Raw genomic sequence first — 57,671 nt, forward strand, 5'->3', positions numbered from 1 at the left:
GTCACCATCAGGCTAAGCCCGAGAATCGTCATCAGCGAGCGGTTGGCGATGGCCGAGCGCAAATCTTCCCGCACATTGGAACGGCTGCCTGAGCGGTTCATATTCGTCTCCTTGACGAGGAAGGTAGCGATGAGCGCCGCTACGAGCACCACGCAGCCGGAGAAGAGGAACGCTTCCGCATTGCCCCACGCATGGCTGACGACTCCGCCGACCAGCGGCCCGACAATCCCGCCTGTTGCGCCGGAGGTAGCCATGACGCCGAGCGCGTATCCGACGTTTTTTTCCGGAGTATTGGTGGCTACAAGGGCAATTGCTGCCGGAACATATCCAGCCAGAAGGCCCTGAAACACACGCAGTACCAGGAAAAGGTAAGGATCTGTAATAAAGTAAGTCAGGAAATACAGCAAAGCCAGGCTAAAACCGGAACGGATCAACATCGGTTTTCGCCCGTATTTGTCTGCCAGCGAGCCCCAGTACGGCGAGATCAGGGCGCTGGCCAAAAACGTAATGCCGAACGAGATACCAGACCAGGCTTCCAAATGCTCGTGAACACCCAAAGATGTATGGAGGAAGATGGGCAAGAATGGTATGGAGATCGAGTAGGCCGTGCTGCAAAAAAAGACGCCGACCCATAGTACAAACAAATTGCGCTTCCATGAAAATTCCATCTTTCTGTCACAACCTTTGCCGCATAGAAGCAGGGGAATTTAATATTGATCATTCTAGCACTGGTTTTCCGTACTGACCAATCAAGAATTGTGATCGGACTATTGCAAAATTGAAATAAGCAAAAAACCTTGACGTTCGACAAGCATGAAAAAGTCGCATAAAAAACCCCTCTTTTCGCAAGCGAGCTGTGCGCTTTTGCCTGCAAAAAGAGGGGGCTGTCGGTGGTTAATGTCCAGCCGGAACGCTGATTCCGAGCTGATCCACGAGCTGTTTGCTTTCTTCGTTCAAACCTGTGATCACGACGAATTTATCCAGCTCGCGGTATTTGGCGACGACCTTGGAGATGGCGGTTACAGCTGACATATCCCAGATATGCGAGCGGGAAAAATCGATGACAATTTGCCCTGGATCATCCTGAAAATCAAATTGCTCGATAAAATGCGTCATCGTGCCGAAGAACAATTGTCCGGAAATGACGTACACTTTTTCGCCCAGCTCACTCTTGTACGAAGTGGAATGCAGCCGGGCCATTTTCCAGCCAAAAATCAGGGCGCTGAGCACGACGCCAGAGAGGACGCCTTTTGCCAAATCGTGTGTGGCTACGACGACGAGAACCGTTGCGACCATGACGACAGCATCGCCGAGCGGCATTTTTCGCAGGTCGAGCACAGACTTCCAGTTGAAAGTGCCGATGGAAACCATCACCATGACGCCGACGAGCGCGGCCATCGGGATTTGTTTCACGACATCGCCCAAGACGAGAATCAAAAACAGCAGAAACACGCCGGCTACCAATGTGGACAAGCGGCCTCGCCCGCCAGATTTGACGTTGATCACAGACTGGCCGATCATGGCACAACCCGCCATCCCGCCGAAAAATCCGGTGACAATGTTGGCGATTCCTTGCCCTTTGACTTCCTTGTTTTTATCGCTGCGCGTATCCGTCATCTCATCGAGAATCGCCGCAGTCATGAGCGATTCCAAAATCCCGACCAGTGCGAGCGGAAGCGAATACGGCAAAATGATCAAAAGCGTTTCCATGTCGAGAGGCACCACAGGGGCGTGAAACAGCGGGAGCTGGCGCGTGATCTCGCCCATGTCGCCGACTGTGCGCATATCCAGTCCACAGAGGATGGTCAGGGCAGTCATGAAGACAATCGCGACGAGAGCAGACGGTACTGCTTTGGTCAGGCGCGGCAACAAGTAAATAATCGCGAGCGTCCCTGCCAGCATGGCGTACATCGTCCACGATGCCCCGACAAAATGCGGCAGTTGCGCCATGAAAATGAGAATCGCAAGCGCGTTGACAAACCCGATCACAACGGTGTGCGGGACAAAAGTCATCAGGCGACCGATTTTACAGGCGCCGAATACGATTTGCAAAAGTCCGGTCAGGATAGTGGCTGCAAACAAATACTCGATCCCGTGTTCCTTGACGAGCGTAATCATCAGCAGGGCCATGGCACCAGTCGCAGCCGAGATCATCCCGGGACGCCCCCCGACAAACGCAATCGTCACGGCAATGCAAAAAGACGCGTACAAGCCGACCATCGGATCGACCCCGGCAATAATCGAGAAGGCAATCGCTTCGGGAATCAAAGCGAGCGCGACGGTAACGCCAGCCAGCACGTCAGCGCGGACGTTTGCGAACCAGTCCAGTTTCCATTGGGTAAGATTCAAAACGGTACCTCTTTTCTGTTCAGTATGGTGACTTTCCCCTTTCAGAAAAGTCGGGGCCGTTTTTCACAAGTCACTATTATAAGAAAAACCCCTCACGATATCCAGCCTTTTTTGTTCAGGTGCAGACAAGGGCAGCAGAAGCAGCCGGAGGGGTTCCTGCTTATCGCGATCTGTCGCGCCTAGCAGAAGGAAGCTCGCGTCCAACCGGGAAAGCGTACAATGGCCAGAAACGAAACGGCTCGAAATGGTTGGCCGTTTCTTCTTGTTCGAAGCGGATGCTTTTTCGGGCTTTCTTTGGATAGGGGCGATCGTCCCGTCTTTGGCGAAGTGCCGTGCCGCTTTGCCGCCGGAAAGATATATTGGCAAAAGAGACACTGGCAAGGCTACTTTGCACAGGAAAGGGGATTAACGCTTATGCCGTTTCACTCCTCCAAGTGGGCATTGCACAACTATTACTCCCGTTCCGCAAGTTTGAGAAGGTATTTGCCGCCCACTGCGATATTCAGCCGCAAAACGCTGCGTGATTACATGTCCCGTTATTCCTCCGTATTCATCAAGCCGGACAACGAGCACATGGGCAGGGGCGTAATCAAGGCGTGGAAGGAAAAGGGCCGCTACACATTCGTGAAAGAAAAGGGTTCCCAAAAGCACGCCAGCTCGATTGATCAGCTGTACAAAAAGGTTCGCCTAAAAAGCGGCAGCACCCGGCATATTATCCAAAAAACCATTCCGCTCGCCAAAGTACACGGCAGACGGTTTGATATCCGGGTCATGATGATGCGCAATGCCGCCGGGAAGTGGGAATTTGCCGCGATGCTGGCAAAAGTGGCAGGGAAGGACAGCATCATTACGAATGTGCGCCGCGGGGGCGGTTATGCGTTGAAAGTCAGCACGGCTCTGGCTCCGACACTGTCCAAAGCACAAATCGAGCGTGTCACGAAGCGGCTGATCCAGCTTGGATACGAGATCAGCGCACATTTTAACCAGTTCAAGCGCCGCTCTGAGCTGGGCATCGACTTCGCCGTGGATCGTTCAGGGCGAATTTATTTGATCGAAGTGAATCATGAGGTTCCTTCGCATGTCCTGTTTTTGCGCTTGAAGGACAAAGCGCCTTATCGCAATATAAGACGATTGGCACGCGCCTATCGAAACAGGAAGAAATGAGACAGCGAGCGCAAAAGGCCGTCCGGTCTTTTGCTTTTCCAAAGCAGACAAGCCCACCTGGCAAACTGCACTTTCAGCAAATCACTGGCAAATTCCTGATCGATCTTCAAAAGAAATCCAGCTATAATGAAAATGATTTTCAAAAACATTGGGGAGCTGTGTTTATGTAGCTTGTCAACGAGAGAGGAGTGGCTGCGATGCTTCGCAGATTTTTTTCTTATTACCGGCCTTATCGCGGATTGTTTGTGCTCGATTTTACGTGCGCGATTTTCGTCGCTCTTCTGGAGCTGGGATTTCCGCTTGCTGTGAACATGGTTGTCGATCAGCTTTTGCCAAGCAAAGACTGGGAGCTGATCATGTGGGCCTGTCTCGGGCTGCTCGTCCTGTACGCAATCAATGCCGGGATGAACTACGTCGTGACGTATTGGGGGCACATGCTAGGCATAAACATCGAGACGGATATGCGCAAACAGTTGTATGACCATATCCAGAAGCTGTCCTTCCGCTTTTTCGACAATACGAAGACAGGACATCTGTTGTCTCGCCTGACCAATGACTTGATGGAAATTGGCGAGGTTGCCCACCACGGGCCGGAGGACTTGTTCATTGCAATCATGACGCTGGTTGGAGCCTTTATTTTGATGTTCAGCATCAATGAAGAAATGGCGTTGCTTACGTTTGTGGTGATCCCCATCATGACGTTTTTTGTCGTGTACTTCAACCGCAAAATGACGAAAGCTTTCCACCGCTTGTATGGCGACATGGCTGATTTCAATGCCCGCGTCGAAGACAATGTGGGCGGTATGCGCGTGATTCAGGCATTCGCCAACGAAAGCTTTGAAAAGGAGCGCTTTGCGGAAAACAACCTGCGCTTTCGCCTGACCAAGCTGTTGTCCTACAAAATCATGGCGCAAAACGCTTCGGTCAGCTACATTTTGATGCGTCTGGTCATTTTGTTCGTGCTGATTTGCGGAAGCTGGTTCGTCATCGAAGGTTCGCTCTCCTACGGGGAGTTTGTCGCGTTTTTGCTGTTGACCAACGTCTTTTTCCGCCCGTTGGAGAAAATCAACGCGATCATCGAAAGTTACCCGAAAGGCATTGCCGGTTTCAAGCGTTACATAGAAATCATGGATACGGCGCCTGATATTGCCGATGCTCCCGATGCCGTCAAGGTCGAGGCACTTGCGGGCGATATCGAATACAAGGGTGTTTCGTTCGGTTACGAGCACGAAGCGAATGTGTTGCAAAAGATCGATTTGCAGATTCGCGCAGGGGAAACGGTAGCTTTTGTCGGCCCGTCCGGCGCTGGGAAGACGACATTGTGCAGCTTGCTGCCGCGTTTTTACGAGGTGCAGGATGGCAGCATTACGATCGACGGGCTGGATATCCGCAAAATGACATTGGCTTCGCTGCGCAGCCAGATCGGGATCGTACAGCAGGACGTGTTCTTGTTCTCTGGCACGATCCGGGAAAATATCGCCTACGGCAAGCAGCAGGCATCGGAAGAAGAGATTTGGCAGGCAGCACGGCGAGCCAAGCTGGAAGATTTTATCCGCTCGCAGCCGACTGGTTTGGATACTGTTATCGGCGAGCGCGGCGTGAAGCTGTCCGGGGGGCAAAAACAACGGCTCGCGATTGCCCGCATGTTCTTGAAAAACCCGCCGATTCTCATCCTGGACGAAGCGACCTCGGCGCTGGACACGGAGACGGAAGCAGCGATCCAGCAATCGCTTGCGGAATTGTCGCAAGGCCGGACGACACTGGTGATTGCCCACCGCTTGGCGACGATCAAAAATGCCGATCGCATCGTTGTCGTGACAGAGCAAGGCATCACAGAGCAGGGGAACCATGAGCAGCTGCTGGCCCAGGACGGCATTTACAGCCGGTTGTACCACGCGCAGTTCGGTTCGTACCTGGAGCAGACGCAGAGCGCTTTTTCCAGATAAGCCATTTTTCGTGTACTGCGGTGAAGAGGGCACCTTCATGGGTGTCACCCTTGCCGTTTTCCCCAACCGAAAAAAGAAAGGAAGATCATGCTTGTTAAGCTGGAACGAACATTTTTTAGCAGAGCATTTTCGCCTGACGTCAGAGCTGAGAGCGGATACGCTGCTTTCCATGAAAGCGAGCGACCTGGTGAAGCCGGAAAACATGGATCAGCTGGTCAGCCTGTATGCTCCGCTCATCAAGGCCAACGACAGCAAACCTGTCGGCACGTACATCGGGGGCTGGCTGGGCGGCGTGGCGCTCGGATTGCAGTACATGCAGTCGGTGTGGAACGTTTCGCTCCACCTGTCGCTCGATCAACTGACTGTGCAGCTTTACGTTGCAGATGACTATGCCCAGTTTTCCTTTGTCGTAGACGAATGGAACAAAGTCGAGGCACCGGAAACCGGGCGTGCAGCTTGGCTGGATCAGCAATACCGCGCGTTTTACCAGCATAGTTTGCGACCGTTGATCCAGTCGCTTGCCAAGGCTACGGATAACCCGGAAAAGCTGATCTGGGGTCAGTTGCCGACCAGATTCAATTACTATCTGGATTACTTCGTCGAGCAGAGTCAAGACGAGCGCGTCCGGCAGCATTTGCGTGATGACTACGACTCGCTCTGTCGGCAGCTCGAAGGAGCGTGCTTCGGTCTGGACAAAAATCCGTTCGACGTAAAAGTGCGTTGGGTGGAAGACATGCGCGATCCGAGCAAGAAGGTACGCCTGAAAAATCAATGCTGTTTGTACTATCAGACCGGTGAAGGACAATATTGCTATACGTGTCCGCGGCTGAAGGAAGACGCGCGCGCCGTTCGCAGACAAGCGGCCTTGCAAGCTTGAGCAAGCGAAAGAGCATGGCAAAAAGCACCCTCTTCTTGTGAGAGGGTGTTTGTCGTTGTTGCGGATATCTGGACAGGGTATGCATTCTTCCTATAAAGTAGAAAGAGAGAAAGAGTCAGAATAGTTCGGAATTGCAAAGCTTGAAATGGCTGATCGTGCTTGATGACTAACCAATAGGAGGGAAGTGGTTCGTATTCAAACAATGGACCAGGATGAGCAGAAGCAGAGTGATGAAGACTTGTATCAAGCGATTGTGAACCGCAAGCTCACGCTCCATTACCAGCCTTTTTTCGATTTGAGAACGGGAGGAATGAGGGGGGTGGAGGCGCTTGTCCAATGGCACCACCCAAAGCGGGGATTTTTGTCGCCGAAAGCATTGCTTGGGCTTGCCAAAAGGAGCGGAGTGGTGCATCTGCTGGAAGAATGGGTCTTGCGGGCAGCGTGCGAGCAGTGCAAGCAGTGGATTGATGCCGGTTTTGGGCCGTTGGTCATAGCGGTTAATTTGTCCGCGCATGCTTTTGAGTCTGTCGGACTGGCGGACACCGTCCAGGCGATTCTCCGCGATTGTCAATTGCCTGCCCGCTATCTGGAACTGGAAATTACGGAAGAGGCAAAGACGCATGGGGAGAGGATGATGGTGCTTTCCCAACTGAAGCAGCTTGGCGTCCAGGTAAGTCTGGACCACTTTGGGAGAGGCGCCAGCTCTATCTCGGTTATCTCGCGCATGCCTTTGGATAAGTTGAAAATAGATTCCTCCCTGATCCAGCAAGCGACGACAGATTCTGCTCAGGAGATGGCGGTCAAATCGCTTTTGGCGGTCGCACGAGCCATGGATATCCAGGCGACAGTCGATGGCGTAGAGCATCGCGAGCAAGTGGAGCTTTTGCTGAAACTGGATTGCGATCTCGCACAAGGTCATTATTTTTGTGAACCGCTTTCGGCCGACGAGCTGGAAGTGCGAATGCGAGAACAAGGAAAAGCCATGCTTGACCTGGCCGTGCATGCACACAAGGAGCGGGGCGAGCCTTTCGTCTACTTGCGAGAGGTGATGCGCAATCAGCAAGGAATGACATTTACGTTTCGCAAACAGGACGCGACGTTCATCCACACGTTTTGCGCCGGAGAATTGATCTATCGCATCGGCTTGACGCCAGAGCAAGTGGTAGGCAGCGAGTTGCGCGATATTTTACCGATGCAGGAGGCTCTGCGCAAGACGATGTATTACGAGCGGGCATGGAGTGGCGAAGAACATGTCACATACGAAGGTGTCGTCAATGGCGTCTGCTATCTGGCAGCCATGCGGCCGATTTTTCGCGATGGCCGTGTGAAGGAAGTGATTGCCTCCTGTGTCGACATCACCGAACTGAAAAAAGCAGAAGAAGCAAAGCGGGTAAGCGAAGCCAAGTACCGTCTGATAGCGGAAAACATATCGGATATGATCGTGGTCATCGATTGCCACGGATATGTTACATACGTGTCGCCGTCCGTTCGCGCCGTGCTGGAGGTAGCTCCGGAAGTTCTCCTGCATCAAAACCTGCAAAACTTATTGCCAGCCGAACAGTTGAAACGGGTTTGGCAGACGTTTCAGGAAATTATGGAGTGGAAGCTGCCGCGGCTGATTACGTTCTCCTGCCAGCATAAAAATGGCAGCAAGCTCATTTTGGAGGCAAAAGGAACGCCTGTCCAGAGCGAGCAAGGAGAAGTGTCGCAAGTCGTTTTCATCATTCGCAACAGTACAGCCCAGGTGCAAGCGGAGGAGTTTTTGCGCAAAATGGACAAGCTGACGGTCGTTGGTCAGCTGGCCGCAGGAGTAGCGCACGAAATCAGAAATCCGGTTACCTCGATCAAAGGTTTCGTCCAGCTGTTGCGACGTGATCAATGGAAGAATGAATATTTCGATATCATGCTCGCGGAGTTTCACCAATTGGAAAGCATTTTGCGCGAGTTTGTGTTTTTGACCCAGAAAAGATCGCATCAGTTTGAAGCGCTGTCCATCGCAAACTTGTTGCGCGGCGTTGCCCGGATGGTCCAGGAAGAGGCACCGAACCATCAACTGCTGCTGGATGTGGAAGAGGTGGAGGGGATACGTCTGTGGGGCGATCAAAGCCAAATCAGGCAAGTCTTCATCAATCTGCTGTCCAATGCCGTAGAGTCCATGCCAGATGGAGGCCCGATTCGGATCAAGGCTTTGCGGACAGAGCACGAGCACATCTTGATTCGGATTGTGGACAAAGGCTGCGGCATGTCGGAAGAGAGATTGCAGCGGCTGGGTGAGCCTTTTTACAGTACAAAAGAAAAGGGGACAGGGCTTGGCCTAATGATTACTTATAAAATTATTCAGTATCACGACGGGTACATTCATTTTTCCAGCACGCCCAACAAAGGTACGACGGTTGAAGTGTACTTCCCTTTGAATCGGCCGCCGGATACGGCTTGAAGCGAATAGACTGAAAAAGCAAAAGGTCCGAACGCCAGGCTGGCAGGTCGGACCTTTTGCGCATTGTCATGGACGAGGGCGCTTTTGCTCGGCAAACCGGGTCTGGATCGTCTGCAAAAACCGTTTCCAGACGTCGGGCAAGTCTGCCTTTTGCTGGTCAGAGGACACGGGAACAGAAGTTTTTTCTTCATCTGGAGAGTTCATGGTCACAGTCCTTTCGTATCGTTCCAATCGTGGCGCAGGGCGAACAGCTCGCGCAGCTCAGCCGTAGACAGCTCTGTGATCCACGCTTCCTGGCTGCTGCTGACGATTTGCTGGCTGAGCGACAGCTTCCGCTCCATCATTTCATCAATCCGCTCTTCGATGGTGCCGAGTGAAATGAACTTGTACACTTGGACATTGCGGCGTTGCCCGATCCGGTGCGCCCGGTCGGTAGCCTGGTTTTCCACAGCCGGATTCCACCAGCGGTCGACGTGAATGACGTGGTTGGCTTCGGTCAGGTTCAACCCTGTGCCGCCCGCGCGCAGCGAAAGAATAAAGATAGCGCCGCGTTCCTCATCGGGCAGGGACGTATCCTGGAAGCGGGTGATCATCTCGTCGCGCTTTTCCTTTTTGGTCGCCCCGTTCAAAAAGAACACCGGACCGTAGCCTTCGCGCGTCAACACGCGCTGGAGCAAATTGCCCATTTCGATATACTGCGTGAAGATCAGGCAGCGCTCGTTTTTTTGCCGAATTTCCTCGATCAACTCCAGAAGTCTTTCGAGCTTGTGGGAGCGGCTTGCTTCATCTGCAGTCGTGATCTCGTTCAAGATCAGCGCGGGATGGTCGCACAGCTGCTTCAACCGGGTCAATGTCGTGAGAATCAGACCGCGCCGTTCCATGGCGGAGACGTTTTCCATCCGCGAAAACATTTCCTGAATCGCTGTTTCATAGAGCGCACCTTGCTCGGCGGTCAACGGAACGTATTCCTTGCTCTCGTTTTTCTCCGGCAGATCAAGCTGGATGGCTGGATCGGTCTTGGCCCGGCGCAGCAAAAACGGCTGAATGAGCCGCTGCACGGTCTGAATCAGCTGCTGATCGCGGTCGCGCTCAATCGGCTGCACAAAGCGGTGCGTAAATTCGCTCAGACTGCCCAAATAGCCGGGATTGAGGAAATCAAAGATCGACCAAAGCTCGCTCAATCGATTTTCGATCGGCGTTCCCGTCAGCGCGATGCGGTGCCACGCCTTCAAGTCCCTGACGGCGGATGCCTGCTTCGTGTAGGCGTTTTTGATGTTTTGCGCCTCGTCCAGACAAATCGTACTCCAGGTGATCGTGGACAGCTCCTGTTCGTCGAGATGGGAGAGGGCATAGGACGTGATAACCAGATCGGCCCCCGCGATGGCAGGCTCGAACTCTGCTTTTTTGGGACGATTGTTCCCATAGTGAATGAACACTTTCAACGAAGGGGCAAACCGCTGCAATTCCTTCTGCCAATTGCCGATGACCGACGTCGGACAGATGAGCAGCGAAGGCGACTGGCTCGCGCCGGAAGCCTTTACGTGCAGCAAGTACGTAATGAACTGCACCGTTTTTCCCAGCCCCATGTCGTCAGCGAGACACGCTCCCAAGCCGAATTGCCGCAAAAACAACAGCCACGAGCTTCCTTCCAACTGATAGTTGCGCAGCGTCCCGTGAAAAGCGTCCGGCTGGGGCAAAATCGGGATGCGCTTCGTCTCCTGCAAACGGTGCATCAGCTCCAGCAGATGGGCATTGAGCTGGATTTCCACGGTGAGCGGGTACGGTTCATCCGGATCGTGGTCGTCAGGCGATTCCTCGACCTCGGTATTGGTGGTGAGATGCATGCTCATCACGTCGCGCAAGGTCAGGCCGTTTTTGGCGTTCGTTTTTTGCAACGCTTGCTGAAGCTCAGCAAACAGATCGGGCGTGAGCTGAACCCAATGCCCTCTTATTTTCAGCAGCCGTTGCTTTTGGCGAATCAGTTGGGCAAACTCTTCTTCGCTCAGCTCGACAGGCCCGAGGGCGAGCTTCCATTCGAAGTCCATGACTTGGGAGATGCCGAGAAAAGACTGTCTGCTCGCACCGACAGACGAGGAAACTTTTGCCTTGAGCTTTGGTTTGACCCGGCGTACTTGCTCCCACCAGGCGGGCAAAAAGACGTGAATGCCCGCTTGCACGAGTTGCAGGCTGCAAGAGGTAAGAAAAATCCACGCCTCCTCATTCGTGAGCTGGGTGCGCAGTTCAGTCCGTTCACCTGCACCGGATCGTTGCCAAGGAAAAATCTCGCGGCATTTTTCCAGATCGCTCTGCAGGCGCCGCCAATGCTCTTTCCATTCCAGCGGGATTTTCGCCATTTGCGCAGTAGCCGCCCCCAACAAATGAGGCTCGATCACGAACAGCCGATCCGGTTCTTCCCGGTCCTGCAAGTAAATTTGCAGCAGCCAGTCGCTTTCCGAATGGGCAGGCTCGATAATTTGCAAACAAGTGCGAAACGGCGTCACATCCGGGAGCCAGCCGATCGATTGCAGCCATTCTCCTTCTTGCAAATGGACGGAAAGCTCGTCGCCCGCAACCAACAGAGCGGGAAAATGGGCGACAAGCTGATCCCAGGCACGACCGACTTCTCCAGGCGCATCGACCAATTCTTCGAGGACGTGCGAGAGCCACCTGTCGCCGTAGGAGGGGAGCGTCGAAGGAGCAGGCTCCGCTTTCCAGCCAAACCGCCCCCGTTTCCATTCGGCAAAATCGGGGAGGATGGCACCGGCGGCAAGCGTATGCGTCAGTGTGACAGCCGCATCGCGGTACTCCGCAAAACGCTCGTCCACAGAGTAACTCCCGTGCAAGAGCCATGGCGGATCGGAAAAAAAGGACAGGGCCTCCAGCGGACTGAGCAGCAAGCCTTGCTCGTTTTTTTCCACAAATGTGCCGTAGTAGGATGATTCATCCCAGGCAAAAAGCGCTGCCGCAACCTCCTCCGGATCGATTGCCTGACCTTCTTGATCGCATCCGGCGATGAGAAAACGGCCGTCTGCCAAAAGCTCCGCTGTTAGCACCATGGTTGTAACCGTGTTCATAGATTCAGATTTCCTCTCCTTAGCTCCTCCTGGAAAGCCCGCAGGCGGTTGTGCTTGGCAGACAGTCTGTCCACGAAGCGTTCCCAGTCGGCCTCCTGATCTGCCTTGGCGTAAGTGGCGCGCCCTCTTTTCAACAGTTTGATCGCTTCTTTGTAAGCCGTGCGATTGCGCTCGCGAATCAGCCGATTCACTTCACGCACATAGTACGGATACAACAGAGCGGGATCGGCTTCCTCGATCTCTTTCAACTGGACAGCCGAGAGATCGGCAAAAGGGACCCGAAAAGACATCTGCAAGTCGATCCATGACTTGAACTGCTTTTCCTCATACAAATAGAGCGCGTATTCGGGATAGCTGCTGGGCAAAAACGTTTTCAGCATCGCTCCGCACTCGGCTTCTCGACCGACCTGTTTCATCGCTTCCCGCCAGACCGTGAGCACAAAGCGGTACTGCTGCGCTTCTGCCTGGCCGATCCGTCCGGTAAGGGCTGTTGTCCAGTCCAGGAAACGTTGCCACTGCGCTTCGCGGGCAAAAGCTTTCATGTACGGCAAATAAAAAGCCAGGGGCAGGCGACGCATGGGCATCCAGGCCGCCAAGGCGAGATCGTCCTGCCGATCCATCACGGAAAAGTGGGCGCGAAGCAAGCGGGCTTTTTCCAGCACCGCCTCTGACGTATTAGGCGAAGCGATCGTCTCGTCAAGCTCCGCTTTCTCCTGCTCGATCCACTCGGGGGCGTCAAGCAGCGACCACCAGACCAGGCGATAGGCGTACACCCAATAAAGCGAGGAGAGGTCGTTTTCCTTCCAACGGCGGATGATCGTGAGCGTCTCTTCCAGCGCAAGCCGATGTTTGCTCCACAAAGCCTGCCGATCGGAGAAATAGATCGCGCCCTCCAATTGCTCCAGCAATCGTTCCGCGGTTTGGGCGAGATCCGGGTACCAGTGGGATTGCCGATACGTTTGGACGTATTGCTGCAATTTTTGCAGGTGAAACAAATTGGCGTGGATGTGGAACAGTTGGGCGCGTTCGGTCGGCCAGCCAGCGGTCACGGACAACACGTTTTGGTAGCTGGAAAAAATCTCGGAGGAAGCGCGGAACGATTCCATCGCCGATAACAAATTGCGCGTCCAGCTCTCGAAAAAGGCCCACCAGTCGTGAACGGAACTGGCTGCGGTAAGCCCTGATTGCACAGGAGCGGTCTCGTTTCCTTGCGGCGGGCTGACCGCTGGCCGATAGTTCGGGATGAGCATGGCAGGTGAAAATGTCGCCCGGCGTGGCTGCTGGGCTTTGCCCAAAAAATGGCGCGGGTTTTCAAAGACGCTATACATTTGAAAAAAAGTCGCCGCGATGTGCTTGCAAAGACGGGTGTAGGGGCAGGTACAGGAGCTGCCTTGCACTTCCTCCAAATCGAGGCGCACATGGTACACTTGTGATCCTTGCACATCGCTGCATAGTGTGCGGTTATTCTCGACGCGCGTATTGAAAACAACCCCATCGGAAAAGTACGAATACCCACGCTCGATAATCGTGCCTTCCACATGTTGCAGGACTTGCTCTGCAACAGCTATCGCCTGTTCCCGTGTCAACTCTCTTTGCAACATCTGCTTTGATCCTCCGAACGAAGTGTCATCCCTCCATTATAACGCAAAAGTCGGGTGAATGGAAAAAACAAGCGTATTTACGGTGGCGTCATTCCATTTAAAAAGTAGAAAAGCTGCTCATAAAGCGGATCGCCCGATTGGTACAGGCTGACCATTGCCTGTTTGCGCCCGTTTTTGCCAAAAAACCAGCCGCCCGTGTACCAGGCGAGCGGCGAGTCGTATTGGAACGGCCCGTAGCTTTGGCCTTGCCGATCTGTTCCGCCAGCAGCTCCGGCCCGCAAATATTCCAGCAGTCGCGCCCGTTTGTCCTGATCATAAGTCACGCCGAGGTCAAATTCGATTTCGACGCCCATTTGCTGGTCGTAGCTGGCAACCGCCGCCGCATCCAGACTTTTTTTCGGATTGAAGTAAGCATTGGGCTGCAAAAAGGCGAGGTCGAAGCCGAGCTGTGACCATTCGTTCCAGCCAGCCGCCTGCTGGTACGGAATCCAGATGCTGCGGAGCGGTTGCCCAGCCATTTTGCAGCTGTGGATCGCCGCGTTGACAGCCTGAATCACCCGCCGATCGTCGTACTCTGGCCCTTGGAAGTACAAGCTTTCCTGAAGCCAGTAAAAACCTCTCAGGCATAGGCAATCTTGCCACGGCTTTGTCGCCCAGCGCTCAAGAAACAGGCACATCCAGTCGACGACAGCCTGGATGCGGCACTCGTCGTCACCGAAAACTTGCGGATTCGGGTAAGGCAGCGCAATCCACACATTCGTGCGCGACAACGGCGAACAGCGCACCGCCTGGCACAAGGCATCCAGGTTCCGGTCGCACAAAAACAGCTCATCCATATAGCGCAGCCATTCGTTCCAGTTGGCGGGTGCCTTGTCATGTCGCGCCAAAAAGCGTCCTTCTCCCGACTGGTTCAAAATGCCGAGAGCCAAAAAGAGAAAATCGGTGAACATGACACCATCTGTCAGCCCGGTTGCCGGGTCCGTGTGAAACAGCAGAGGAAGAAAGTCGGTACACTCCCAAAACTGATAGTGCGGCGTTCCGTCCGTGCCGATGCTGTAGCCAGTATACGTGAGGAAAAGTTGATCGATCGGGCTGTTTCGCAGCGAAGGGTAGGGGGCCATGATGCAACACCTCTTTTTCCTCGGATTCATGGCGAAAAGAAACCTTCGCTAACACGTATGTACCTCCATTTGCGAAAAGAAGCTTCATTTTTTGGCGGGATGGGTGTGGCGACTGACGATGTCGTCTGTGATTACCGTCGGCATTATTTTGATCGCGTTTTGGGGATAGCCCGTATTTTGGCAGGAAAACAAGGGCGGATTCGCCAGCCAGCCAGGAAAAACGGCTGGCTATTTTTTTGCCAACCGGGGAAAGCTGATGCAGAAAGAAAAAAACGGGTAAGGATGATTTTCATGGAAGCGGCAAAAACGAGTCCGATTACCCACAGGCGGGCGAAAAAACGAAGGATTGTCACCCGGGCGCTCGCCATTGTGATCGGGGCGCTGATGGTTGCAGTCGGACTGGAAATTTTTCTCGTGCCGAACAATATTATCGACGGCGGCGTGACGGGTCTGTCGATCATGATGTCGCACCTGACCGGGATCAAGCTCGGGGTTTTCCTCTTTCTGCTCAACTTGCCGTTTTTGTTGATCGGCTACAAGCAGATCGGAAAAACGTTCGCGATCTCCACGCTGTTTGGCGTCGCGGTCATGTCGTTGGGCACGAATTTTTTGCACCATGTCCCAAGCCTGACCGACGACTTGCTGTTGTCTGCGGTGTTCGGCGGAATCATCATCGGGATTGGCGTCGGACTGGTGATTCGTGCAGGCGGTTCGCTGGATGGCACTGAAATCGTCGCCATTTTGCTGACGCGGAAAAGTCCTTTTTCGGTCGGCGAGGTCGTGATGTTTTTCAATATTTTTATTCTCGGCAGCGCAGGCTTCATTTTTGGCTGGGATCGGGCGATGTACTCGCTGATTGCCTACTACATCGCTTATAAAATGATTGACTTGACGATGGTCGGACTGGAGCAATCGAGGTCGGTCTGGATCATCAGCGACTTTCCTGACGAGATCGGCGATGCCTTGTCAGCCAGGCTGGGAAGAGGCATTACGTATTTGCGCGGCGAGGGCGGCTATTCCGGCGACGATAAAAAAGTCATTTTCTGTGTGATCACGCGACTGGAGGAAGCGAAGCTGAAGTCGATCGTCGAGGAGATCGACACTTCTGCCTTTCTCGCAATTGGACATATTCACGATGTATCAGGCGGACGGTTCAAGAAAAAGAATATTCACTAACAGCGGGAAGTGTTACGGCAAGCGAACAGCTTGCTTTTTTTGCGTGCAGATAAGAATTTACAAGATTCTTATCCAGTATAAGTGCAACTAAGGCTGCGCCAAAGGCTTGACGCAGCCACGTTTTCTAATGTGGCAAAAGGAAGTGCTTATTTTTCTGAAAACTCGAAAAGCAGCAATTGATTTTTGGCAGACAGAAAATTATGATGGAGATAACAAAAATGAAACTGATGTTCCGAAATTCGGAACAAAATTCGCGACAAACGGGAGCTTTTTATGAACCAACACCAAAACAAGACGGTTGTGAAGTCGATGGAGCTGCTCCAATTGTTCATCGAGCACGAGCGACTTAGCCTGAATGAAATGATCGCGTACGCGCAAATGCCAAAAACGTCTGTTCACCGCATGGCAGGGTCACTGGAAGCGATGGGTTTTTTGCAGCGGGGAGAAGATGGCAAGTATGCGTTGGGGCTGCTGTTTTTGCAGTTCGGACAACTGGTGGCGGAGCGGCTGGATATCCGGCAACTCGCTTTGCCCGTGATGAGTGTCCTGCGCGACGAGGTAGAGGAAGCGGTCCACCTGATCATGCGGGATGGCGACGAGGCGATCTATGTGGAAAAGCTCGATACTCCGCATCCGGTGCGGCTGTATACGAAGATCGGGAGACGGGCGCCTTTGTACGCGGGGGCGTGTTCGCGAATCATCCTTGCTTTTTTGGCGGAGCAGGAGCGCGAACGCTATTTGCAAGAGGTGGATTTGCAGCCAATCGGTCGCGGGACGATTACGGACAAGGACGAGCTGCGCCGTCTGCTGGCTGAGTCTCGGGCCAAAGGGTTTACGATCAGCCATTCCGAGCTGGAAAACGATACGGTAGCGATTGCTGCACCGATTTTTGACCATCTCGGCCGGATTTGTGCGGGCATCAGTATTGCCGGGCCACAGGAGCGGTTCTCGCAGGCGCGGCTGCCTGAACTGGTTGCTCACCTGACGAATGCGGCGGAGCGGATCTCGACGGCGCTTGGCTATCGGCGGGCAAACGGGAATGAGTAATCTACTTTTAGAAAAAAGGGAGAGAAGCGAAATGAAAACGATTTTGGTCACAGGATTTGACCCGTTTGGCGGGGAGGCGATCAATCCGGCCTGGGAGTCGGTGAAACGGCTGGCTGAGGTGGAAGCTGGGGAGTACCGCATCGTGGCAAGGCAGCTCCCGACGGTGTTCGGCAAATCGGTCGAACTGCTTTTGCAAGCGATCCGCGAGATTTCGCCCGATCTCGTTTTTTGCATCGGACAGGCTGGCGGACGTGCGGATATTAGCATCGAGCGGGTAGCGATCAACGTAGACGATGCGCGAATCCCGGACAACGCGGGCAAGCAGCCGATCGACACGCCAATCGTGGAAGACGGCCCTGTCGCCTATTGGTCGAGTTTGCCGATCAAAGCTATCGTCAAAGAAATGCGGGCAAAAGGGATACCTGCCTCCGTGTCGCAAACAGCGGGCACGTTTGTCTGCAATCATCTGTTTTACGGGCTGATGCACGCCTTGGACAAAGAATATCCGGCTGTTCGCGGAGGCTTTGTCCATATTCCGTATTTGCCTGAACAAGCGGCCAAGCATCCGGGGCAGCCGAGCATGTCGGTAGAGACGATTGTCAACGGTTTGCAGATTGCCATCGAAACGGCTGTGAATCACGAACGCGACATCGTGGAGGGCGGCGGACAAATCAGCTGACACCAAGATCGCGTGGCACAGCAGCGTAGCGACACAGATGGGCAGGAGGAGTGCAGAGTGGAGCGACTGGAGTTTTTTCCGCTCGGAGATGCAGGAATTGTTCTCAAGCTGGGGGATGTGATCGACGAACAGACGCGGCAAAAGATCATGGCGATCTCCGCGTATTTGGAGCAGCAGCCGCTGTCGGGAATGACCGAATACGTGCCTGGCTACACGACTGTGACGATTTATTACGACCCGCTCGCATGGCGCGATCCGCTTGGACAAGAGTTGGCGTACGATCGTTTCCAGGCAGCGCTCGAAAATCAGTTGCGCCAATTGTCTTTTTCCGCCGCATCGGAGCAACGGGTGGTGGACATCCCGGTCTGCTACGGCGGACAGTACGGCCCGGATTTGCAAGAAGTGTCCGAATACCACGGTTTGACGCAGGAAGAAGTCATCCAGATTCACAGCGGTCAAGCGTACATCGTGCACATGATCGGCTTCGCCCCCGGTTTCCCGTATTTGGGCGGGCTGGACAAGCGGATCGCCACTCCGCGCAGGTCGACGCCACGTACGGCGATTGCGCCGGGCAGCGTCGGGATCGGCGGGGCACAGACAGGCGTATACCCGCTGGAAAGTCCCGGCGGTTGGCAAATTATCGGTCGCACGCCAGAGCGTCTGTTTCGCCCGGAAGAGCATCCGCCCAGCTTGCTGCGCGCAGGTGATCGGGTGCGCTTCGTTCCGATTTCTGCGGCTGAGTATGAACAGAGAAAGCAGGTGGGGCGATGAGTGTCGAAGTCATCTCGCCAGGCTTGTTCACGACCGTACAAGATTTGGGCAGATACGGGTATCAGCGGCATGGCGTCCATGTCAACGGAGCGATGGACGCGCTGGCGCTGCGAGTGGCGAACCTGCTCGTCGGCAACGAGCCTGACGCAGCTGTTTTGGAGCTGACCATGAAAGGGCCAGCGCTGCGCTTTCACCAGGATGTGCTCGTGGCGGTATGCGGGGCGGACATGCAGCCTGTTTTAGATGAGCGCCGTCTTCGCCGCAATCGCCCAGTCTTGGTCCAAAGCGGCAGTGTCCTCCGCTTCGGGCATGCGAGAGAAGGCTGCCGCGCCTATCTCGCCATCGCAGGCGGCTTTGACGTGCCGCTCGTGATGAACAGCCGAAGCACGAACGTGCGGGCCAAATTTGGCGGGGCATGGGGCAGAGCGCTTGCGGAAACAGACAGGCTGTCCCTGGGAAAGCCGGGAAAAAAGAATGTACGGCTTGCCCGGCAACTGCAAGACCGGAGCGTGAACAGAGCCGATTCCTTTTGCGAGGCCGACTGGTTTGTCCCACAATCATTTTTCCCTTATCCACAGCAAAAAGACGCGGTCGTACGGGTCATGCCCGGGGCCGAGAGCGAGCTGTTCACCGCGCAAAGCCGCCGCGATTTTTGGACAACGCCCTATCAAATCAGCGTGCAGTCAGACCGGATGGGATATCGGCTGCACGGGCCAGAGCTTGCGCTGAACGAACCTGTCGAGCTGATCTCTTCCGCTGTGTCTGCCGGAACGATCCAAGTTCCGCCGAGTGGAATGCCGATCGTATTGCTGGCAGATCGGCAAACGGTAGGCGGCTATCCGAAAATCGGCCATGTGGCGACTGTCGATTTGCCCATCCTGGCCCAGCTGCGTCCGCATGATCGGGTACAGTTTCAAAAAGTGACTTTGCGCGCTGCCCAGCAGGCATGGTACGAGCAGGAAAAGGCGCTCGCAGAACTCGGAGCGGGAATTGAGCTTTACTTGGGAGGGAGGAGCAAACGATGAAGACTGTCGATTTGAACTGCGACATGGGGGAAAGCTTCGGCGTGTATCGCCTGGGCAATGATCAGGCGATTTTGCCGTATATCAGTTCAGCGAATATCGCTTGCGGCCTGCATGCGGGCGATCCGGCGACGATGCGAAAAACAGTGAAGCTGGCTCTGGAAAACGAAGTGGCAATCGGCGCCCATCCTGGCCTGGCCGATCTGGTTGGGTTCGGTCGTCGCAATCTGGATATCTCCGCGCAGGACGCCTACGAGCTGACGGTCTACCAGATCGGTGCGCTGCAAGCTTTTGTCCAGGCAGAAGGCGGCACGATGCAGCACGTCAAGCCGCACGGAGCCTTGTACAACATGGCAGCAACGCGCCCGGCCCTGGCGGAAGCGATAGCGGAAGCAATGTTCAAGGTTAACCCGGAGCTGGTGCTGTTTGGGCTGGCCGGGAGCGAATTGACACGGGCAGCGGAAAAAATCGGGCTACGCGCCGCCCATGAGGTGTTTGCCGACCGGACGTATCAGGCAGACGGGACATTGACGCCCCGTACAGAGCCAAACGCCCTGATCACGGACGATCAGGCAGCGGTGCGGCAGGTCGTGCGGATGGTGACAGAAGGAGTCGTGCAATCTGTGCAAGGCGCAGATGTGTCGATACGGGCTGATACGATTTGCATTCATGGAGACGGTGCCCACGCTCTGGAGTTTGCCCAGTGCATTCGTCAGGCGCTTGCCGCCGCGCATATTTCCATCCGTCCCGTGCGCTCGTAAGCAGATGAGCTAGATCAAAACGGGTCAGCCTCCGGAAAAGGCGCACAGGCAACTGGCAGGATGAAACCGGAGTGAATGGGGAACAATCAGAGGAAAAGCTGGTGGAGGGAGAGGACGACCATCGTACAGATGAACTGCGATACATCCTCCTTGAAAGCGGAGCTGAAGCAGGAATTGACCAGCATCCTCGCGGTTATGCAGCAAAGCTTGCTCGCTCTCGATCAAGCGGAAGGCTGCTTGCTGGGCACTTTTGACGAGATTCGCAGCAGATTCAGCCGACTGGAGACAACAGCGGCTTCCTTTTACTTGCAATGCTATCTCGCTCCGTATTCGTCTACATATACCGACTTGTCTTTGGCTGTTTCGCATTTGGCGCAAAAGCGTCAAGGCGCTCTGGTCGTCATGGAGCGGGAAGATTCCGTAGCTCCCTTTTTGCAGGCGGGCATCCCGATTGGGGCCGTGTTGAGCCATTCCTTGCTCGAATCGATCTTTTTTCCGGGCAGTCCGCTGCACGATGGGGCGGTGTACATTCGCGGAGATCAGATTGTCTCGGCTGCCAACGTCCTGCCGCTGTCGCAGATTACCGTCGGGGAAAAGAAACTGGGAACGAGGCACCGCGCGGCATTGGGACTCAGCGAGCAATGCGACGCGCTGATCATCGTCGTCTCCGAGGAGACAGGCAAAGCATCGTTTGCCTTGCAAGGCAGGCTTTACCCGATCATTACCCATATGTAGCAGGAACGAAAAAGAGGACCGGGGCACCTGAAAAGGGTGCGCGGTCCTCTTGCGCATGCGCTGGAACGGTTCCGTGAATCCGGCAAACCGCTTTGCCGTTTTGCTTGCCGCTTGCTTATGCCCAGTTTCCGTTGCGGAATACAGGCTCGCGGACACCGTCAGCTGTTTCGCCATCGATGTTCATCTGCTCGGAGCCAACCATGAAATCGACGTGCACCAGGCTCGTATTGATGCCGTGTGCCGCCATTTGTTCCTGGCTCATGTCTGCACCGCCCTCGATGTTGACCGAGTAAGCGCTGCCAATCGCCAGGTGATTCGAGGCATTTTCGTCAAACAGCGTGTTGTAAAAAATGATGTTGGACAAAGAGATCGGAGACTGGTGGGGAACCAGCGCGACTTCTCCGAGATAGTGCGAGCCTTCGTCCGTTGCGACGAGCTGCTTCAGCGCTTCTTCGCCTTTTTCGGCAGTGACCGAAACGATTTTTCCCTGCTCAAACGTCAAGCTGAAATTCTCGATGATGTTTCCTTGATAACTGAGCGGCTTCGTGCTGCGGACGGTTCCGTTCACGCCGTCTCTTTTCGGAGCGGTGAACACTTCTTCGGTAGGCATGTTCGCCATGAAGGAAACGCCTTTTTCGTTCACGCTGCCCCCTCCGATCCAGACGTGGCGGTCAGGAAGCTCGATCGTCAATTGGGTCCCTGGCGCTTCGTAGTGGAGGTAACGATACTGCTTCGCGTTCAAATACGCGACTTTGCTGTTGAGCGTGGCATGATGGTCGTGCCAAGCCTGAACCGGATCAGCCGCGTCTGTGCGAGTCGCTTTGAAGATCGCGTCCCACAGAGCGGGGACCTGCTCGTCCGCTGGCAAGTCAGGAAACACGGTAGCGGCCCATGCCTCGGATGGAACGGCGAGCACGCACCAGCTTACTTTGTCTGACATCGTGTAGCTGCGGAACGTCTGCAAGGCTTGTCCGGCTGCCTTGTTCGCGCTGGAGATTCGCTCAAGCTTCACGCCTTTGAGCAAGTCAGGGTTGGTGGAGGAAACGTACAAGAAGGCAGCGCCGTTTTGCGCCAGCTCCTCCATGCCTTGCGCTTTCCACTGCGGATACTCGGCAAAAGCTTCATCGGGTGCCAGATCGTATTTTATGCGGGTCAATTCGTCGTCGGTCCATTCGATATGTACGTGTTTTGCTCCCGCTTCGTACGCTTTGCGCGCTACTTTGCGCACAAACGGAGCGGAGGAGAGCGGTGCGCTAACAACAAGTGTCTGCATCGGCTGTACGTTGACGCCGACTTTTACAGCGAGATCGGCATAGCGATCAAACATCACTTCAAAAGACATAAGAAAACCTCCCTTTCTTTGGCGATAAATTCTTTTCTATTATACCTGGGAAATTGGAATGGCTTGCTAGTTATTTTCGAAAGAATTTCCTCGGAAAGCGCAGGAAAAGACAGATTACGGCGGATTTCGCGTGCAAAGCGGACTTGTATATTTTCGCGAATTGGAGGAAAATTCAAATAGAATCAAACTTGAATAATCAAAAACATTTTACTGAGGGAATGACAAGGAGGCAGACAGAGTGAAAACGAGACTCATGCGTGACCAGGTGGCCGTAGAACATACGTGGAACCTGGACGATTTATTTGCCAGCCAAGAAGCATGGGAGCAGGAGCTTGACGAGATTGTCAATCAGCTGCCGATTGTCACCGCATTCCAAGGACAGCTACATACAGGAGCAGAGACATTGCTCGCATGTCTGGAAGCAAAAGAAGCAATGGAGGTGCGGGCGAATCTGGTGGCGACATACGCCCGCCTGCGTTCCTCCGAAGATGGCACCAATCCGCTCAATCAGGCAAATTCTGCGCGGGTGGGCGATGTCGTGTCGACGCTGAACGCAGCGCTTTCGTTTGTGCCTTCCGAAATTTTGGCGCTGCCAGATGGCACGATTGAGAAATACCTGCAAGAAGAGCCGGGACTTGCGCCTTTTGCCAGAAGTCTTTCCGATTTGCTGGAAACGAAGCCGTATCGACTGTCTGCGGATACGGAGTCTGCCATTGCCGCACTCGGTGAAGTGTTTGCAGCGCCTTACACGATTTATCAACGCGGGAAGCTGTCCGACATGTCCTTCGCGCCTGTCAAAGATGGGGCGGGGGCAGAACGTCCGGTTTCGTTTGCTTTGTTTGAAGCGGACTATGAAATGTCTTCCGATACGACATTGCGCCGGGCTGCCTACGAATCTTTTTCGAAAACGTTGGCGGCTTATCAAAACTCGTTTGCTGCCGTCTATGCCACAGAGGTGAAGAAGCAGACCGTCCTGTCCAGATTGCGCGGCTTCGACAGCGTCACCGACATGCTGCTGCATCCTCAACAAGTATCGCTCGAACTGTACCACAACATTCTCGATATTATCGGAACAGAGCTGGCTCCGCACATGCGCCGCTACGCCAAGCTCAAAGCGCGAGAGCTGGGACTGGAAAAGCTGACGTTTTGCGATTTGAAAGCGCCGCTCGATCCTGAATTTAGCCCGCCGATTACGATTGAGGAAGCGGGGCGCCTGATCAAGTCCGCTTTGCAGGTGATGGGACCGGAATATGCAGAGATCATGGACAAAGCGCTGTCCGAGCGCTGGATCGATTACGTCGACAACGTGGGCAAATCGACAGGGGCTTTCTGCTCGACGCCGTACAGCAATCATTCCTATATTCTCATCACCTGGTCGGGCAACATGCGCAGCGCCTTCACACTGGCTCATGAGCTGGGACATTGCGGTCACTTCACGTTGGCTACCCGTGAGCAAAGCTATACCAACTCGCGTCCGTCCTTGTACTTTATCGAGGCACCGTCCACGATCAACGAGCTGCTGCTCGCCCAGCACATCATGGAGCAGTCTGACGATCCGCGCCTCAAGCGCTGGGTCATTTTGCAACTGATGAACACGTACTACCACAACTTCGTGACGCATTTGCTGGAAGGCCGCATGCAGCGCAAAGTGTACGAAGCCGCGCAAAACGACGTGCCGTTGACAGCGAAAAAGCTGTCGGAGTGGAAAGGGCAAGTGCTGGCAGAGTTCTGGGGAGACGCCGTGGAACTTGACGAGGCAGCCAGCCTGACCTGGATGCGCCAGCCGCACTACTACATGGGACTGTATCCGTACACGTATGCGGCGGGATTGACCGCTTCCACTGCGATGGCGGCAAGCATTAAAGCGGAAGGGCAACCAGCTGTCGACCGTTGGCTTTCTGTTTTGAAAGCAGGGGGCACACTGAAGCCGCTGGAGCTGATGAAAAAAGCAGGCGTAGATATGTCAGAGCCGCAGCCGATCCGCGATGCCGTGGCGTATGTCGGCAGTCTCGTAGACGAGCTGGAAAGACTGTTTGAAAAATAACGAGTTGCCCAAAGCTTAGCTGAACAGGAAAAAAGGCTTGTGATGACGAAAGCATCACGAGCCTTTTTCGACTTTTGGATGAAAGAGAACAGGAGAACGGGAAATGACCGAATTTACGAAGCGCGCCATTCAGATTATCGCCAGCATTCCAGCAGGCACTGTCATGACGTACGGACAGATCGCCGCATTGGCCGGGAGTCCGCGGGGAGCCAGACAAATCGTGCGGATACTCCACTCCATGTCACAAAAGCACAAGCTCCCGTGGCACCGGGTCATCAATGCCAAAGGAAAAATCGGGTTGCAAGACTTCGATTCCATGACGCTGCAAAAAATGTTGCTGGAAGGCGAAGGCGTAACGGTGTCCAAGACGGGCGACATCGATCTGGAACGGTTTCAACACCACCCTGAACCTGGACTGGCACGATTTCCTGATTAGTAGCCGACTTCCACCGAAGCGATCACGACGTACGCCAGATCGTTTTTGTCTTCCTTTTCCGCAATGACGACGCCACTGCTCGTCAGCATGCCGCCGTCCACGACTTCAAACGACACTTCTCCGTAAGGCAGCTCCGCCCGCACGGTATCGAGATCGAGCTTGTCGCGGTCGGCAGGCACAGCGAGACGCACGTTGACTTTCATTTTGTGAATATCATTTCCGGGCAGCACAGAGCGCAGACCCGGCATCGAGTTGTGATGGATGGCGTTTTGGACAGCGCGAACGGCTGCTTTGGTGACGTTTTGTCCATGGAGATCGATCCCCATGCCGATTTCGATAAACATGACTTTGTCCATTGTCGCATTCACTCCTACTATTTTCCTTCGTCGTTTCTCTCCCATCTTACCACGAATCGCGATTTTTTCCTGCCTGACGTATTGTGTTTATCCATGACTCGTGTCATCATTACACTTTGGCATCATTGCTCGACGATTCTTGGTTCATAATGGAGGCAGGTTTGAAGTGGAACGGTATCCTTTTGCCTACGATCCCGCCCAGCCGTTTATCTCGCAAGTAAGTGACTGGGTAGCGGACGTGTTTTACGATATTTTGCCTGAGGCTGGCTTCGAAGTGCGCGACGAGCAGATTTACATGGCTTTTCAGCTGGAGCGGGCCTTCCAGGAGAAACAGACGATTTTTGCCGAAGCAGGCGTAGGCACGGGAAAAACGCTCGCTTATTTGCTGTACGCCATCTGCTATGCGCGTTATACGAGAAAGCCGGCGATCATCGCCTGTGCCAACGAGTCGTTGATCGAACAGCTGGTGAAGCCGGAGGGGGATATCGCCAAGCTGGCCAAGCATCTCGACTTGACCATTGACGCGAGGCTCGGTAAGTCGCCAGACCAGTACATTTGCTTGCGCAAGCTGGACGAGGCGCGTTACAAGCTGGACAGCGACGAAGTGTTTATGCACATTTACGAGGAGCTGCCATCGTTTGTCCACAAGCATGAAGCGCTTCAATCGTTTACTCCATACGGCGACCGCAGCGCCTACTCCGCGCTGAACGACCAGCAGTGGTCGCAAATGAACTGGGATGCTTTCCAGGACTGTTTTGTCTGCGACAGACAGCATCGGTGCGGACAGACTTTGTCGCGCAACCATTACCGTCAGTCTGCCGATCTGATCATTTGCTCGCACGATTTTTACATGGAGCATGTCTGGACGTATGAGGCGCGGAAGCGGGGAGGACAACTGCCGCTTTTGCCTAATCACAGCTCTGTCATCTTCGACGAAGGGCATCTGCTGGAGCCTGCGGCGCAAAAGGCGTTGACCTACAAGCTGAATCATTCCGTTTTTGAAGAAATCATTACGCGCCTGCTGCAAGGCGAAATCAGGGAGTCGCTGGCGGTAGCGATTGAAGAAGCGATTATCCAGAGCGAAGATTTGTTTTTGCGACTGAACGCCGAAAGCAAGCCGGTTGCCGGTTCGACGCGCAAGGAGATCTCCTTCCATCCGCAGCTGATTGCCTCGATCCACCGTTTTACGAGCCTGATTGCTTCGATTGAAGAGGAGCTGGCGCTGGAGAGCGGCCTGTATTCTTTGGACGAGTTCCAATTGCGGATTGTGGAAGAGCATCTGGAAATGATGCAGCTGGCTCTCGGCTTGTTCCAGAAGCCTGATCACGTCATTTCCTGGATGAGCGAAGAATGGACAGGCCCTACGTTGGTCGTCATGCCGAAAATGGTGCAGGAAGTTTTGCGGGAACGCGTTTTCGCGCAAAACATGCCGATCATTTTCTCTTCCGCGACCTTGTCGGTAGAAGGCTCGTTTGACTACATCGCGGACAGTCTCGGCATCGAAGACTATTTGTCGTTCTCCGTCGCTTCGCCTTACGAATATGCGGAGCAGATGGAAGCTTTCGTGCCGCCGTTGTCCTGTACGCAGCCGTTTGCGGAAAAAATGGATTTGGCTGTGTCGCTGCTGCAAAAAACGGGCGGTCGCGCGCTGCTGCTGTTTTCATCGATGGAGGAAATGCAGGAGTTCAAAGCGGCTGTGGGAGCTTACCCGGAGTGCGCCTCCATGCGTTTCTGGTACGAAGGCGATGCGGAAATCAGCCACCTGATCTCCTGTTTTCAGAACGACGAGGAGAGCATCCTGTGCGCCGTGACGTTGTGGGAAGGGCTGGATGTGCCGGGGCCGTCGCTGTCCAACGTGATCATCTGGTCGCTGCCGTTTCCTCCGAACGATCCGGTGTTTGCCGCCAAGCGGAAAAGCGCGGCGTCGCCGTTCGCCGAGGTCGATTTGCCATACATGCTGCTGCGTCTGCGCCAAGGGATTGGCCGTCTGATTCGGACGCGCGAGGACAGCGGCATCGTCTCGATTTTAAGCCCGGAGCCGTGGAACGACGAGCAGCTGCGAAAACATGTGCAGAGCGTCTTTCCCGCCGGGGTCGAGTGGCGTGATGCCTGGGCAAGCGAATTGGTGTAGACGTGTGCAGGAGACGGGAACGGGAGCTTGCACGCCGTTCTTCTGTTGTGGAAAAAAGGAAAGCAAAAAAGAGGCAGGAGCCAAGGCGGCGTCCTGCTTCTTTTTTATTCCGGCATGTTGCCGACAGTCGGATCGACGGTGAAATCGCGCTGAAAGCCTGCGTACTTGACTTCGGACACCATGCCTTTTGCCGCGTGCCCCAGATCGTGACAGTGGAACATCCACTCGCCCGGATTGTCGGCTGCAAAAGCGACGACATAAGACTCGCCGGGCTGTACGTTCAACGTATCTTTCCGTAGCGGCGAGCCGGAAATAGGCTTGCCGTTTTTGCTCAACACCTGGAAAAAGTGTCCGTGCAAATGCATCGGGTGCACATCCTCCGGCGAGTTGTTGACGAATGTGACTTTGATCAGATCGCCTTTTTGCACATCGAGGGGAGGGACGTTCGGAAACGTTTGCCCATTGATCGTAAACGCCATTTGTCCATCGCGCGTGTCCGTGTTCAAATCCATCCGGTACGTCACGTCATAGGCCTGATCGAGTGAAAAGCTGCTTTTCGCTGCCTCGCCGTAAGTCGTGATGTCGACGACAGGCAGGGGGTTCGCCGATTCGGCTTGGTGTTGCGCGTGCTCCTGACCTTCGTAGACGATGGGAACGGCCAACGACTTGGCTCCGGGATTGCTGCTCTTTTCTTCCAGCAGCCACGCTCCCGGCTGGTTTGCGACAAATTCGAGGTCGTATCGTTCGCCAGGGGCGATGTTGAGCAGCTGATCTTTGACAAGCGGCGGATTGTGCAGCGGTTGCCCATCTGTGGAGACGATCTTGAACGCATGTCCTTGCAAATTCAGCTTGTGGGACAAATACCCGGCATTGATCAGGCGGATGCGCACCTTTTCCCCTTCCTTCACCCGCAGGGGCGCAATCGCCGAACCTGTCTTGCCATTGACGGAAAAGATCGTGTACATGAGCGGCATCATTTTCGCATCACTCATGCCATTCATATCCGGCATGTCGTGGCCGCTTCCGGCCGAGGTGCCCGGCGAAGCGGGAGTAGTCCCGTGATTCATGCCTGCCATCGCGCCTGATCCTCCGTGCATCTCTGCCATGCTGTCGTCCTGCATCCACTCGTCCAGGACGAGCGTAAAGTCTTTGTCCACTGGGGCGGACGTTTTCGGTTCGACGACGAGCGAGCCGTACAGTCCTTTGTCTACTTGCTTCGAGCTGTTCTGGTGCGAGTGGTACCAGTACGTGCCTGCGACATCGGCTGTGAAGCGGTACGTAAAGCTTTCGTTTGGCTTTACCGCATTTTGCGTAACGCCGGGGATGCCATCCATGTTGTTGGGCACAGGCAGTCCGTGCCAGTGAATCGTCACAGGCTCCGGCAGTTCATTTTTCAGGGTGACGGAAACGGTTTCGCCTTGCTTGACGCGCAGCTGCGGGCCTGGAACAGTTCCGTTGTACGTCCAAGCCGTTTTCATCGTCTGGTCATCGAGATGCAGCATGCTTTCTTTTGCCGTCAAAGTGAACGCATTGCCAGTCAGCACCTGCATGGAGCTGTCGCTTGCCGCTGCCATCGGCTGGGTCACAGGGGCGGTTGCCTGCGTGTTGTCCTGGGTAGCCGCCATATTGTGTCCGGCATGCTCTGTAGTGGAAGCTTGGTCCGGCGAGCAAGCGGCGAGAAGTACCAGACCGCCAAGCAACACGGGAAAAACGCTGCTTCGCAACATGGATTGATTCATGGATTTCTGCATCCTCCTCATAATGTTTTTCGAAAAAAGCGTAGCAAAGGAATGTGGAGAAACCATGAAGGCACGGCAACAGGAAGCAGCAGAGCAGGCGTCAAACACGCAAAAAGCCGATCTTCCCGCAACAGGAAAATCGGCTTGAAAGGTACAGCGGCTAGTTGCTACATCTGTCTGCGTGGCCTAGCGATTTTTGGGAGCGGCAAGTTTTTGGCTGACCAGCGACATGAGCAGTGCCAACGCGAAAAAGTACAGCGGCATCGTGACGAGCGAGCCGTTGTGCAAGTAGCTCATGCCAGTCGTAATCAGGCTGACCAGCACGTAGTAGCCTAGCCCCAAAATCGCGCCAGCCGTTCCGAGCACCGCGCCGTAGTCGACGAGCGCGAGACTCAGGCAATTGGGAATGGCGATGCCGATTCCAAGCAGCAGCATAAAAATCGCCGCGAGCATGAGGCACAGCGAGAGCGGATTCGGCTCCACGCCAGCCAAAGTCAAAACAGTCAAGCATGCTGCACCGCCTGTCGCCACCAAAGAACCGATCAAAATGATCTTTTCCGCAGCAAACCGGGGCAGCCATTTTTTCGCTAACATGGCTCCGCAGATCGAGGACAGGGCGACAAGCACGCCCAAAAACCCGAACCAGCCTGGTGTCATCTGAAAAAATTCAATGAAGATGAACGGGGCTTCGGCATAATAGCTGAACAAAATGCCGTTCGTCGCCCCGATCAAAAAGGCAAAGGCCCAAATTCTCCGGTCCGCAAGCATCTGCTTGAAAACGGTACGAACAGTTGCCTTGACCGGGGACGCCACCCTTGTTTCAGGCAGCGAGAAAAAGGTCGCGAAGAACAGCCCGACACTCATCAAGACGAGCGTAAAAAATACCGCCGAAAACCCGAACCATTGGTCGACCCAGCCCCCGATCAACGGTCCGATAGCAGGGGTAAAAGCGAGCGCGGCGGAAATTTGCGCAAAAGCGGCATGCCGTCTGGGACCGTCCATGCACTCCCGCAAGATCGTTTGTGTGACCACAGAACCTGTACTTGCGCCGAAAGCTTGCACAAAACGGCTAACGAGCAGCCACTCGACCGAAGCGGACAAATAGCAGCCAAGGCTGCCCAATCCGTAGACGACGATTCCCCAGAGCATGGCCGGGCGTCGTCCGATGGCGTCAGAGAGCCTGCCCCAGCAAAACACACCGAAGGCGAATCCGAGAAAATATATACTGAGCGTCAGTTGAACCGTGCTGTTGCCAACGTGAAGCTGTCTGGCGAGATCCGGCAGCGACGGCGTGTAGATCGTCTCGCTGATTTGCGGAAAACCGACGAGCAAAATGAGCAAAAACAGTGACGGTGTTGAGATTTTGGTATGCAAAATACTTCCCCCTATTCGTTGAAAAATCTCAAACGGTCAGAGGGAAATTACGGGATCGGGGGTTTGCACTTCGTCAGTTGTGAGAATGCCATCATTTGATTTCACCAATCTTTTTTCATAGGGGGAGTTTTGTTAGCGCTGATTATAGCAAAAAACATCCTGGCGGAACTAGCAGAATGCGATCAGGAAGCGTTCTGGCCAAAAACATATGACACTTCTGTTACGATCTGAGTGAAATTGGCAAATCAAGGGGCGATCAATGTTATAATGGAGTATCCTTTATGCAAAAATGAAAGAAAAGTAGATTGGTACAGGGATGGTGTTCACTTTTGGGTAACGTGGATTTTGCGAGCCTGCCTTGGAATGTGTTTTGGGTCGGGATTTCCTATTTTTTGGTAACGGGTGTGTTTTTCTGTGTAGGCTTTATGCGTTTGCTCTCCCAACGGGTGCGCAGCGGCATCGTCTGTATGGCCATTGCCGTCATTAGTGGGGGATTTTTCCTGAACTATTTGTTTACTCATCACATTTAATAGACGATCCCATGCGGGCCTGATATGTAGCGGACATCCTTTTTTGATATCCAGGACAAAAGTAGAGCTGACGGTGGAAATTCCCCGTCGGCTTTTTTTGTCTGCAAACGGGAAGAGGAAGCTTTCCGCCTGTCTTTTGCCGCGTTTTTCTGCCCGGAAAAAATCGGGAAGGAATGTAAACAATTTGTAACGCGTTTTTACTGTTTTGCGTCTTATAATCAGGTTACAAGAAGTTGCCGGACACGACGCAAGACGACAGAAAAACATGACCGGGCAATTTTTTTAGGTCGATCAGAAGGAAGCCCATTTCCAGTCGGCCAAAAGGCAGGCCAGGCTCCTTTCATGCAAAAAGGAAAGCCGAGTGTGCCGAAAAAATCCAAGGAAGGAAAGAGGGGAAACAGCCATACATAAGAAGAAAGAGCTACATTTCACAGGAAAAACGTTGGGCACCACATCCTGAATACGGGCAATGATGATTGGAACAATTCATTTTCCATAAAGATAATGAACGAGACCAACCCCCGTTTTCTTCAGCGGACCAAAGAAACCAGGGGTTTTTGCATTCATAAAGCACGCAATTCCCGATGTGTAATGACTGCCCCCGTCAACTCATGAACAAAACAGAACGGAAATTAAAGGGGAGAATGCAGATGAACTGCATGGCGAGCACGGTAAGCAAGAAGCAAGCAAGGAATGTTACGAATGGCAAGGATCTGACGAACACACGCAAGGAAGTACGGACTCGCCAAACAACAAGCAGAGGAGGCCGCCAGCATGCCTGAACCGATCAAGGCTGCCCACAGCCGCTACATGCCCGGGATCGACGGGCTTAGGGCTCTGGCGGTACTCGCAGTCATTATTTATCACCTGAATTACAATTGGGCGCCAGGAGGACTCCTTGGAGTCGGCATCTTTTTCGTCCTCTCTGGTTACCTGATTACCGATTTGCTGATTGCCCAGTGGAGCAGAAACGGGCGATTGGATATGAAAGACTTCTGGCTGCGCAGGGCCAGACGGCTTTTACCGGCATTGCTGTTGCTTCTGGTGGTGGTTGTCGCCAGTGTCGCGCTGTTTTCGCCCGAGCAGATGGGGCGCTTGCGCGGAGACGTCTGGGCCGCTCTTTTCTACGTCAGCAACTGGTGGCTGGTCTTTTCCGAAGTATCGTACTTCGAGAAGTTCGGTCCGCCTTCGCCGCTTGGACATCTGTGGTCTTTGGCGGTAGAAGAGCAGTTTTACCTGATTTGGCCGCTCTTGGTCGCGCTCGGACTTTCCTTGATCAAGCGCCGCGGCCCGCTCGTGATTTTGACGATCGGCCTGGCAGCCGTTTCCGCCGTGTTGATGGCTGTCATGTATGAACCGGGAGAGGACCCGAGCCGGATTTACTACGGGACGGATACGCGGGTATTCGCTCTGTTGATCGGGGCCGCCCTGGCGATGATGTGGCCGAGTCGCAAGCTGTCCACAACTATCTCCGGCAAAGCGCGGGCCACGCTGGATGTGATCGGATGCGTGAGCCTGGCGATTTTGCTCTTGGCGATCTGGAAGACAAACCAGTACGACGATTTTCTGTATCAGGGCGGACTTGTCCTGTTGTCGATTGTCAGTGCGATACTGGTAGCTGTGCTGGCTCACCCGGCAAGCTCGTTGGCAAAATGGATGGGCTGCAAGCCGCTCAAGTGGCTCGGCGTGCGCTCGTACGGCATTTATTTGTGGCACTACCCGGTGATTGTGCTCACCAGCCCGACTGCTGCGGCTGAGGAAAGCGGGGCGTTCGCCGTGTTGCGGGCGTGTCTGCAAGTGTTGGCGTGCATCGTGCTCGCAGCCCTGTCGTGGAAGTACATGGAGGAGCCGATTCGTCACGGCGCTTTGGGAAAACTGTGGGCGAAGCTCGGCACAAGCAAGCAGCAGGGCGCTCCCAAGCGTTCCAAAAAGATTCTCGCCTCAGGCTGCGCCTTCGCGCTGGCTGTGCTCTACTTTGGGGTGGCATCGCTGACCTCCGGAGCGACAGCGGGAGACACGTCTGCCATGCAAAAACTTGCGGAAGCGTCAGCAGCGGCCGAAAATTCGGGACAAAAAGACCATTCACAAGAGCAAGACGTGGATGCCAAACCGCACGGCCCGCAAGTACCGGTGACACAGAAAAAGCCGGAACCAACACAAAAGCCGAGTACGCAAACCGCGACGAAACCGAAAACCGAGTCAAAACCGAACGCTGGAAAGCCTGCCCAAGGCGGAACGGCTCCCGCAAAAAATCAGGACAATTCCGCTGCTTCCAAACAGCCAAAAGCATCAGAGGAGCCTGATGTTGCCGCTACTTCCGGAAAAGGAATTACCGCCATCGGCGATTCGGTCATGCTCGATATCGAGCCGTACTTGGCGAAGCTGTTGCCAGGCATCGTTATTGACGGCAAGGTAGGCAGACAAATGGCGCAAGCGCCCGATGTCATCAAGGCGCTGCGAGCGAAGGGACAGCTTGGCAGCCGGGTGATTATCGAACTGGGAACGAATGGCTCGTTCAGCAAGGGTCAGCTCGACAAGCTGTTGAAGGCGCTGGATGGCGTTGACCAGGTCATTTTGATCAACACGCGTGTGCCGCGACCGTGGGAGAGCGTCGTCAACGAGACGTTGGCAGAGGTGGCAGCTGCCCATCCGAACATGACGCTGATCGATTGGCATTCCGCGAGTGCCGGAAAAAATACGTACTTTTACAAGGACGGCGTGCATCTCAACTCGGAAGGCGCGCGGGCGTATGCTTTGCTCGTCGCGAAAACTTTTGCTCCGGTAAAAGCCGAAAAGCCAGCCAACGAGGCAACACCAGCGCCAGCACCGAAGCCGGAGGAGAGCCAAAAGCCAGCTTCGGACGAAAACAAACAGGAGACTGCCGCTCCAAAAGAAGCACAAGATACACAGGAATAAAGCAGGAGCCTGTAGGCAGGCCCGTCATCCGAAAGAGGAGCGGGCCTGTTTTTTTGTCGTTACGTCACCGATCAGGGGAGCATGGACAAGGAAAAGGGAAAAGCTTCGGGGCACCGGAGCGGTTGTGCACGCGCGGCGGATCGCGCTATGCTAGAGGGAACGAAAGAAACAGTTGCGACTAACAAACAGGTGGAATGCTTTTATGCCGATACAAAAATGGAGTGTGCTGGACCTGGCGCCGATTTATGAGGGCGTTGATCCTGCTTGCGCCTTGAAGCAAGCAGTCTTGCTCGCGCAAACTGCCGAGCATCACGACATGCCCGGACTGGCTTCGTCCACACCGGAAGTTTTGCTCGCCCATATCGGGGCGCAGACGCACCGTATCCGAATCGGGTCGGGAGCGGTGCTGCTGCCTCATTACAAGCCTTACAAAGTGGCCGAGGCGTTTCACTTGCTGGCTACCTTGTATCCGGGGCGAATCGATCTGGGCGTGGGCCGCGCTCCGGGTGGCTCTGCCCATGCGACGCTTGCGTTGAACGATCGTTTTTTGCAGGACGTTGGCCGCATGCCGGAGCTGGTGCAACAGTTGTCTGCCTTGCTGCGTCAGGAGTTTACCGTAGAGGGCGAGTCGGTGGTGGCTCGCCCGATCCCGCCGCTGCCGCCCAAGCTGTGGCTTTTGGGCACGAATCAAAAAAGCGCGGGCTACGCCGCAGAAAACGGGGCCGGATACGTCTACGGCCTGTTCATGAGCGAAGCGGAGGGGGAGGAAGTCGTTGCTGCCTACAGGCGAGACTACAAGCCGTCCGTTCATCAGCCAAATCCGGAGGTAATCGTCGCCGTCGGGGTTATTTGCGCGGAAACGATGGAGGAAGCAACCGCCTGTGTCCGGTTGAGCCAAAAAGCTTTCCGCAGGCCGCCAATTGTCGGCGACCCGTCGCATGTTCGCGAAAAGCTGGAAGAAATTGCGTGGCGCTATCAGGCAGAGGAAATCATGGTCATTACCGACTTCCCCGATTACGCCAGGAGACTGCGTTCGTACGAGCTAATCGCCAATTCCGTGTTTGACCGTGGTTCGTCAGGATGTGGAAAGACATAAATTAGTTCAGAGTATAGCGCATCTTCACATGGACTTTTTCGGGCTTCTCATGTACGATTGCATACGTGATTCTATCATGTAACGGGTGAAAGAAGGAAAAACAATGATTCGGTCGTACTTGTTGTTGCTTTTTTGTGTGACGCTGTGGGGGAGTAACTTTGTGTTCGGGAGCATGCTCGTCAAAGAATTTCCACCGCTTTTTCTGGCTGATGTCCGGTTGCTGTTCACGTCGCTGTTTCTCGTCCTGTACGCGTGGGTGACGAAAAAGTTCGTAAAAATCAAGCTGCGTGAGCTGGGACTGCTCGTTTTGCTCGGGCTTGTCGGTACATTGGCAAACCAAACCGCTTATTTCAACGGCCTGTTGACGACTGACGCCACGACCGCCTCGCTGATTTTGTCGCTGGCTCCGATTGTGACAGCGGTTTTGGCCTCGATGTTTTTAAAGGAGCAGTTTACGCTGCGCATGAAAATCGGTTCGGGGATCGCGCTGCTCGGCACCTTTTTCGTCGTCGGGATCGGAGCGGGCCTCTCGATCTCCAAAGGAGTGCTGCTGATTGTCATTGCGATGGTGACTTTCTCGGCGTCGATGATCATCATTCGCAAGCTGACGCAGACGATGCAGCCGTTTATTACGACGGTGTATTCGACGACAGTAGGGACGCTGTTTTTGACGCCTGCGGCCTTGCTGACGCTCGACTCCTCGGCGCACATCAGCCATGAAGCGTGGGCGTGGGGCATGCTGATCGTCACGGCTATCCTCATGCAAGGGGTTTGCGGGATCGTTTGGAACTCGCAACTGCAAATCGTCGGGACGGGCAAAGCGGCGATTTTCCTCAATTTGCAGCCGTTCGTCGCGATGCTGGTCGGCTTTTTGCTGCTCGGCTCGCAAGTCACCGCGATTCAGGCGGGCGGTTCCCTGCTGATTGTCGCAGGGGTGGTCGTCGCCAGCATGCGGAAAAAGCAATCGGTTCAGACGGCAGCAGCACAGCGGATGGTAGATGGCCCGAATCGCTGCAACGTTTAGAATGTTGTGCGCCACACAAAAAAACCAGTCCGACACGGCACTTCCGAGTGCGTCGTGTCTGCGACTGGTTTTTTTGCGTAAAAAACGAAATGGCTTGCTGTTTTTTCTGAAAAGGGATGTGGCTGTCTGCGCAGGGCGCCATGGTCGTGTCTGCGACTGGTTTTTTTTTCGTAAAAAACGAAACGGCTTGCTGTTTTTTCTGAAAAGGGATGTGGCTGCCTGCGCAGGGCGACGTGGTCGTGCCAGCGACTGGTTTTTTGCGTGAAAAACGAAATGGCTTGATGCTGTTCCTGAAAAGGGAGGTGGCCGCCTGCGCAGGGCGACGTGTTCGTGCCTGTTTGGTATGATGGCGCAGGCCACCATGGCGTTGCCCGTATGGTTTGCTGGCGCAAGGTGGACATGTCAGATGGCAGGCATTACGGACTTTCGGACAAAGCGGGGAGCACGCGGTATATTTTGCGTGGCCGCCCGCGGTTGGTCGGCGTCTCCTCGCCAATTTGCTCGATGACGTTGTGCTCCGCCAAATCGCTTAAAATTCGCCGGGCATTGCGCGGTGTCATGCCCATCCATTCCGCCATCTCCGCAGCGCTGATATAGTTTTGGCCCAAAGCTTTTTGCACCGAGATAATTTTGTTCAGCGTCGTGATGCTGACGCCCGCCTTTTTCAGCCCCTCGCTGATCTCCTTGTCTTCTGTCCAATATTCGTAGCTGATGCTTTTCGCCTGGCGCAGCGGACCTTCGATCGAGCCGTCGTGGTCGACGAGGACAGCGGCGTTCCCGTGTTTCTTCGCGTGCACGAGAGCCAGTTGCGCGTTGCGTTCTGCCGCCAGAGCAGAGACGCCGAACCCGATGCCCATATTGGCCGAAGAGCTGGTGAGCAGCATGATTTTTTCCAGCAGGGTAGTGGGGTGAAACGCCGGATTGTCCTCAAAAGAGCCGCGAGTCGAAAACAAAATGAACTTGTAATTGCCCAAGGAGACAAAGCTGCCGGAAATCGACTCGGCATAATCGAGCACAAGCTCTTGCAGCTTGAGGTCGAGGCGACGCAAATCGTAAGCGTTTGCAGGCTCGCTGGCGAGCTTCTCCACTTCTGATACTTCGAGCAGCTGAACGGCGATTTGCGAGCGCTTGAAGTGCAAAGTCTCGCCTTCCTGCAAAATTTGCTTGAAAATCTCGCGGAACGTCAAGCGGGTGAACCCCATCCGATACACCTGGATGCCTTGGCGTTGCAATTCTTCGGTGACAGAGAGCATCCCGGTGACGCAAGCGTCTACTTTTCCTTCCCGCACGAGCGCGGTATGGTAAGCCACCAAATGGTTGGTCAGGCGAAATTCCTGGTACGGATTGAGATAAGGCTGGTCGCATTGCAGGCCAAGCTCTTCCAGCGTCTCGCGGAAATGCATTTCGGACACCGTATCGAAGCTGACACGATCAAGTGACAGGCCATCGCGGTATACCAATTCCAAAAGAACTTTCGTAAGCACGCTGGCGTTGATCTGCGGATAAAAAGCTTTCTGCTTTTGCAAATGCTGTCTAGCCATGGAATAAGGGCCAATCCCGGAGAAAAACCAGATGTCTACATCCATTTCGTTTTCTGCGACAATGGTGGCGGCTTCCTCCGCACGCTGGTATATAAACGGAATGAGCACGATGCGGTCTGCGAACTCTCGTCCGACCCTTTTCATTAATTCCACGGAATCTTTTGGACCAACTATGCCGACTCGTATGATCATTATGTCCTCCAACTAAACGGTAAAGTACGGGTTTACTCTATTCGTCGCGAAGCGGATCGATCCTCTTTTCGGCATCATAGTATGTTTTGATTTCTTATGCAAATGCCATATATCGCCGGTGAGAGAAAAGGAAATCCAACAGGCAACGAAAAAGCGTTTAAGGGATGTTTTAGGGAAAAATTCCGTATTAGGGTAGTTTACTATGGAACCGGCATCATTTCAATTGTTGCAAAAATAGTCAGTAAAATAAAAAATCAGAATTGACATTAAATACAGACAGGTCTATATTGTTGATTTAAGGAATGTTTTAGGTTAATTTCCGTTAAAGAAAAACAGCGGGCGAAGCATACGTCGTTTTTGCGAGCCTGGATAGGGGGGATAAGTAAAACATGGCGCGTTATCTGCTAAAAAGAATTTTGATGATGATCGTGACCTTGTGGATTATCGTGACGCTGACCTTTTCGCTGATGCATATGATCCCGGGCGATCCGTTTGCATCCGAATCCGATCAACTGCCGGAGCAAATTTTGCTGAATTTGCGCGCCAAGTACCATTTGGATGAGCCACTGCCGATGCAGTATTTGTCTTATCTGAAAAGTTTGGCGATGCTCGACCTGGGGCCTTCGATCAAGTCTGAGACGCGCGGCGTCAACGATATGATCAAGGACGGTTTTGGCTCATCAGCGCTGATCGGGATGCAGGCAATCGCTGTCGCACTTTTTTTTGGACTTATATTCGGAATAATTGCGGCATTAAACCGAAATACCTGGATTGATTACATGGCAATGGTTATGGCGGTGTTGGGAATTGCTGTACCAAGCTTCATTATGGCGCCGCTGCTCATCAACTATTTGGCGATCAAGCTGCCGCTGTTTCCGGTTGCGACGCTCGCCAGCTGGAAGCACTCCGTGTTGCCGTCACTTGCGCTCGCTTTCGGGCCGCTCGCGATCATCACTCGCTACATGCGGACGAGCATGATCGAGGTCATGAATCAGAACTACATACGGACTGCCGAGGCAAAAGGGATTCCGACTTTTCTGATCGTGGTCAGACATGGCATTCGCAATGCGATTCTTCCAGTCGTCACTTTTCTCGGGCCGCTGGTTGCGGGATTGCTGACAGGAACGTTTGTCGTCGAGAAAATTTTCGCCGTCCCTGGCGTCGGCAAATATTTCGTCGATGGCATTTTCAACCGCGACTATCCGGTTATTTTGGGAACGACCGTCTTTTACAGCGCGATTCTCGTACTGATCATTTTCTTGATTGACCTGGCTTATATGTTCATTGATCCACGCATCAAATTGTCGGGAAGGGGGAGGTAGCCAATGGCGGCAGAACAATCAGCGAATGAGCTGTTTCGACCAAGATCACAAAAAACAGACGGACAAGTCGTCGCGATGCGGCCGAGCCTGACTCATTTTCAGCAAGTGACCCGCAAGCTGGTCCGCAACAAGCTCGCCATGGTTGGCTTTACCCTCATCGTACTGATGGTGCTCATGGCGCTCATCGGGCCGCATCTGGTGCCGTACAGCTATTCGGATCAGAGCCTTTTGACAGCCAATCAGGAACTTTCCGCCGAGCACTGGTTTGGGACGGACGAGCTGGGACGCGACATGTTTTCCCGTACGTGGTACGGAGCGCGCATCTCGCTCATCATCGGAATTACGGCGGCACTGATCGACCTGGTGATCGGCGTTACCGTCGGAGGAATTGCCGGATATATGGCAGGCCGGGGAAAACGCGGCGATCGGATCGATACGATCATCATGCGTCTGATTGAAGTGTTGTACGGACTGCCGTACTTGCTCGTCGTGATCATGCTGATGGTTGTCATGGAGCCGGGGATCGTGACGATTATTATCGCCTTGTCGGCCACAGGCTGGACAGGGATGGCCCGTCTCGTACGCGGGCAGATTTTGCAGCTAAAAAACCAGGAGTTCATCATGGCTGCACAGGTGCTCGGGGCAAAATTCCCGCGCATTCTGCTGCGTCACCTGATTCCGAACACGATTGGCGTCATTATTGTCAACCTGACTTTCACGATACCGTCTGCGATTTTTGCCGAGTCGTTTCTGAGCTTCCTCGGCTTGGGCGTCCAGGCTCCCATCGCAAGCTGGGGGACGATGACCAACGATGCGTTAGGCGTGATTTTGACAGGCGACTGGTGGAGACTGTTCTTCCCGGCCCTGATGATCTCGCTGACCATGTTCGCCTTCAACGTTTTTGGCGATGGCTTGCAGGACGCACTCGACCCGCGGATTCGTGAGTAACCGCGCCCAAGGATAGGAGGAACCAGACATGACAGAGCATTTGCTGCAAGTAGAAAACCTCCGCGTTCATTTCAAAACGTACGGGGGAGAAGTACAGGCGGTCAGGGGTGTCACGTTTCACGTCGATCGTGGCGAGACGCTGGCTGTGGTCGGAGAGAGCGGCTGTGGCAAGAGCGTGACCGCCCAGGCGATCATGGGGCTGATCCCGAATCCGCCGGGCCGGATCGTCGACGGACAGATTCGTTTTGACGGACAAGACATTACCCGACTGAGCAAAAAAGAACTGCTTTCGCTGCGGGGAACCGAGATCGGGATGGTGTTTCAAGACCCGATGACAGCGCTGAATCCGACGATGAAGGTCGGAACGCAGATCGTCGAAGGCTTTGTGCGGACTCACCACGTCTCGAAGGAGGAAGCGCGCAAAAAAGCGATGGAAATGCTGCGGCTGGTCGGCATTCCCGATCCGGAAAAACGGGTGGATCAATACCCGCATGAATTTTCCGGCGGAATGCGGCAGCGCGTGGTCATCGCGATTGCGCTGGCGAACAATCCGAAGCTGGTGATTGCCGACGAACCGACAACCGCCCTCGATGTGACGATTCAGGCGCAAATTTTGGACTTGCTGAAAGAACTGCAAGAAAAGCAACAGCTTTCCATTGTCATGATCACGCACGATCTGGGGGTCGTAGCTGAAATCGCTCACCGCGCTGTCGTGATGTACGCAGGAATCGTCGTAGAGACGGGAAAAGTCGAAGATATTTTCAAGAGTCCCAAGCATCCGTACACATGGGGCCTGATGCGCTCGATGCCGCGAATTGACGGCGAAGAAAAAGAGCGGCTGGTGCCGATTGACGGATCGCCGCCAGATTTGTTCCACCCGCCAAAAGGCTGTCCGTTTGCAGCGCGTTGCCAGTTTGCCATGGATATTTGCGAGCAGCAAATGCCAGAGGCAACCGTGTTCGAAAATGCGCACCAGGCGGCATGCTGGCTGCATGATCCGCGGGCGCCGAAGCTGGATGAACTCGTGGCGGCAGGGAGGCAGACGTAGATGAGAGACACTTTAATAGAAGTAACAGGGTTAAAAAAACACTTCGAGATCGGCAACGGCATCCAGCTCAAGGCGGTGGATGGAGTCACGTTTACGATCAATCGGGGGGAAACGCTCGGGCTGGTGGGTGAAAGCGGCTGTGGCAAATCTACGCTCGGCAGGACGATGATTCGCCTGTACGACCGTACAGATGGAGAAGTGTTGTTCAAGGGCAAAAATGTGCATCAGCTGAAAGGCAAAGACTCTGCGCAGTTCAACCGCGACGTGCAGATGATCTTCCAGGACCCGCAGGCCAGTCTCAATCCGCGCATGACGGTGTTGGACATTATCGCCGAAGGGCTGGACATTCACGGCTTTCCTCGCAAAGATCGCGCAGACCGCGTCAAGGAGCTGTTGGAGCTGGTGGGCCTCTCCAAGCAGCATGCGAGCCGGTTCCCGCACGAATTTTCCGGCGGGCAGCGGCAGCGGATCGGCATCGCACGCGCTCTTGCCGTCGAACCGGAATTTATTATCGCCGATGAGCCGATCTCTGCGCTCGACGTCTCGATTCAGGCGCAGGTCGTCAATTTGCTTGAAGATTTGCAACAGGACAAAGGGCTGACGTATTTGTTCATCGCCCACGACTTGTCCATGGTCAAGCATATCTCCACGAAAATTGGCGTCATGTATTTAGGAAAAATGGTGGAAATGGCCGACAGCTTCGAGCTGTACGCCAAACCGCTGCATCCTTATACACAAGCATTGCTGTCTTCTATCCCGATTCCCGATCCTACGATCAAGCGGGAGCGGATCATTTTGCAAGGCGATTTGCCCAGCCCGGCCAACGCTCCGAGCGGCTGCGTCTTCCGGACGCGTTGCCCGAAAGCAACGGCGCAGTGCGCCGAGCAGGTGCCGGAATGGATGGAGCAAGCGCCCAATCACTGGGTCGCCTGCCATCTCTACAGGTAGTACGATTTTATATCTTTATATACAGGGGGAACCATTGTGAAGAAATTAGCTGCATTTGCCCTGTCCGTCTCGCTCGTAGTACCAGCGCTTGCTGGCTGCGGCGGAAGCTCAGGGACAGCAACGAACAACCCGGGTACGGCGTCCAGCACTCCTGCTGCTGCCGTCAAACAAGAAGTCGTATTCAACGCCAAGTCCGAACCACCCGATTTGAATCCGCTCACTTCGACGGATACGACATCGTTCTGGATCATGGATCACTTGGGCGAAGGCTTGTACACGAAAGACAAAGAAGGCAATCCGGTTCTCGGGGTAGCCAAAGAAGTGAAGCTGTCTGACGACAAGCTCAAGTACACCTTTATTTTGCGCGACGATGCCAAATGGACAAACGGCGAGCCTGTAACCGCAGAAGATTTCGCCTATACGTTCATGAAGCATATCGATCCGGCGACAGCTTCTACGACAGCGTATCTCCTCTATTATATTAAGGGAGCAGAAGCGTACAACAAAGGAACAGGCAAAGCAGAAGACGTCGGAATCAAGGCTCTCGATGCGAAAACATTGGAAATCGAACTGGTAGCCCCAACTTCTTACTTTGACAAGATGCTTGCTACCCGCTACTGGCACCCGATCAACAAAAAGCAGGCGGAAGCCGATCCGAAATGGGCAGCCAATGCCGAGACGTATATTTCCAACGGTGCTTACAAGCTCGTTTCCTGGAAGCATGACTCCGAACTGGTGATTGAAAAGAACGAGAATTATTGGAACAAGGACGACGTAAAAATGGAGAAGATCACCTGGAAAATGGTGAACGATGCCACAACGTCCTACCAGATGTACAAGAGCGGAGAGCTTGATTTCAACAAAGAGATGCCATCTGACATTCTCGCTCAGGAAAAATCAAGCCCTGACTACAAATCCGTTCCTTACTACGGCACGTACATGTACATGTTCAACGTGACGAAAGAGCCGTTCACCAACAAAAAAGTGCGCCGTGCATTCGCTATGGCGATCGATCGCAAAGCACTGACCGAAATGGTGAGCCAAGGCGGCGAAACTCCGGCTTACTCTATGGTGCCGCGCGGAGCGATTACGCCAACAGGCAAAGACTTCCGCGAAGAAGGCGGCGACTACTTCAAGGAAGATCCGGCAGAAGCGAAAAAACTGCTGGCAGAAGGCATGCAGGAAGCAGGCTGGTCTACGCTGCCTGAAGTAACACTTATGTACAACACCGATGAAAGCCACAAAAAAATAGCCCAAGCCCTCCAGGAAATGCTGAAGAAAAACTTGGGTGTAGATGTGAAGCTGACCAACCAAGAGTGGAAAGTATACCTCGATACAACGAGACAAAAGAACTACCAAATGGGCCGCATGGGCTGGGTAGGTCAAATCAGCGATCCGGCGTTCAACCTCGATTACTACTTGGGTGACAGCCCGAACAACCGTACAGGCTGGGTAAACAAAGAGTACGACGACCTGAACATGGCAGCAAAAGTGGAGCAAGATCCGAACAAGCGCATGGAACTGTTGCACAAAGCAGAGGCTGTTTTGATGGAAGAAATGCCGTTCATCCCGATCTACCACTATCAACAAAACTATCTGGTAAAACCAGGTTTGGAAGGATTGACGTATCCGGTCAATGCATTCCCAAGCGCACGCTGGGCAACGAAAAAATAGAAAAAAGAGGAGTCTCTCCTCTTTTTTCCCTTTTCACACGGAACAGTCAGCTGCTTTTGGCTGTTCTTGGCGATTCGTCAACCATGAATCACTATACATACACTTCTTGATGACGAGGAAAGGGTGATGGCACATGATTATGGACTATTTGCAAGTCAAGTCGGCCTATCAGCTGAAAGTGGTGCCGAAAACGAACGAGCTGACTTTTTTGACGAAGCTCACAGGCATTGCCCAGGTGTGGAGTTGGGATGAGCAAACCGCGAGCGTACGTCAGGTGACTTCTTTGCCTGACCGGGTTGTCGAGTTCGCCCATTCCCCATGCGGGACGAAGACCGTTGTCGGCATGGACAACAAAGGAGACGAGCGCCAGCAGTTTTTTTTGTTGAAAGAGGGTGGAGCAGTCGTCAAGCCATTGACGGATGCGCCCGAATTTTTCCATTATTTCGGCGGCTGGTCGCCTTGCAGCGAGAAAATTGCCTGGTCGAGCAACCGTCGCGAGCCACGCTGCTTCGATATTTTTGTGCAGGACGTAGAGAGCGGCCAGTACGGGGAAGTGTACCGTCATGACGGGCGCTGCGATCCGATTGCCTGGCTGCCGAACGGCACAGGGCTGATTTTCAGCGTACAGGAAACGAATATCGACAATGCCTTGTACCTGTTGGATTTGCAGACCAGACAAGCCCGGAAGCTGCCGATTTGCAGCAAGCAAGCGCGCTTTCACTCGTTGCAGTTGACCCGTGACGGACAACACGGCTACATCGTGACCGATCGCGATGACAACACGATGGCGCTTTGCCGCTTTGCGCTGGATGGCGCCGAACTGGAAAAGCTCGTCCAGATCGACAAGTGGGACGTGGAGGAAGCGAAACTTTCGCACAGCGAGGAAGTGCTTGCTTTCGCCATCAATGAAGGCGGGCGTTCGGCGCTCGGCTTTTACTCTTTGACCGAGCAGCGTCAAGTAATGGCAGAGAACATCCCGGGTGGCGTCATCAGCGGACTCGCGTTCCGCTCGGATGAACAGCTTGCCTTTGCCCTGAAAAGCCCGACATTGCCCGGCGACATCTGGACGTATTCGCTTGCGGAAAAATCGAGTGAGCGCGTGACTTATGTTGGCGTGGCAAAAGAAATTCAAGACAGCCTCGTGGAGCCAGAGCTGTGCAGCTTCCGTTCTTTTGACGGGCTGGAGGTGCCGTATTTTCTCTACAGCAAAAACCATTCCGGCAAAAGTCCGGTTGTCGTCTACGTCCACGGCGGGCCGGAGAGCCAGATTCGCGCAGAGTACCACCCGGTCTTTCAATATTTGGTCAACCAGGGCTTCACGGTAGTGGCACCGAACGTGCGCGGCAGCATGGGCTATGGCCGTACGTACGTGCAACTCGACGATCGCCGCAAGCGGATGGACTCTGTCGCCGACCTCGCCTGGCTGGTCAAAGACTTGTCGCAAAAGGAAACGGTCGATCCGCAGGCAATCGGGATTATGGGCCGCAGCTACGGCGGTTTCATGGTGCTTGCCGCCCTCACCCATTACCCGGATTTGTGGGCAGCCGGAGTCGATATCGTCGGCATCTCGCATTTTGGCACCTTCCTGAAAAACACGGGAGAGTGGCGGAGAAAGCTGCGTGAAGTCGAATACGGCTACTTGGGCGAGGACGACGATTTCTTCGAACAAATCGCGCCGCTGAATCACTCTGCCAAAATCAAGGCACCACTGCTCGTCTTTCACGGGCGTAACGATACCCGGGTCCCTGTCAGCGAGGCGGAGCAGCTTGTGGCAGACATGCAAGGCCGGGGGCAACAGGTGGCTTTGCACGTTTTCGAAGACGAAGGCCACTTTACCGAAAAACTGGACAACCACATCACGCTGAATCAGGGCATTACCCGCTTTTTCCTGGAGCATTTGAAAACGGTCCACAGTGAAAAGGAGTGAGTGACAAATGAACAGCCAAAAAAGAAAAGTCGCAGCAGAAGATTTGTATCAACTGACGTACGCAAGCGACCCGCAGCTTTCCCCGCAGGGAGATGCGGTTGTTTACGTGAAGACGATGATCGACGAAGAGCGGGCGTATCGCAACCACTTGTTCGTCCGCGACTTGCAGACAGGAGAAACGGTGCAACTGACGAGCGGTGCTGTGCGTGACACGTATCCGCGCTGGTCGCCGGATGGTACGCGCATCACTTTCGTCTCCAAGCGTTCCGGGACAGCACAAGTTTGGCTGATTGACGCCAAAGGTGGCGAGCCGCGCCAGTTGACGCACTGCAAAACAGGGGTGAGCACTCCGCTCTGGTCGCCGGATGGACAGCTTATCGTCTTTTCTTCCTTGATGGATCGCGGCGAGACGTTTGACGATCAGGAAGGCGAAGCAAAAGAAGCAGTCGTGCCGAAAGTAATCCATGTCGAGCGGATGAAATACAAATCGGACGATTACGGCTATTTGTACGAAAAAACACGGCAACTCGCCCTCGTGCATGTGGAAACGGGAGAAGTAAAAGCGCTGACAGACGGGCCTTACCATCATACGATCGGCTCCTGGTCGCCGGACGGAAAATGGCTGGCGATCACAGCCAACCGCAACGAAAATCCTGACATGCTGCACACGGTCGATGTGTATTTGCTGCCGACAGCGGGAGGAGAATGGAAGAAGCTGACGAGCAGTAACGGGACATTTTCCCACCCGACCTGGTCTGCTGACAGCCAAAAGCTCGCGTTCATCGGCAGCTTGGCGGACGGAATTTACTTGAACGCAACGCAAAAGCGAGTATGGACATGCGATCTCGACAGCGGCGAGCTGACTTGCGTGACCGCTGATTGGGACGTGCAAATCGGCGATTCGACGATTGGCGATGTGCGCTCGCCGGGCCACCCGACTCCAGGAGCGGTCTGGACGGAGGACGGAACCGCGTTGTACGTGATTGTAAGCGAGCGCGGCAATTCCGGCATTTACCGCGTAGCTCTGGACGGACAAAAAGAGCACATCGTCAGCGGCAACCGCAACGTGTACGGATTCACGATTGACGAGCAAAAGCAGACGCTGATCGCAGCGATCAGTGATCCGCTCATTCCGGGAGACTTGTATCACTTCAACCTGGAAACGAAGGCAGAGCAACGTTTGACCGAACTGAACCGCGACTTTTTTGCGAATGTGGAGCTGGCTGTGCCGGAAGAAATCGAATTTGCAGCGCAAGACGGTTGGAAGGTGCACGGCTGGATGCTGAAACCAGTCGGTTACAAGCCAGGTGAAAAATACCCGCTCGTCTTGCAAATCCACGGCGGGCCGCACTCCATGTACGGCAATACGTTTTTCCACGAGTTTCAGATTTTGGCGGCAAAAGGCTACGCGGTGCTTTACACCAATCCGCGCGGCAGCTACGGGTACGGCGAGCGCTTCATGCAGGCGTGCTGCGGAGATTACGGCGGCAAGGACTACCTCGACCTGATGAGCGCAGTCGACTACGCGTGCCAGCAGTTTGATTTCGTGGACGAGTCCCGCCTGGGAGTGGCAGGCGGAAGCTACGGCGGCCTGATGACCAACTGGATTGTAGGGCAGACGAACAGATTCCGTGCAGGTGTGACGGACCGCAGCATTTGCAACTGGGTGAGCTTTTACGGCGTGAGCGACATCGGCTACTACTTCAGCGCCGAAGAAATTCAGGCCAATCCGTTCACCAATCCGGAGAAAATGTGGCAGCATTCGCCGATTCGTCTGGTCGCAAACATCGAGACGCCGCTTCTGATCATGCACGGGGAACAGGATCACCGCTGCCCGATCGAGCAGGCTGAACAGCTGTACATCACGCTCAAACACCAAGGCAAGGCACCCGTGTCCTTCATTCGCTTCCCCGGAGCCGGACATGAGCTGTCCCGCAGCGGAGATCCCGAGCAGCGCGTGCTGAGATTGCAGTATACAGAGGACTGGTTCGCGACGTATATGGAGCCAAAAGTGCCAAGCTTGCAGCAGTAGTAGTCGTATCGATGCCAAATCCAAATCCGCCAAAGAGCGCTCACGAGGAGGAACGAAACATGAACAAGGAACAAGTATTGGGCTGCGTACAGGAGATACTCCCGGAGGCGATTGACCGCCTGAAGCAATACTTGAGTTACCCCACCGTTTCTGCCCAGCACAAAGCGATTCCGGAAACAGTCGACTACGTCGTGCAGATGATCCACGAGGCTGGCGGCGAGACGAAGGTGCTCGACGATCTTGGCGGCAACCCCGTCGTCTATGCTTTTTTTGCAGCAGGCAGCAATGGCGATGCCAGCAAGACGCTGCTCTACTACAACCATTACGATGTTCAGCCGCCGGAACCGTTCAACGAGTGGCATACCGAGCCGTTCACGCCGACTGTGATCGAGGGCAAGCTGTTCGCACGCGGCGCAGCCGACAACAAAGGCGACCTCGTAGCGCGGCTGAGCGCGATCAAAATTTTGCAAAAGCAGGGCGGCTTGCCGTGCAACATCAAGTTCCTGATCGAAGGGGAAGAGGAGATCGGCAGTCCGAACCTGGAACCGTATTTGCGCCAATATAAAGACCTGTTCGCAGCGGATGCGTGCATTTGGGAATTTGGCGGAAAAGACGAATCCGAGCGTATCAGCATGGTTGCCGGAATCAAAGGCATGGCGTATTTGGAGCTGACCTGCACAGGCGCGGACATCGACATGCACTCTTCTGTCGGCGCTTATGTAGACAACGCAGCATGGCGTCTGGTACAAGCGCTGGCGACGATGAAAAATGAGCAAAACGAAATTTTGGTCGAAGGCTTTTTCGACGGCATCGAAGAACCGACAGCAGATGAAAAGAAATTCGTGTCCGAGCTGCCGTTCAGCGAGGAAGCGACGGCAGAACTGTACGGCCTGAAACGCCCGCTGATCACGAAGGCAAAAGGCGTGGACCCGCGCGAGGCGATGGTGTTCCACCCGACGATGACGATTTGCGGACTGGACAGCGGGTATACCGGAGAAGGCGCGAAGACGGTGCTGCCGAAAAACGCCAGAGCCAAAGTGGATTGCCGTCTCGTGCCGGGACAAGACCCGCAGCACATCTTGCGTTGCATCGAGGCGCATCTGAAGAAGCATGGCTACGACGACATTACGGTGACGATGATCAACGGGCAAAAAGCGTACCGCTCCGATTTCCACCATCCGTTTGTCGCCCATGTGCTGGATACCGCCCGCGTCATCTACGAGAACGAGCCTGTTCTCGCACCGAACTCGGCAGGGACAGGCCCGATGTACATTTTCGGCGAGCAGCTTAAGCTTCCGGTTGTCAGTACGGGAGTAGGCTGGGTCGGCTGCAAGGTGCACGCGCCGAACGAGTCGATTCGCCTGAAAGATTTCGAGGAAGGAATCGCCCACATGGTTGTGATGCTTTCCGGATTTGCCCAGGCGCTTTCCCTGACCAAATAAATGCTCTGCCAACAAAGACCTCGACACGATGCGGGGTCTTTTTTTTCGGTTAACTGTTTTTGCGGCAGCTACGGAGTGGACTTTCATTTTGCAAAACATGTACAATCGAGGGTATCGAAGCTTTCGTATAGATCAGGAGGCGAACTGCATGAACAGCGAAATTTCACGATGGGAAACCGCAACCTTTGCCGGCGGCTGCTTCTGGTGCATGGTCAGTCCGTTTGACAAGCTGCCAGGAATCATCAAGGTCGTCTCGGGCTACACAGGCGGCCACGTCGAAAATCCGACCTATGAACAAGTGTGCTCGGATACAACCGGACACTATGAAGCCGTGCAAATCACGTATGATCCGGCGCTCATCTCGTATGAAGAACTGTTGCAGATGTTTTGGAGACAGATCGATCCGACAGATGCAGGCGGCCAATTCGGCGATCGGGGGCAATCGTACGCCCCGGCGATTTTCTTTCACACGCCAGAGCAGGAACGCCTGGCGATCCGCTCGCGTGAGGAACTGGAGCAAAGCGGCATTTTTCAAAAGCCGATAGCGACCTTGATTTTGCCTGCCAAGCCGTTTTACCCGGCAGAGGATTACCACCAGGACTATTACAAGAAAAACCCTGTGCGCTACCAGTATTACCGGACGGCGTCGGGCAGAGCGAAGTTCGTGAAGGAAGCATGGCGCGACAAAAAGAAGCAGGAAGAACTGAAACAGGTACTGACGCCGATTCAGTACGAAGTGACGCAAAACAGCGGCACGGAGCGCCCGTTTGCCAATGAGTTCTGGAATCACAAAGAGGAAGGCATCTACGTGGATATCGTGTCGAACGAGCCGTTGTTTTCTTCCTTGGACAAATTCGATTCCGGCTGCGGCTGGCCGTCGTTTACCCAACCGCTGGCCAGCGAGAATGTCACCGAGCAGCTCGATTTGACCCACAACATGATTCGGACAGAAGTGCGCAGCAAGCACGCAGACTCGCATCTGGGGCATGTGTTCGAAGACGGACCGGGAGAAAACGGCTTGCGCTACTGCATCAACTCTGCGGCGCTGCGCTTTATTCCGAAAGACAGGCTGGAAGAAGAGGGCTTCAGCGAGTACAAGTCGTTGTTTGATAAACAAAAAGACTGACCTGTCCTTAGCGCGTTGCCAGCATCGGGCCGCCGTTCTCTGTGAATCATTCGGGAAGGCGGTCTTTTTGTACAAAATAGGCGTATATCTCGCGAAAGAAAGGATGCGACAGAGTCCACGATGATACAGAAGAGACGTTTTGCCAGCTTGATTGGACTGCTGCTCGCCGTGACGATGCTTGCGGCCTGTTCCATGGCAACGGAACCGCCTGCCGAAAAGGAAGACCTTCCCGCGAAAGCGGTGGAAGGAGGGACGCTGACGATTGTCAGAATGTCCGATGCTGGCAATCTCGATCCGCACTTCATCTCCACGATCAATGCCGCGAGTGTCGTCCATCAAAAAGTGTACGAAGGGCTGGTCAGACGGGATGCCAACATGGTGATCGTGCCGCAGCTCGCCCTCTCCTGGCGGCAAGTCAGCGATCTTGTCTGGGAGTTCAAGCTGCGACAGGGCGTTTTCTTTCACGATGGCACACCGTTTGACGCCACCGCAGTGAAGCGAACCTTGGACCGGGTCATGGACCCGAAGATCGCTTCGCCGCGAGCTGCGATGTTTGACAAGATCAAGCAAATCAAAATCGTCGATCCGTACACCGTACAGTTTATTTTGGAGCGGCCGTTTACGCCGCTGCTCTCTATATTAGCCAGTCACGAAGGCAGCATGATTAGCCCGAAAGCGATCGAGCAGTACGGGCGCAAGCTGGCGGAGCATCCGGTTGGAACCGGGCCGTTTGTGTTTCGCTCCTGGGAGCCGGGAAATCAGATCGTGCTGGACAAAAACCAGCAGTATTGGGGCGACAAGCCGAAAATCGATCATGTGATTTTTCGCGTCGTGGCGGACGATCAGAAGCGTATTGCCATGGTCGAAAACGGCGAGGCCCACGTAGCCGAATCGATTCCGGTGCAGGAGATCGATCGGCTGTCCGCATCGAATCGCTTGCATGTGTATCGCAGCGAAGCGTTGGGAACCGAGTTTCTCGGGTTCAATGTGGCGCAAGAGCCGCTCAACGACATTCGCGTCAGACAGGCTATCAGTTCAGCCATCGAAACAGGAGCCATCATCAAAGGCGTCTACAACAATGTAGGCACGCAGGCCAACTCGCCGCTCGGGCCAAAAGTATTCGGCTACAGTGCGTCCGTCCAAAGCTATCCGTACGACCTGAACAAGGCGCGCGAGCTGCTCGCCAAAGCAGGATACCCCAACGGCTTTTCCATCCATATGCTGACCTACGACCGCAACGATCGGGTCATGGTTGCGCAAGTCATCCGTTCCCAGCTCAAAGGAATCGGGATCGACGCCAAAATGGATGTGGTCAGCTACGCCGATTTCGTCACGACGATCGAAAAGACGCGGACGCACCAGATTTTCGTCAGCGGCTGGGGGAACGCGACGGGTGACGCGGACTACAACCAGTACAACCTGTTTCACACGATGGGCGGCGGAGCCGGAAACAGCTTTCAGTACAGCAACCAGGAGCTGGACAGGCTGCTCGAAGCCGGACGAGTCGAGTCAGACCCGGCCAAGCGTCTCGCCATCTACGCGAAAGCGCAGGAGCTGGAGATGCAGGATGCGCTGCTGGTGCCGATTCGCAATCTGGAAAATCTCGCCGTCATCAGCACCGACATTCAAGGCTTTTCCATCAGTCCGGCTGGCTATCTCATGCTCGACCAGGTCAGCATTCAAAAATAAGCGAACAACTGCTGCCGGACGGGCGCGGCACTCGCTGGTGCTTGGGTGACGAACAAGATCATAAGGGACAGACGCGCTGGTGTACACGGCGCGTCTTTTTACTTGTTTGGCTCAGACTATAGCTGTATAGGTTTTTGGTATAGACGGAATTGCCGAAAAGCATAGAACAATGCAAAAACGTGCAGTATAATCAAAAATATTTTAAATAGACATAAAACGAAAAACAGGAGAGAGAAACATGAATACTGTGGAGAGAATCAGCAAGTTTGTTGGCAGCACGTTCTCGTTGTGGGTAATTTTGTTTGCCATTCTCGGCTTTTTTGTGCCGGAAGCGTTCGTCGGCGGAAAAGGCTACATTTCGTTCCTGCTCGGCGTCATCATGTTCGGAATGGGGCTGACCTTGTCTTCGGAAGACTTCCGCGAAGTGTTTCGCAGGCCGGTCGATGTGTTGATCGGCGTAGTCGGTCACTACCTGATCATGCCTTCGCTTGCGTTTGTGCTCGCGATCACGTTGCAGCTTCCGCCGGATATTGCGGTTGGTGTCATTTTGGTCGGCTGCTGTCCGAGCGGGACGGCGTCCAATGTCATGACGTACTTGTCAAAAGGCGATGTCGCTCTCGGGGTTTCCATCGCGGCTGTGTCCACCTTGATCGCCCCGATCGCTACCCCTGCACTCATCTCGCTTTTGGCTGGAAAATGGATGGCGATTGATACGAAGTCGCTGTTTCTCGATATTGTGATGGTCGTCATTGTCCCAATCGTACTCGGTGTGATCGTCAAAGCGTTTTTCGGCAAGCAGGCGGAAGCGAGCGCCAAGGCATTGCCGCTCGTGTCTACCATTGCTATCGTGATGATCGTGGCGATTGTCGTTGCTCTGAACAAAGGTAAAATCGTCGAGACAGGCATGATCATTTTTGCTGTCGTCATTTTGCACAATATTCTCGGCTACGTGCTCGGCTATTTTTTCGCCAAGCTGTTCGGCTTGAATCTGGCGAAGCGCAAAGCGGTGACGTTGGAGACAGGCATGCAAAACTCCGGTTTGGGCGCGGCTTTGGCGGCGGCTCACTTCAATCCGCTCGCAGCGGTGCCGAGCGCCATCTTCAGCGTGTGGCACAACCTTTCCGGCTCTGTGCTCGCCACCTATTTTGCCAAAAAAGAAGAGTAGGCGACTGGCATCCTCCCGGCAAAGGCGCGCTGATTTTTTGCCAAAATGGCACGTTCCTGTAACGAAAAAGGCCCGATTTATGTCATAATGGGTACGTACTTCCATGCTGGATAAGTACCCAACACCCATGCGGGCTGACTGTACAGCCGGGCCCGATTCGAAAGGACGTCATGATGAAACGTTTTGCCAATCGTACGAATCATTCCATCATACTGGTAACAGCCGCGATTCTCGCGCTGTCTGGATGCAGCAGCATGGCTGCGCCAAACGAAGAACAGGCAAAGCCGTCGCAGGAGACGACCCAACCTGCTCCAGCAGAAGGGCCCAAACCTGCCGAGGAAGCCAAGCAACCGGAAACCAAGCCAGGCGAGACGGCGAAGCCGGAAGAAACGAAACCGGAAGAAACCAAGCAGCCAGAGGCCCAACCGCCGAAAAAGTCGTCTGCCGAAGGGGCAGGCAAGTACGAAGATCTGCTTGCAGATATCGAGGTAGTCGCTGAACCGCAAAGTGTAGCGGTCCTGGTCAACAAACAGCGCAAGCTTCCCGAAAACTATACGCCAAACGACCTGGTATTCCCGAAAGTCCCGTACCTGCTCCCGGAAAAGAGCGAGAAGCGGAAAATGCGCAAGGAAGCGGCGGCTGCGCTGGAGGAATTGTTTGCAGCGGCAAAAGCGGACGGAGTAGCGCTTGCAGGAGTATCGGCCTACCGCTCTCACGCTTACCAGAAAGCGCTGTTCAACCGCTACGTGCAAAAAGACGGCGTGGAAAAAGCGCGCACTTACAGCGCCGTGCCAGGTACGAGTGAACACGAAACCGGGCTTGCGATCGACGTATCCGGCGTAGACGGCAAATGCGCGGCGACGAGCTGCTTTGGCGGCACGAAGGAAGCATTGTGGCTTGCCGAGCACGCGGCAGAACACGGCTTTATCATCCGCTATCCGGATGGAAAAGAAGCGATCACAGGCTATATGTACGAGCCGTGGCACTTGCGCTACGTCGGCGTGGAGATCGCCAAACAAATCAGCGAGCAAGGCATCACACTGGAGGAGTATTCAGGTGTGGTTCCCGCCTCGGCCAATGAGACTGAGTCAAACTAAACCTAAGCTTTTCGGAAAAAAGGAGACGCCGATTTTTCGCTACGGAAGAGTCGGCGTTTTTCTTGTAGCGCGAATACATATGCGCATGCAAACGTCCTTCGGCAAAAGAATTTCTATGCTATAATGATCACGGGTGAAGATAATGAGCGAAAAATCAATCAGGGAACGAATTATTGATACGGCCATGCGCCTGTTTGAAGCACATGGCTACCACCGGGTCACCGTCGACCAGATCGTCAAAGAAAGCGGCACCTCCAAGGGAGGCTTTTACCACAACTTCAAGTCCAAGGATGAACTGCTCTACATCATTCACGACCAGTTCATTACGTACGTGCTGGAAAAAGCGGAAGAAGCGTACGAGAAGTGGGATACGCCAACCGAGCGCCTGCAAGCAATCGTCAAATCGTTTGTGATGATGATCGATCTGTACCGCTCGCAGGTCACGATCTTTTATCAGGAAAGCCTGTTTTTGACCCCGGAGTATTTCACTGATATTGAAACGAAGCGGGACCGCTACAAGCAAATCATGTTTACCGTCATTTCCGACGGGATCAAATCGGGCGAGTTCCGGCCGGAGCTGCCTGTGCCAATCGTCTCCATGGCGATTTTCGGCATGGTCAACTGGATTTACAAATGGTATCAAAAAACAGGGACGTATTCGATCGAGCAGATTGCGGACATTTACGCCGACATGGTTCTGCATTCCGTCCTGAAGCCAGAAGCGATGAAAAATCCGGACTTCAACCGCTTTTTCCTGGCTTCGCCCGAAGCGCCGTTCAAATTGTTGTAAACGAATATGGATCAGGCGACTACTCGTCATTGCTAAAAATGGGAGCAGAGGCATAGTCGCTTCACGGTCCGGTCAGCGATGTACCATTCAGACTGACTGGTTGGTCTGTACGACGATTCAGACATTTGCTATAATGTTTAAAAGACCAACTGGTCGGTCTTGCGCATTCATCACAGACCAACCAGTCGGTTCGTTGGCAAATCAGCCACAATGAGTCGGGACATGGGAGGAATACGTATGTTTTCGATCTATGAACTGAGAGAACTGGTCAAGCTGCTGGAGCAGACAGACATAGAGTCTATCGATGTCAGCGATGACGAATCCCGTTTGCGCATCAAACGCCGGACTGCCGGGCAAACAGCAAGCGTTGCTGCCGTGACTGCGCCGACGTTGCCAGCGGTCACTGCCAAGCCAGCTTCATCCGTCGTCAACCTGCCGCAAAAAGCAGGAACTCAACCGCTCCAAACAGAACCTGTAGCAACAAAGCGGCAGGAGGCAACAGCTCATCCCGCAGAAAAGACGGAAAACTTGCATAAAATCACCTCCCCGATGGTCGGGACCTTTTACGCGGCTTCTGCCGAGGATGCGCCACCGTATGTAGCGGTACACGATCGCGTGGAGCCGTCCAGCATTGTCTGTATCGTGGAAGCCATGAAGCTGTTCAACGAGATTGAAGCAGAGGTAAAAGGGGAAATCGTTTCGATACTGGTACAAAACGGCCAACTGGTTGACCACGGCCAGCCGCTGTTTTTGGTGAAGCTTGCCGAGTAGAATCGGCGAATGAGGGGAGGTCTGGACCGTGAATAAAGATACACTGTTTACGCAATTTCCTGTGCCGACGTACGAGCAATGGCGGGAGGCGGCCGACAAATCGTTGAAGGGAGCTGCCTTCGATGCCAAGCTGTTGACCAAAACACAGGAAGGAATTATCCGCCAGCCGATCTATCGGGCGGAAGATGTCGCAACATTGCCACGACGAGGGGGGCCGGGCGAGGCTCCTTTTGTCAGGGGAACGAGAAGTCCGCTGGATCAGCAGGCTGGGCGCTGGGAGGTCTGCCAGGAAATGGCGGCCCCGGACGCGAAATCGTTTCATGAAGCGGCATTGACAGATTTGGCGCGCGGGCAAACGGCGCTGCACATCGTATTCGATCGCGCTGTGCGCGCAGGGCTTGATCCAGATGAAGCACTGCCGGAAGACATCGGTAAAGACGGCTTGTCCATTTTTGCCCTGGGAGAACTGGGGGAAGCCTTGCGCGGACTGAATTTGGAAGAGCTGCCTTTGTTCGTGCAGTCGGGAGCATTGGGTTTGCCAGTCTTTTCCCTGCTGTTCGCTCATATGAAGGCGAGCGGCCACAGTCCGGCAAACTTGCGGGGATGCATCGGGCAAGACCCGGTGACGCCGCTGCTCGTGGAAGGACAGCTTCCGCACTCGCTTGACACTGCTTTTGCCGCGATGGCGAAAATGACGAGTTGGGCCAGTCAGCATGCGCCCAAGCTCAAAACGATTCTCGTTCAGGGCAATCCGTATTGCGAGAGCGGCGGTCATGCTGTGGCCGAGCTGGCTTTTTCTTTGGCAACAGGCGTCGAGTATATTCAGGCGATGCTTGACCGCGGCCTTACGATTGAAGAAGTGGCGGGCCGGATGCAGTTTTCTTTCGCGGTCAGTTTCGATGTGTTCATGGAAATTGCCAAGCTTCGGGCCGTGAAAATGCTGTGGGCGAATATTGTGGACGCGTACGGCGGTTCGGTCGAGGCGCAAAAAATAGCGATTCACGCCCGCACAGCAGTCTGGACGAAAACGGTCTGCGACCCGTACGTCAACATGCTGCGCGCAACTACGGAAGCGTTTTCTGCGATTGTTGGCGGCGTCGACAGCTTGCATGTATCTGCTTTTGACGAAGCGATTCGTCCAGCCAACGAGTTTTCCCGCCGGATCGCACGCAATACGCAAATCATTTTGGAACAGGAGGCGCACCTGGCAAAAGTCGCTGACCCTGCTGGCGGCTCCTGGTATGTCGAGTGGCTCACGGACGAATTGGCGAAAAAAGCGTGGGAGCTGTTTTTGCAAGTAGAGGAGCGGGGCGGCTTGCTCCGTGCTTTGGAGTCCGGCTTCGTGCAAGAAACGATTGCCCAGACAGCGGCCCGCAAGCAAAAAGACATCCAAGAGCGCAAAAGCCGCATCGTCGGCACCAACATGTATCCGAATCCTGCGGAGCAACTGCTCACGCGTCCAACCAACCGAGCGCTTCACAAGCAGCGAGTCGCGGAATTGCGCGCATACCGCAGCCAAAAAACTCCGGCTGATGCCGCAGAAGCCTTGGAAAAACTGGCGCAACATACGGTTGATTGGGTGGAAGCGGCGGCAAAAGCAGCGCTTGACGGCGCGACCGTAGGCGATATTGCCAAGGCGCTGACCGCAGGCAAGCAAGCAGCGACGGTGATTGCTCCGCTTCGCGTTCACCGGGCGGCTGAAGCTTTCGAAACATTGCGCAAGCAAGCGGAAGCGTACGCAGGGAAAACAGGGCAGCGGCCATCCGTGTTTCTGGCGGCGCTTGGCCCTGTCGCCAAGCATAAGGCGCGAGCGGACTTTGCCGCAGAGTTTTTTGCCGTCGGCGGTTTTGCAGCGCTGCGAACAGCAGCGTACAGCTCGGCAGCAGAGGCGGCACAAGCGGCAATCGCATCGGGAGCGCGGATTACCGTCATTTGCTCCGACGATGCAAGCTATCCCGAACTGGTGCCGCCACTCGCCCAGGCGATCAAGCAGGCGGCTCCGGATATGACCGTGCTTTTGGCTGGATTGCCGGATGCCGAGCAGCTGGCGCAGTACAAAGCGGCTGGAGTGGATGATTGCATTCATCTGCGCTCCAATTGCTATCAGATGCTGCGAGAACTTCAGGAGCGGACAGGAGTGAGCTCACGATGAAGAGACCTGATTTTTCCAAAATGCCGTATTCGTCCAGGCGGGACATCTCCGACCTGTTT

General features: G+C 54.3%; 45 protein-coding genes (2 of these 45 cut by a window edge). 33 read left to right on the forward strand and 12 right to left on the reverse strand.

Features of this window, described 5'->3' with window-relative positions:
* Both NST23_RS13135 and NST23_RS13140 read right to left on the reverse strand, forming a co-directional pair.
* A protein-coding gene (locus NST23_RS13135; protein WP_173595888.1) for an MFS transporter crosses the window boundary here: on the reverse strand, positions 1-668 show its 5' portion. It extends 562 nt beyond the left edge of the window; 668 of the gene's 1,230 nt are visible here — the first part of the coding sequence; its start codon is at positions 666-668; its stop codon lies beyond the left edge, outside the window.
* 226 nt (positions 669-894) lie between these two features.
* Positions 895-2,349, reverse strand: coding sequence for a SulP family inorganic anion transporter (locus NST23_RS13140; RefSeq protein WP_217021807.1), 1,455 nt, complete (start codon positions 2,347-2,349; stop codon positions 895-897).
* Positions 2,350-2,763: 414 nt separating this feature from the next.
* Here NST23_RS13140 and NST23_RS13145 point away from each other — a divergent pair, with 414 nt between their 5' ends.
* The 4 genes from NST23_RS13145 (at position 2,764) to NST23_RS13160 (ending at position 8,773) form a co-directional block, all read left to right on the forward strand.
* On the forward strand, positions 2,764-3,513 hold the full coding sequence (locus NST23_RS13145) for a YheC/YheD family protein (protein ID WP_173598729.1): 750 nt from the start codon (positions 2,764-2,766) through the stop codon (positions 3,511-3,513).
* Positions 3,514-3,710: 197 nt separating this feature from the next.
* Positions 3,711-5,459, forward strand: a complete 1,749-nt coding sequence (locus NST23_RS13150) for an ABC transporter ATP-binding protein (protein WP_122963410.1) — start codon at positions 3,711-3,713, stop codon at positions 5,457-5,459.
* 91 nt (positions 5,460-5,550) lie between these two features.
* Positions 5,551-6,336 (forward strand): IucA/IucC family C-terminal-domain containing protein, encoded by a 786-nt coding sequence (locus NST23_RS13155; RefSeq protein WP_122963409.1) that lies wholly within the window; start codon positions 5,551-5,553, stop codon positions 6,334-6,336.
* A gap of 184 nt (positions 6,337-6,520) precedes the next feature.
* Positions 6,521-8,773, forward strand: coding sequence for an EAL domain-containing protein (locus NST23_RS13160; protein WP_122963408.1), 2,253 nt, complete (start codon positions 6,521-6,523; stop codon positions 8,771-8,773).
* A gap of 66 nt (positions 8,774-8,839) precedes the next feature.
* Here NST23_RS13160 and NST23_RS13165 read toward each other — a convergent pair whose 3' ends face one another.
* The 4 genes from NST23_RS13165 to NST23_RS13180 form a co-directional block, all read right to left on the reverse strand.
* Positions 8,840-8,977 carry a hypothetical protein gene (locus NST23_RS13165; protein ID WP_167470250.1) on the reverse strand — a complete coding sequence of 46 codons (138 nt, stop codon included), beginning with the start codon at positions 8,975-8,977 and terminating at the stop codon, positions 8,840-8,842.
* Positions 8,978-8,979: 2 nt separating this feature from the next.
* Positions 8,980-11,847 (reverse strand): DEAD/DEAH box helicase, encoded by a 2,868-nt coding sequence (locus NST23_RS13170; RefSeq protein ID WP_122963407.1) that lies wholly within the window; start codon positions 11,845-11,847, stop codon positions 8,980-8,982.
* A complete protein-coding gene (locus tag NST23_RS13175) occupies positions 11,844-13,448 on the reverse strand; it encodes an SWIM zinc finger family protein (RefSeq protein WP_173595893.1) in 1,605 nt (534 codons plus the stop codon). The genes NST23_RS13170 and NST23_RS13175 overlap by 4 nt, the downstream gene beginning before the upstream one ends.
* Before the next feature lie 77 nt (positions 13,449-13,525).
* The gene (locus NST23_RS13180) at positions 13,526-14,569 is read right to left on the reverse strand and encodes a DUF4855 domain-containing protein (RefSeq protein WP_173595894.1); all 1,044 of its coding nucleotides are present in this window, start codon (positions 14,567-14,569) and stop codon (positions 13,526-13,528) included.
* A 291-nt stretch (positions 14,570-14,860) separates the two neighbouring features.
* Here NST23_RS13180 and NST23_RS13185 point away from each other — a divergent pair, with 291 nt between their 5' ends.
* From NST23_RS13185 to cdaS, 7 genes are all read left to right on the forward strand, one after another.
* Positions 14,861-15,745, forward strand: coding sequence for a YitT family protein (locus tag NST23_RS13185; RefSeq protein WP_122963648.1), 885 nt, complete (start codon positions 14,861-14,863; stop codon positions 15,743-15,745).
* Positions 15,746-16,018: 273 nt separating this feature from the next.
* Positions 16,019-16,792 (forward strand): IclR family transcriptional regulator, encoded by a 774-nt coding sequence (locus NST23_RS13190; protein ID WP_173595896.1) that lies wholly within the window; start codon positions 16,019-16,021, stop codon positions 16,790-16,792.
* A 31-nt stretch (positions 16,793-16,823) separates the two neighbouring features.
* On the forward strand, positions 16,824-17,471 hold the full coding sequence (gene pcp, locus NST23_RS13195; RefSeq protein ID WP_173595897.1) for a pyroglutamyl-peptidase I: 648 nt from the start codon (positions 16,824-16,826) through the stop codon (positions 17,469-17,471).
* Between the two features lie 57 nt (positions 17,472-17,528).
* On the forward strand, positions 17,529-18,242 hold the full coding sequence (gene pxpB, locus NST23_RS13200; RefSeq protein ID WP_122963402.1) for a 5-oxoprolinase subunit PxpB: 714 nt from the start codon (positions 17,529-17,531) through the stop codon (positions 18,240-18,242).
* Positions 18,239-19,267 carry a 5-oxoprolinase subunit C family protein gene (locus NST23_RS13205; RefSeq protein WP_340963808.1) on the forward strand — a complete coding sequence of 343 codons (1,029 nt, stop codon included), beginning with the start codon at positions 18,239-18,241 and terminating at the stop codon, positions 19,265-19,267. Before pxpB ends, NST23_RS13205 begins: the two co-directional genes overlap by 4 nt.
* Positions 19,264-20,025 carry a LamB/YcsF family protein gene (locus NST23_RS13210; RefSeq protein ID WP_242771591.1) on the forward strand — a complete coding sequence of 254 codons (762 nt, stop codon included), beginning with the start codon at positions 19,264-19,266 and terminating at the stop codon, positions 20,023-20,025. Before NST23_RS13205 ends, NST23_RS13210 begins: the two co-directional genes overlap by 4 nt.
* A 75-nt stretch (positions 20,026-20,100) precedes the next feature.
* Positions 20,101-20,760 (forward strand): sporulation-specific diadenylate cyclase CdaS, encoded by a 660-nt coding sequence (gene cdaS / locus NST23_RS13215; protein ID WP_122963399.1) that lies wholly within the window; start codon positions 20,101-20,103, stop codon positions 20,758-20,760.
* A 115-nt stretch (positions 20,761-20,875) separates the two neighbouring features.
* Here the strand turns inward: cdaS and NST23_RS13220 are convergent, their stop codons facing one another.
* Positions 20,876-22,102: an aminopeptidase gene (locus NST23_RS13220; protein ID WP_242771589.1), complete on the reverse strand. Its 1,227-nt coding sequence runs from the start codon at positions 22,100-22,102 to the stop codon at positions 20,876-20,878.
* A 238-nt stretch (positions 22,103-22,340) separates the two neighbouring features.
* Here NST23_RS13220 and pepF point away from each other — a divergent pair, with 238 nt between their 5' ends.
* Positions 22,341-24,146 (forward strand): oligoendopeptidase F, encoded by a 1,806-nt coding sequence (pepF, locus tag NST23_RS13225; RefSeq protein WP_173595899.1) that lies wholly within the window; start codon positions 22,341-22,343, stop codon positions 24,144-24,146.
* A 103-nt stretch (positions 24,147-24,249) separates the two neighbouring features.
* On the forward strand, positions 24,250-24,582 hold the full coding sequence (locus NST23_RS13230) for an MGMT family protein (RefSeq protein ID WP_122963396.1): 333 nt from the start codon (positions 24,250-24,252) through the stop codon (positions 24,580-24,582).
* Here the strand turns inward: NST23_RS13230 and NST23_RS13235 are convergent.
* Positions 24,579-24,938 carry a Lin0512 family protein gene (locus NST23_RS13235; RefSeq protein ID WP_122963395.1) on the reverse strand — a complete coding sequence of 120 codons (360 nt, stop codon included), beginning with the start codon at positions 24,936-24,938 and terminating at the stop codon, positions 24,579-24,581. The genes NST23_RS13230 and NST23_RS13235 overlap by 4 nt on opposite strands.
* Positions 24,939-25,104: 166 nt before the next feature.
* Between NST23_RS13235 and NST23_RS13240 the strand changes: the two genes are divergently transcribed.
* The gene (locus NST23_RS13240; protein ID WP_122963394.1) at positions 25,105-27,069 is read left to right on the forward strand and encodes an ATP-dependent DNA helicase; all 1,965 of its coding nucleotides are present in this window, start codon (positions 25,105-25,107) and stop codon (positions 27,067-27,069) included.
* Between the two features lie 104 nt (positions 27,070-27,173).
* Here NST23_RS13240 and NST23_RS13245 read toward each other — a convergent pair whose 3' ends face one another.
* From NST23_RS13245 to NST23_RS13255, 3 genes are all read right to left on the reverse strand, one after another.
* Complete coding sequence (locus NST23_RS13245) at positions 27,174-28,808, reverse strand: multicopper oxidase family protein (protein ID WP_122963393.1); 1,635 nt, start codon at positions 28,806-28,808, stop codon at positions 27,174-27,176.
* A gap of 186 nt (positions 28,809-28,994) precedes the next feature.
* Positions 28,995-30,182, reverse strand: coding sequence for a multidrug effflux MFS transporter (locus tag NST23_RS13250; protein ID WP_173595902.1), 1,188 nt, complete (start codon positions 30,180-30,182; stop codon positions 28,995-28,997).
* Between the two features lie 323 nt (positions 30,183-30,505).
* Positions 30,506-30,895: a hypothetical protein gene (locus NST23_RS13255; RefSeq protein WP_173595903.1), complete on the reverse strand. Its 390-nt coding sequence runs from the start codon at positions 30,893-30,895 to the stop codon at positions 30,506-30,508.
* 591 nt (positions 30,896-31,486) lie between these two features.
* On the opposite strand from NST23_RS13255, the gene NST23_RS13260 reads away from it, so the two are divergent.
* From NST23_RS13260 to NST23_RS13270, 3 genes are all read left to right on the forward strand, one after another.
* Complete coding sequence (locus NST23_RS13260) at positions 31,487-33,628, forward strand: acyltransferase family protein (RefSeq protein WP_340963812.1); 2,142 nt, start codon at positions 31,487-31,489, stop codon at positions 33,626-33,628.
* Between the two features lie 202 nt (positions 33,629-33,830).
* Positions 33,831-34,724, forward strand: coding sequence for an MsnO8 family LLM class oxidoreductase (locus NST23_RS13265; RefSeq protein ID WP_340963813.1), 894 nt, complete (start codon positions 33,831-33,833; stop codon positions 34,722-34,724).
* A 103-nt stretch (positions 34,725-34,827) separates the two neighbouring features.
* Positions 34,828-35,748 carry a DMT family transporter gene (locus NST23_RS13270; protein ID WP_340963815.1) on the forward strand — a complete coding sequence of 307 codons (921 nt, stop codon included), beginning with the start codon at positions 34,828-34,830 and terminating at the stop codon, positions 35,746-35,748.
* 416 nt (positions 35,749-36,164) lie between these two features.
* On the opposite strand, the gene NST23_RS13275 is transcribed toward NST23_RS13270, so the two are convergent.
* Complete coding sequence (locus NST23_RS13275) at positions 36,165-37,481, reverse strand: hypothetical protein (protein ID WP_415858065.1); 1,317 nt, start codon at positions 37,479-37,481, stop codon at positions 36,165-36,167.
* A 389-nt stretch (positions 37,482-37,870) separates the two neighbouring features.
* On the opposite strand from NST23_RS13275, the gene NST23_RS13280 reads away from it, so the two are divergent.
* The 16 genes from NST23_RS13280 to scpA form a co-directional block, all read left to right on the forward strand.
* Entirely contained in the window at positions 37,871-38,803 is a 933-nt protein-coding gene (locus NST23_RS13280) for an ABC transporter permease (protein WP_122963387.1), read from the forward strand.
* A 3-nt stretch (positions 38,804-38,806) separates the two neighbouring features.
* On the forward strand, positions 38,807-39,751 hold the full coding sequence (locus tag NST23_RS13285) for an ABC transporter permease (RefSeq protein ID WP_063228298.1): 945 nt from the start codon (positions 38,807-38,809) through the stop codon (positions 39,749-39,751).
* A gap of 28 nt (positions 39,752-39,779) precedes the next feature.
* Positions 39,780-40,799 (forward strand): ABC transporter ATP-binding protein, encoded by a 1,020-nt coding sequence (locus NST23_RS13290; protein WP_173595904.1) that lies wholly within the window; start codon positions 39,780-39,782, stop codon positions 40,797-40,799.
* Positions 40,800-41,747 (forward strand): ABC transporter ATP-binding protein, encoded by a 948-nt coding sequence (locus NST23_RS13295; protein ID WP_328140451.1) that lies wholly within the window; start codon positions 40,800-40,802, stop codon positions 41,745-41,747.
* Positions 41,748-41,783: 36 nt separating this feature from the next.
* On the forward strand, positions 41,784-43,421 hold the full coding sequence (locus tag NST23_RS13300; protein ID WP_122963384.1) for a peptide ABC transporter substrate-binding protein: 1,638 nt from the start codon (positions 41,784-41,786) through the stop codon (positions 43,419-43,421).
* Between the two features lie 133 nt (positions 43,422-43,554).
* Positions 43,555-45,348 (forward strand): S9 family peptidase, encoded by a 1,794-nt coding sequence (locus NST23_RS13305; protein ID WP_242771583.1) that lies wholly within the window; start codon positions 43,555-43,557, stop codon positions 45,346-45,348.
* 7 nt (positions 45,349-45,355) lie between these two features.
* Complete coding sequence (locus NST23_RS13310; RefSeq protein WP_242771580.1) at positions 45,356-47,380, forward strand: S9 family peptidase; 2,025 nt, start codon at positions 45,356-45,358, stop codon at positions 47,378-47,380.
* 59 nt (positions 47,381-47,439) lie between these two features.
* A complete protein-coding gene (locus tag NST23_RS13315) occupies positions 47,440-48,822 on the forward strand; it encodes a M20/M25/M40 family metallo-hydrolase (RefSeq protein ID WP_242771577.1) in 1,383 nt (460 codons plus the stop codon).
* A gap of 148 nt (positions 48,823-48,970) precedes the next feature.
* The gene (gene msrA, locus NST23_RS13320; protein WP_173595909.1) at positions 48,971-49,948 is read left to right on the forward strand and encodes a peptide-methionine (S)-S-oxide reductase MsrA; all 978 of its coding nucleotides are present in this window, start codon (positions 48,971-48,973) and stop codon (positions 49,946-49,948) included.
* Positions 49,949-50,068: 120 nt separating this feature from the next.
* A complete protein-coding gene (locus NST23_RS13325; RefSeq protein ID WP_173595910.1) occupies positions 50,069-51,637 on the forward strand; it encodes a glutathione ABC transporter substrate-binding protein in 1,569 nt (522 codons plus the stop codon).
* Between the two features lie 238 nt (positions 51,638-51,875).
* On the forward strand, positions 51,876-52,802 hold the full coding sequence (locus NST23_RS13330) for a bile acid:sodium symporter family protein (protein WP_173595911.1): 927 nt from the start codon (positions 51,876-51,878) through the stop codon (positions 52,800-52,802).
* Positions 52,803-52,975: 173 nt separating this feature from the next.
* The gene (locus tag NST23_RS13335; RefSeq protein WP_173595912.1) at positions 52,976-53,899 is read left to right on the forward strand and encodes a M15 family metallopeptidase; all 924 of its coding nucleotides are present in this window, start codon (positions 52,976-52,978) and stop codon (positions 53,897-53,899) included.
* Positions 53,900-54,041: 142 nt separating this feature from the next.
* Positions 54,042-54,689, forward strand: a complete 648-nt coding sequence (locus NST23_RS13340) for a TetR/AcrR family transcriptional regulator (RefSeq protein ID WP_167470249.1) — start codon at positions 54,042-54,044, stop codon at positions 54,687-54,689.
* 237 nt (positions 54,690-54,926) lie between these two features.
* Positions 54,927-55,460 carry an acetyl-CoA carboxylase biotin carboxyl carrier protein gene (gene accB / locus NST23_RS13345; protein ID WP_122963377.1) on the forward strand — a complete coding sequence of 178 codons (534 nt, stop codon included), beginning with the start codon at positions 54,927-54,929 and terminating at the stop codon, positions 55,458-55,460.
* 28 nt (positions 55,461-55,488) lie between these two features.
* The gene (locus NST23_RS13350; RefSeq protein ID WP_340963819.1) at positions 55,489-57,612 is read left to right on the forward strand and encodes a methylmalonyl-CoA mutase family protein; all 2,124 of its coding nucleotides are present in this window, start codon (positions 55,489-55,491) and stop codon (positions 57,610-57,612) included.
* Positions 57,609-57,671 carry the 5' portion of a methylmalonyl-CoA mutase gene (gene scpA / locus NST23_RS13355; RefSeq protein ID WP_122963375.1) on the forward strand. The gene runs 2,124 nt beyond the window's last position, so the window shows 63 of its 2,187 coding nt (coding positions 1-63); its start codon is at positions 57,609-57,611; its stop codon lies off the right edge, out of view. Before NST23_RS13350 ends, scpA begins: the two co-directional genes overlap by 4 nt.

The organism is Brevibacillus sp. FSL K6-0770, assembly GCF_038000275.1.
Taxonomy (GTDB): Bacteria; Bacillota; Bacilli; order Brevibacillales; family Brevibacillaceae; genus Brevibacillus; species Brevibacillus parabrevis.

Coding starts and splice junctions, on each gene's coding strand:
- NST23_RS13145 (WP_173598729.1), top strand. CDS start 2,764: ATGCCGTTTCACTCCTCCAAGTGGGCATTGCACAACTATTACTCCCGT.
- NST23_RS13150 (WP_122963410.1), top strand. CDS start 3,711: ATGCTTCGCAGATTTTTTTCTTATTACCGGCCTTATCGCGGATTGTTT.
- NST23_RS13165 (WP_167470250.1), bottom strand. CDS start 8,977: ATGAACTCTCCAGATGAAGAAAAAACTTCTGTTCCCGTGTCCTCTGAC.
- NST23_RS13170 (WP_122963407.1), bottom strand. CDS start 11,847: ATGAACACGGTTACAACCATGGTGCTAACAGCGGAGCTTTTGGCAGAC.
- NST23_RS13175 (WP_173595893.1), bottom strand. CDS start 13,448: ATGTTGCAAAGAGAGTTGACACGGGAACAGGCGATAGCTGTTGCAGAG.
- NST23_RS13180 (WP_173595894.1), bottom strand. CDS start 14,569: ATGGCCCCCTACCCTTCGCTGCGAAACAGCCCGATCGATCAACTTTTC.
- NST23_RS13185 (WP_122963648.1), top strand. CDS start 14,861: ATGGAAGCGGCAAAAACGAGTCCGATTACCCACAGGCGGGCGAAAAAA.
- NST23_RS13190 (WP_173595896.1), top strand. CDS start 16,019: ATGAACCAACACCAAAACAAGACGGTTGTGAAGTCGATGGAGCTGCTC.
- pcp (WP_173595897.1), top strand. CDS start 16,824: ATGAAAACGATTTTGGTCACAGGATTTGACCCGTTTGGCGGGGAGGCG.
- NST23_RS13205 (WP_340963808.1), top strand. CDS start 18,239: ATGAGTGTCGAAGTCATCTCGCCAGGCTTGTTCACGACCGTACAAGAT.
- NST23_RS13210 (WP_242771591.1), top strand. CDS start 19,264: ATGAAGACTGTCGATTTGAACTGCGACATGGGGGAAAGCTTCGGCGTG.
- cdaS (WP_122963399.1), top strand. CDS start 20,101: ATGGGGAACAATCAGAGGAAAAGCTGGTGGAGGGAGAGGACGACCATC.
- NST23_RS13220 (WP_242771589.1), bottom strand. CDS start 22,102: ATGTCTTTTGAAGTGATGTTTGATCGCTATGCCGATCTCGCTGTAAAA.
- NST23_RS13230 (WP_122963396.1), top strand. CDS start 24,250: ATGACCGAATTTACGAAGCGCGCCATTCAGATTATCGCCAGCATTCCA.
- NST23_RS13235 (WP_122963395.1), bottom strand. CDS start 24,938: ATGGACAAAGTCATGTTTATCGAAATCGGCATGGGGATCGATCTCCAT.
- NST23_RS13245 (WP_122963393.1), bottom strand. CDS start 28,808: ATGAATCAATCCATGTTGCGAAGCAGCGTTTTTCCCGTGTTGCTTGGC.
- NST23_RS13260 (WP_340963812.1), top strand. CDS start 31,487: ATGCCTGAACCGATCAAGGCTGCCCACAGCCGCTACATGCCCGGGATC.
- NST23_RS13265 (WP_340963813.1), top strand. CDS start 33,831: ATGCCGATACAAAAATGGAGTGTGCTGGACCTGGCGCCGATTTATGAG.
- NST23_RS13270 (WP_340963815.1), top strand. CDS start 34,828: ATGATTCGGTCGTACTTGTTGTTGCTTTTTTGTGTGACGCTGTGGGGG.
- NST23_RS13275 (WP_415858065.1), bottom strand. CDS start 37,481: ATGATCATACGAGTCGGCATAGTTGGTCCAAAAGATTCCGTGGAATTA.
- NST23_RS13280 (WP_122963387.1), top strand. CDS start 37,871: ATGGCGCGTTATCTGCTAAAAAGAATTTTGATGATGATCGTGACCTTG.
- NST23_RS13285 (WP_063228298.1), top strand. CDS start 38,807: ATGGCGGCAGAACAATCAGCGAATGAGCTGTTTCGACCAAGATCACAA.
- NST23_RS13290 (WP_173595904.1), top strand. CDS start 39,780: ATGACAGAGCATTTGCTGCAAGTAGAAAACCTCCGCGTTCATTTCAAA.
- NST23_RS13295 (WP_328140451.1), top strand. CDS start 40,800: ATGAGAGACACTTTAATAGAAGTAACAGGGTTAAAAAAACACTTCGAG.
- NST23_RS13305 (WP_242771583.1), top strand. CDS start 43,555: ATGATTATGGACTATTTGCAAGTCAAGTCGGCCTATCAGCTGAAAGTG.
- NST23_RS13310 (WP_242771580.1), top strand. CDS start 45,356: ATGAACAGCCAAAAAAGAAAAGTCGCAGCAGAAGATTTGTATCAACTG.
- NST23_RS13315 (WP_242771577.1), top strand. CDS start 47,440: ATGAACAAGGAACAAGTATTGGGCTGCGTACAGGAGATACTCCCGGAG.
- msrA (WP_173595909.1), top strand. CDS start 48,971: ATGAACAGCGAAATTTCACGATGGGAAACCGCAACCTTTGCCGGCGGC.
- NST23_RS13325 (WP_173595910.1), top strand. CDS start 50,069: ATGATACAGAAGAGACGTTTTGCCAGCTTGATTGGACTGCTGCTCGCC.
- NST23_RS13330 (WP_173595911.1), top strand. CDS start 51,876: ATGAATACTGTGGAGAGAATCAGCAAGTTTGTTGGCAGCACGTTCTCG.
- NST23_RS13335 (WP_173595912.1), top strand. CDS start 52,976: ATGAAACGTTTTGCCAATCGTACGAATCATTCCATCATACTGGTAACA.
- NST23_RS13340 (WP_167470249.1), top strand. CDS start 54,042: ATGAGCGAAAAATCAATCAGGGAACGAATTATTGATACGGCCATGCGC.
- accB (WP_122963377.1), top strand. CDS start 54,927: ATGTTTTCGATCTATGAACTGAGAGAACTGGTCAAGCTGCTGGAGCAG.